The sequence below is a fragment of the Microbacterium sp. Leaf159 genome, from assembly GCF_001423615.1.
In the GTDB taxonomy this organism is placed as follows: domain Bacteria; phylum Actinomycetota; class Actinomycetes; order Actinomycetales; family Microbacteriaceae; genus Microbacterium.
The window spans coordinates 608935-662486 of record NZ_LMOU01000002.1 but is presented as its reverse complement, the minus strand read 5'-3'; the positions used below and the strand labels follow the sequence as shown (position 1 = coordinate 662486).

General features: G+C 68.4%; 65 protein-coding genes (2 of these 65 only partly in view). 36 read left to right on the top strand and 29 right to left on the bottom strand.

From position 1 onward, the window contains the following. The 3 genes from ASF80_RS16880 to ASF80_RS16870 form a co-directional block, all read right to left on the bottom strand. Window positions 1-6 carry the 5' portion of a hypothetical protein gene (locus ASF80_RS16880; protein ID WP_056313222.1) on the bottom strand. The gene continues 651 nt to the left of window position 1, outside the view, so the window shows 6 of its 657 coding nt (coding positions 1-6); it begins with the start codon at window positions 4-6; the stop codon falls past the left edge of the window. Between the two features lie 75 nt (window positions 7-81). After that, window positions 82-1449 (bottom strand): D-alanyl-D-alanine carboxypeptidase family protein, encoded by a 1368-nt coding sequence (locus ASF80_RS16875; RefSeq protein ID WP_056313220.1) that lies wholly within the window; start codon window positions 1447-1449, stop codon window positions 82-84. A 161-nt stretch (window positions 1450-1610) separates the two neighbouring features. Next, window positions 1611-2219 carry a TetR/AcrR family transcriptional regulator gene (locus ASF80_RS16870; protein WP_235560033.1) on the bottom strand — a complete coding sequence of 203 codons (609 nt, stop codon included), beginning with the start codon at window positions 2217-2219 and terminating at the stop codon, window positions 1611-1613. Window positions 2220-2309: 90 nt separating this feature from the next. Between ASF80_RS16870 and ASF80_RS16865 the strand changes: the two genes are divergently transcribed. Next, window positions 2310-3143 carry an SDR family NAD(P)-dependent oxidoreductase gene (locus ASF80_RS16865; RefSeq protein ID WP_056313215.1) on the top strand — a complete coding sequence of 278 codons (834 nt, stop codon included), beginning with the start codon at window positions 2310-2312 and terminating at the stop codon, window positions 3141-3143. A 22-nt stretch (window positions 3144-3165) separates the two neighbouring features. On the opposite strand, the gene ASF80_RS16860 is transcribed toward ASF80_RS16865, so the two are convergent. After that, window positions 3166-3483, bottom strand: a complete 318-nt coding sequence (locus ASF80_RS16860) for an NIPSNAP family protein (protein ID WP_056313213.1) — start codon at window positions 3481-3483, stop codon at window positions 3166-3168. Window positions 3484-3544: 61 nt separating this feature from the next. Between ASF80_RS16860 and ASF80_RS16855 the strand changes: the two genes are divergently transcribed. From ASF80_RS16855 to ASF80_RS16845, 3 genes are all read left to right on the top strand, one after another. Beyond that, entirely contained in the window at window positions 3545-3685 is a 141-nt protein-coding gene (locus ASF80_RS16855; protein ID WP_157521109.1) for a hypothetical protein, read from the top strand. 307 nt (window positions 3686-3992) lie between these two features. Further along, window positions 3993-4238, top strand: coding sequence for a hypothetical protein (locus ASF80_RS16850; RefSeq protein ID WP_157521108.1), 246 nt, complete (start codon window positions 3993-3995; stop codon window positions 4236-4238). After that, complete coding sequence (locus ASF80_RS16845; protein ID WP_056313208.1) at window positions 4235-4693, top strand: BLUF domain-containing protein; 459 nt, start codon at window positions 4235-4237, stop codon at window positions 4691-4693. The genes ASF80_RS16850 and ASF80_RS16845 overlap by 4 nt, the downstream gene beginning before the upstream one ends. Before the next feature lie 89 nt (window positions 4694-4782). On the opposite strand, the gene aztD is transcribed toward ASF80_RS16845, so the two are convergent. The 4 genes from aztD to aztB form a co-directional block, all read right to left on the bottom strand. Next, entirely contained in the window at window positions 4783-5991 is a 1209-nt protein-coding gene (gene aztD, locus ASF80_RS16840; RefSeq protein ID WP_056313207.1) for a zinc metallochaperone AztD, read from the bottom strand. Between the two features lie 29 nt (window positions 5992-6020). Next, window positions 6021-6932 carry a zinc ABC transporter substrate-binding protein AztC gene (gene aztC / locus ASF80_RS16835; protein WP_056313205.1) on the bottom strand — a complete coding sequence of 304 codons (912 nt, stop codon included), beginning with the start codon at window positions 6930-6932 and terminating at the stop codon, window positions 6021-6023. Window position 6933: 1 nt separating this feature from the next. Beyond that, window positions 6934-8157 carry a hypothetical protein gene (locus ASF80_RS16830; protein ID WP_056313203.1) on the bottom strand — a complete coding sequence of 408 codons (1224 nt, stop codon included), beginning with the start codon at window positions 8155-8157 and terminating at the stop codon, window positions 6934-6936. A gap of 74 nt (window positions 8158-8231) precedes the next feature. Continuing rightward, window positions 8232-9083, bottom strand: a complete 852-nt coding sequence (aztB, locus tag ASF80_RS16825; protein ID WP_268776039.1) for a zinc ABC transporter permease AztB — start codon at window positions 9081-9083, stop codon at window positions 8232-8234. Window positions 9084-9138: 55 nt separating this feature from the next. Here aztB and aztA point away from each other — a divergent pair, with 55 nt between their 5' ends. After that, window positions 9139-9792 (top strand): zinc ABC transporter ATP-binding protein AztA, encoded by a 654-nt coding sequence (gene aztA / locus ASF80_RS16820; protein ID WP_056313201.1) that lies wholly within the window; start codon window positions 9139-9141, stop codon window positions 9790-9792. Window positions 9793-9810: 18 nt separating this feature from the next. Here the strand turns inward: aztA and ASF80_RS16815 are convergent, their stop codons facing one another. Continuing rightward, the gene (locus ASF80_RS16815) at window positions 9811-10836 is read right to left on the bottom strand and encodes a GTP-binding protein (RefSeq protein WP_056313198.1); all 1026 of its coding nucleotides are present in this window, start codon (window positions 10834-10836) and stop codon (window positions 9811-9813) included. Window positions 10837-10920: 84 nt separating this feature from the next. Between ASF80_RS16815 and ykgO the strand changes: the two genes are divergently transcribed. Continuing rightward, on the top strand, window positions 10921-11043 hold the full coding sequence (gene ykgO, locus ASF80_RS16810; protein WP_036311902.1) for a type B 50S ribosomal protein L36: 123 nt from the start codon (window positions 10921-10923) through the stop codon (window positions 11041-11043). A gap of 67 nt (window positions 11044-11110) precedes the next feature. Here ykgO and ASF80_RS16805 read toward each other — a convergent pair whose 3' ends face one another. Further along, the gene (locus tag ASF80_RS16805) at window positions 11111-11491 is read right to left on the bottom strand and encodes a sigma factor (protein WP_056313197.1); all 381 of its coding nucleotides are present in this window, start codon (window positions 11489-11491) and stop codon (window positions 11111-11113) included. Window positions 11492-11601: 110 nt separating this feature from the next. After that, window positions 11602-12543 carry a LysR family transcriptional regulator gene (locus tag ASF80_RS16800; protein ID WP_056313195.1) on the bottom strand — a complete coding sequence of 314 codons (942 nt, stop codon included), beginning with the start codon at window positions 12541-12543 and terminating at the stop codon, window positions 11602-11604. A gap of 124 nt (window positions 12544-12667) precedes the next feature. Here ASF80_RS16800 and ASF80_RS16795 point away from each other — a divergent pair, with 124 nt between their 5' ends. The 3 genes from ASF80_RS16795 to ASF80_RS16785 all read left to right on the top strand — a co-directional run bounded on the left by ASF80_RS16795 (window position 12668) and on the right by ASF80_RS16785 (window position 15396). Further along, the gene (locus tag ASF80_RS16795) at window positions 12668-13696 is read left to right on the top strand and encodes a DUF1852 domain-containing protein (protein ID WP_056313701.1); all 1029 of its coding nucleotides are present in this window, start codon (window positions 12668-12670) and stop codon (window positions 13694-13696) included. A gap of 37 nt (window positions 13697-13733) precedes the next feature. Beyond that, complete coding sequence (locus ASF80_RS16790) at window positions 13734-14771, top strand: methionine synthase (RefSeq protein ID WP_056313194.1); 1038 nt, start codon at window positions 13734-13736, stop codon at window positions 14769-14771. Between the two features lie 298 nt (window positions 14772-15069). Continuing rightward, window positions 15070-15396, top strand: a complete 327-nt coding sequence (locus tag ASF80_RS16785; RefSeq protein ID WP_056313191.1) for a hypothetical protein — start codon at window positions 15070-15072, stop codon at window positions 15394-15396. Window positions 15397-15421: 25 nt separating this feature from the next. Here ASF80_RS16785 and ASF80_RS16780 read toward each other — a convergent pair whose 3' ends face one another. Together ASF80_RS16780 and ASF80_RS16775 are read right to left on the bottom strand one after the other, a co-directional pair. Then, window positions 15422-16045 carry a cyclodeaminase/cyclohydrolase family protein gene (locus ASF80_RS16780; protein WP_162239141.1) on the bottom strand — a complete coding sequence of 208 codons (624 nt, stop codon included), beginning with the start codon at window positions 16043-16045 and terminating at the stop codon, window positions 15422-15424. Window positions 16046-16057: 12 nt separating this feature from the next. After that, window positions 16058-16261, bottom strand: coding sequence for a hypothetical protein (locus ASF80_RS16775; RefSeq protein WP_056313699.1), 204 nt, complete (start codon window positions 16259-16261; stop codon window positions 16058-16060). An 86-nt stretch (window positions 16262-16347) separates the two neighbouring features. Between ASF80_RS16775 and ASF80_RS16770 the strand changes: the two genes are divergently transcribed. After that, window positions 16348-16728, top strand: coding sequence for a thiol-disulfide oxidoreductase DCC family protein (locus ASF80_RS16770; RefSeq protein WP_056313187.1), 381 nt, complete (start codon window positions 16348-16350; stop codon window positions 16726-16728). 30 nt (window positions 16729-16758) lie between these two features. Here ASF80_RS16770 and ASF80_RS16765 read toward each other — a convergent pair whose 3' ends face one another. Next, on the bottom strand, window positions 16759-17514 hold the full coding sequence (locus ASF80_RS16765; protein WP_056313185.1) for a class I SAM-dependent methyltransferase: 756 nt from the start codon (window positions 17512-17514) through the stop codon (window positions 16759-16761). Window positions 17515-17675: 161 nt separating this feature from the next. On the opposite strand from ASF80_RS16765, the gene ASF80_RS16760 reads away from it, so the two are divergent. Beyond that, complete coding sequence (locus tag ASF80_RS16760) at window positions 17676-17993, top strand: carboxymuconolactone decarboxylase family protein (RefSeq protein WP_056313696.1); 318 nt, start codon at window positions 17676-17678, stop codon at window positions 17991-17993. A gap of 26 nt (window positions 17994-18019) precedes the next feature. Here ASF80_RS16760 and ASF80_RS16755 read toward each other — a convergent pair whose 3' ends face one another. After that, the gene (locus ASF80_RS16755; RefSeq protein ID WP_056313694.1) at window positions 18020-19135 is read right to left on the bottom strand and encodes an ROK family transcriptional regulator; all 1116 of its coding nucleotides are present in this window, start codon (window positions 19133-19135) and stop codon (window positions 18020-18022) included. A 110-nt stretch (window positions 19136-19245) separates the two neighbouring features. Between ASF80_RS16755 and ASF80_RS16750 the strand changes: the two genes are divergently transcribed. From ASF80_RS16750 to ASF80_RS16730, 5 genes are all read left to right on the top strand, one after another. Further along, a complete protein-coding gene (locus ASF80_RS16750) occupies window positions 19246-21426 on the top strand; it encodes an alpha-galactosidase (RefSeq protein WP_321163988.1) in 2181 nt (726 codons plus the stop codon). Between the two features lie 75 nt (window positions 21427-21501). After that, a complete protein-coding gene (locus ASF80_RS16745; RefSeq protein WP_235560032.1) occupies window positions 21502-22758 on the top strand; it encodes an ABC transporter substrate-binding protein in 1257 nt (418 codons plus the stop codon). After that, window positions 22755-23693, top strand: coding sequence for a carbohydrate ABC transporter permease (locus tag ASF80_RS16740; RefSeq protein WP_082488429.1), 939 nt, complete (start codon window positions 22755-22757; stop codon window positions 23691-23693). The genes ASF80_RS16745 and ASF80_RS16740 overlap by 4 nt, the downstream gene beginning before the upstream one ends. After that, window positions 23693-24601: a carbohydrate ABC transporter permease gene (locus ASF80_RS16735; protein WP_056313179.1), complete on the top strand. Its 909-nt coding sequence runs from the start codon at window positions 23693-23695 to the stop codon at window positions 24599-24601. The genes ASF80_RS16740 and ASF80_RS16735 overlap by 1 nt, the downstream gene beginning before the upstream one ends. A gap of 76 nt (window positions 24602-24677) precedes the next feature. Beyond that, a complete protein-coding gene (locus ASF80_RS16730) occupies window positions 24678-24971 on the top strand; it encodes a hypothetical protein (protein WP_056313178.1) in 294 nt (97 codons plus the stop codon). A 16-nt stretch (window positions 24972-24987) separates the two neighbouring features. Here ASF80_RS16730 and ASF80_RS16725 read toward each other — a convergent pair whose 3' ends face one another. The 3 genes from ASF80_RS16725 to ASF80_RS16715 form a co-directional block, all read right to left on the bottom strand. After that, window positions 24988-25269: a hypothetical protein gene (locus ASF80_RS16725; protein ID WP_056313176.1), complete on the bottom strand. Its 282-nt coding sequence runs from the start codon at window positions 25267-25269 to the stop codon at window positions 24988-24990. 61 nt (window positions 25270-25330) lie between these two features. After that, a complete protein-coding gene (gene dinB / locus ASF80_RS16720) occupies window positions 25331-26527 on the bottom strand; it encodes a DNA polymerase IV (RefSeq protein ID WP_056313174.1) in 1197 nt (398 codons plus the stop codon). A gap of 50 nt (window positions 26528-26577) precedes the next feature. Continuing rightward, window positions 26578-27240, bottom strand: a complete 663-nt coding sequence (locus ASF80_RS16715; protein WP_321163987.1) for an ArsR family transcriptional regulator — start codon at window positions 27238-27240, stop codon at window positions 26578-26580. Window positions 27241-27357: 117 nt separating this feature from the next. Between ASF80_RS16715 and ASF80_RS16710 the strand changes: the two genes are divergently transcribed. From ASF80_RS16710 to ASF80_RS16695, 4 genes are all read left to right on the top strand, one after another. Next, window positions 27358-27618: a DUF6458 family protein gene (locus ASF80_RS16710; RefSeq protein WP_056313171.1), complete on the top strand. Its 261-nt coding sequence runs from the start codon at window positions 27358-27360 to the stop codon at window positions 27616-27618. A 7-nt stretch (window positions 27619-27625) separates the two neighbouring features. Further along, window positions 27626-28297, top strand: a complete 672-nt coding sequence (locus tag ASF80_RS16705; RefSeq protein ID WP_235560031.1) for a phosphatase PAP2 family protein — start codon at window positions 27626-27628, stop codon at window positions 28295-28297. Then, on the top strand, window positions 28294-29106 hold the full coding sequence (locus ASF80_RS16700; protein ID WP_056313166.1) for a DUF1206 domain-containing protein: 813 nt from the start codon (window positions 28294-28296) through the stop codon (window positions 29104-29106). Before ASF80_RS16705 ends, ASF80_RS16700 begins: the two co-directional genes overlap by 4 nt. A gap of 90 nt (window positions 29107-29196) precedes the next feature. Continuing rightward, window positions 29197-29556: a hypothetical protein gene (locus tag ASF80_RS16695; protein WP_056313164.1), complete on the top strand. Its 360-nt coding sequence runs from the start codon at window positions 29197-29199 to the stop codon at window positions 29554-29556. Window positions 29557-29568: 12 nt separating this feature from the next. Here the strand turns inward: ASF80_RS16695 and ASF80_RS16690 are convergent, their stop codons facing one another. After that, window positions 29569-30777, bottom strand: coding sequence for a multidrug effflux MFS transporter (locus tag ASF80_RS16690; protein WP_056313162.1), 1209 nt, complete (start codon window positions 30775-30777; stop codon window positions 29569-29571). A 101-nt stretch (window positions 30778-30878) separates the two neighbouring features. Here ASF80_RS16690 and ASF80_RS16685 point away from each other — a divergent pair, with 101 nt between their 5' ends. The 11 genes from ASF80_RS16685 to ASF80_RS16635 all read left to right on the top strand — a co-directional run bounded on the left by ASF80_RS16685 (window position 30879) and on the right by ASF80_RS16635 (window position 40203). Continuing rightward, complete coding sequence (locus tag ASF80_RS16685; protein ID WP_056313160.1) at window positions 30879-31769, top strand: helix-turn-helix transcriptional regulator; 891 nt, start codon at window positions 30879-30881, stop codon at window positions 31767-31769. Next, window positions 31769-32503: an SDR family NAD(P)-dependent oxidoreductase gene (locus tag ASF80_RS16680; protein WP_056313158.1), complete on the top strand. Its 735-nt coding sequence runs from the start codon at window positions 31769-31771 to the stop codon at window positions 32501-32503. The genes ASF80_RS16685 and ASF80_RS16680 overlap by 1 nt, the downstream gene beginning before the upstream one ends. Before the next feature lie 116 nt (window positions 32504-32619). Further along, complete coding sequence (locus tag ASF80_RS16675; protein ID WP_082488427.1) at window positions 32620-34308, top strand: MDR family MFS transporter; 1689 nt, start codon at window positions 32620-32622, stop codon at window positions 34306-34308. 1 nt (window position 34309) lies between these two features. Then, entirely contained in the window at window positions 34310-34768 is a 459-nt protein-coding gene (locus ASF80_RS16670; protein WP_056313156.1) for a MarR family winged helix-turn-helix transcriptional regulator, read from the top strand. A gap of 120 nt (window positions 34769-34888) precedes the next feature. After that, complete coding sequence (locus tag ASF80_RS16665) at window positions 34889-35632, top strand: ABC transporter permease (protein ID WP_056313154.1); 744 nt, start codon at window positions 34889-34891, stop codon at window positions 35630-35632. After that, entirely contained in the window at window positions 35632-36402 is a 771-nt protein-coding gene (locus tag ASF80_RS16660; RefSeq protein WP_056313152.1) for an ABC transporter permease, read from the top strand. The genes ASF80_RS16665 and ASF80_RS16660 overlap by 1 nt, the downstream gene beginning before the upstream one ends. Continuing rightward, entirely contained in the window at window positions 36399-37346 is a 948-nt protein-coding gene (locus ASF80_RS16655; RefSeq protein ID WP_056313150.1) for an ABC transporter substrate-binding protein, read from the top strand. Before ASF80_RS16660 ends, ASF80_RS16655 begins: the two co-directional genes overlap by 4 nt. An 88-nt stretch (window positions 37347-37434) precedes the next feature. Further along, complete coding sequence (locus tag ASF80_RS16650; RefSeq protein ID WP_056313149.1) at window positions 37435-37998, top strand: MarR family winged helix-turn-helix transcriptional regulator; 564 nt, start codon at window positions 37435-37437, stop codon at window positions 37996-37998. A 40-nt stretch (window positions 37999-38038) separates the two neighbouring features. Next, window positions 38039-39127, top strand: coding sequence for an alkene reductase (locus tag ASF80_RS16645; RefSeq protein WP_056313146.1), 1089 nt, complete (start codon window positions 38039-38041; stop codon window positions 39125-39127). Window positions 39128-39186: 59 nt separating this feature from the next. Next, the gene (locus ASF80_RS16640; RefSeq protein ID WP_056313144.1) at window positions 39187-39531 is read left to right on the top strand and encodes a hypothetical protein; all 345 of its coding nucleotides are present in this window, start codon (window positions 39187-39189) and stop codon (window positions 39529-39531) included. Window positions 39532-39567: 36 nt separating this feature from the next. Continuing rightward, complete coding sequence (locus ASF80_RS16635; RefSeq protein WP_056313142.1) at window positions 39568-40203, top strand: DUF1684 domain-containing protein; 636 nt, start codon at window positions 39568-39570, stop codon at window positions 40201-40203. Window positions 40204-40209: 6 nt separating this feature from the next. On the opposite strand, the gene ASF80_RS16630 is transcribed toward ASF80_RS16635, so the two are convergent. Both ASF80_RS16630 and ASF80_RS16625 read right to left on the bottom strand, forming a co-directional pair. Then, window positions 40210-41613 carry a threonine/serine ThrE exporter family protein gene (locus tag ASF80_RS16630; protein ID WP_056313140.1) on the bottom strand — a complete coding sequence of 468 codons (1404 nt, stop codon included), beginning with the start codon at window positions 41611-41613 and terminating at the stop codon, window positions 40210-40212. Between the two features lie 34 nt (window positions 41614-41647). Continuing rightward, on the bottom strand, window positions 41648-41992 hold the full coding sequence (locus tag ASF80_RS16625) for a hypothetical protein (protein ID WP_056313687.1): 345 nt from the start codon (window positions 41990-41992) through the stop codon (window positions 41648-41650). Window positions 41993-42166: 174 nt separating this feature from the next. Here ASF80_RS16625 and ASF80_RS16620 point away from each other — a divergent pair, with 174 nt between their 5' ends. The 3 genes from ASF80_RS16620 (at window position 42167) to ASF80_RS16610 (ending at window position 45085) form a co-directional block, all read left to right on the top strand. After that, window positions 42167-42685, top strand: coding sequence for a hypothetical protein (locus tag ASF80_RS16620; protein WP_056313139.1), 519 nt, complete (start codon window positions 42167-42169; stop codon window positions 42683-42685). A gap of 28 nt (window positions 42686-42713) precedes the next feature. After that, window positions 42714-43820, top strand: a complete 1107-nt coding sequence (locus tag ASF80_RS16615) for a fatty acid desaturase family protein (protein ID WP_056313137.1) — start codon at window positions 42714-42716, stop codon at window positions 43818-43820. An 80-nt stretch (window positions 43821-43900) separates the two neighbouring features. Further along, on the top strand, window positions 43901-45085 hold the full coding sequence (locus ASF80_RS16610; RefSeq protein WP_056313135.1) for a zinc-dependent alcohol dehydrogenase: 1185 nt from the start codon (window positions 43901-43903) through the stop codon (window positions 45083-45085). Window positions 45086-45135: 50 nt separating this feature from the next. Here ASF80_RS16610 and ASF80_RS18980 read toward each other — a convergent pair whose 3' ends face one another. Further along, window positions 45136-45957 carry a CPBP family intramembrane glutamic endopeptidase gene (locus ASF80_RS18980; protein ID WP_056313133.1) on the bottom strand — a complete coding sequence of 274 codons (822 nt, stop codon included), beginning with the start codon at window positions 45955-45957 and terminating at the stop codon, window positions 45136-45138. A gap of 63 nt (window positions 45958-46020) precedes the next feature. Continuing rightward, window positions 46021-46458 carry an SRPBCC family protein gene (locus ASF80_RS18975; protein WP_056313131.1) on the bottom strand — a complete coding sequence of 146 codons (438 nt, stop codon included), beginning with the start codon at window positions 46456-46458 and terminating at the stop codon, window positions 46021-46023. A 169-nt stretch (window positions 46459-46627) separates the two neighbouring features. Here ASF80_RS18975 and ASF80_RS16595 point away from each other — a divergent pair, with 169 nt between their 5' ends. Then, window positions 46628-47971 carry a cytochrome P450 gene (locus tag ASF80_RS16595; RefSeq protein ID WP_056313129.1) on the top strand — a complete coding sequence of 448 codons (1344 nt, stop codon included), beginning with the start codon at window positions 46628-46630 and terminating at the stop codon, window positions 47969-47971. 5 nt (window positions 47972-47976) lie between these two features. On the opposite strand, the gene ASF80_RS19560 is transcribed toward ASF80_RS16595, so the two are convergent. Genes ASF80_RS19560 through ASF80_RS16585 form a run of 3 tightly spaced genes read right to left on the bottom strand, consistent with a single transcriptional unit; the run spans window position 47977 to window position 49450 of the window. After that, window positions 47977-48528, bottom strand: coding sequence for a hypothetical protein (locus tag ASF80_RS19560; RefSeq protein ID WP_321163986.1), 552 nt, complete (start codon window positions 48526-48528; stop codon window positions 47977-47979). Then, a complete protein-coding gene (locus ASF80_RS19555; RefSeq protein WP_321163985.1) occupies window positions 48516-48959 on the bottom strand; it encodes a cation transporter in 444 nt (147 codons plus the stop codon). The genes ASF80_RS19560 and ASF80_RS19555 overlap by 13 nt, the downstream gene beginning before the upstream one ends. Further along, a complete protein-coding gene (locus ASF80_RS16585; RefSeq protein ID WP_321163984.1) occupies window positions 48956-49450 on the bottom strand; it encodes a hypothetical protein in 495 nt (164 codons plus the stop codon). The genes ASF80_RS19555 and ASF80_RS16585 overlap by 4 nt, the downstream gene beginning before the upstream one ends. Before the next feature lie 117 nt (window positions 49451-49567). Here ASF80_RS16585 and ASF80_RS16580 point away from each other — a divergent pair, with 117 nt between their 5' ends. After that, complete coding sequence (locus ASF80_RS16580) at window positions 49568-50851, top strand: hypothetical protein (protein ID WP_056313127.1); 1284 nt, start codon at window positions 49568-49570, stop codon at window positions 50849-50851. 350 nt (window positions 50852-51201) lie between these two features. On the opposite strand, the gene ASF80_RS16575 is transcribed toward ASF80_RS16580, so the two are convergent. The 3 genes in view from ASF80_RS16575 to ASF80_RS16565 are tightly spaced (at most 35 nt apart) and all read right to left on the bottom strand, a layout consistent with a single transcriptional unit that may run on beyond the window. Beyond that, window positions 51202-51759, bottom strand: a complete 558-nt coding sequence (locus tag ASF80_RS16575) for a hypothetical protein (protein ID WP_056313125.1) — start codon at window positions 51757-51759, stop codon at window positions 51202-51204. After that, entirely contained in the window at window positions 51756-52436 is a 681-nt protein-coding gene (locus ASF80_RS16570; RefSeq protein ID WP_056313123.1) for a hypothetical protein, read from the bottom strand. Before ASF80_RS16570 ends, ASF80_RS16575 begins: the two co-directional genes overlap by 4 nt. Before the next feature lie 35 nt (window positions 52437-52471). After that, window positions 52472-53552: the 3' portion of an MFS transporter gene (locus tag ASF80_RS16565; protein ID WP_056313120.1), read on the bottom strand. The gene runs 335 nt beyond the window's last position; the window shows 1081 of its 1416 coding nt (coding positions 336-1416); its start codon lies off the right edge, out of view; its stop codon occupies window positions 52472-52474.

The window sequence follows — 53552 nt, the reverse complement described above, 5'->3', positions numbered from 1 at the left end:
ATCCATGCTTCGACGCTAAGGGCGCGGTCGAGCAGTGCCCGTCGATTCGCACGGGATTCCCAGATGGCGAGGGATGCAGCATCAGCCCCAGGCATCCATCAACGAACCGAGCTCGGACGGGTGGGTCAGTCGCCACCACTCGGTGGGTGGGTCGATGCTCCCCATGATCTTCACGGGAGCGGTGACGGTGTTCGGGCCGGCCGTCCAGGTGACGCTTCCCACGACCGTGCCGTCGCGGTACGTGGGCGGGGTCTCGATGTCCATCGTCAGCTCGATCGGTGTGTCCGACCACGTGAGGATCGACGCGGTCTCGGCGATGACCAGCGTGGCGGTGGATCCCCAGGGCGTCGAGATCGATCCGACCTCCTGGCCGGCGGTCGCGACGGGCACCTGGTGGAAGCCGGAGCGGATGCTCTCGAGTGCGCCGACGACCGTGAGGTTCACCGACTCGCGAGATGCTCCTCCGAGGACGACGCCGGTGACCGAGAGCGGAGCTCCCGCGCCCACGTCGAATGTCGCCGTGTACAGGAGGCTGTGCGTGCCCTCTCCCAGATTTCCGGTCTTCAGCCCCGTGATCCCGGCGGTGCCGAGCAGGCCGTTGGTGTTGTACAGCTGGCCGGCCCCGGGGATCGAGATCGACGGTGTCGCGACGATCTGAGCGATCGCCGGATTCGCGGCGGCGAGCTTCGCGATGGCCAGCAGGTCGGCGGGCGTGCTCGTGTTGCTCGGGCTGATGCCCGTGGGCTCCGTGATCGTCGTTCCGGTGAGCCCGTGGGACGCGAGCCAGGCACGCGTCGCGCCGAGGAATGCCCCCTGTGATCCGAAGATCTGCCGTGACAGCGCCTCGGCGTAGTTGCTCGCCGAAGGGATGAGCATGGCGGCCAGGGCATCGTGCAGCGACATCGAGGTGCCGGTGGGCATCGGAGCGATGGTCGCGCCCTGCACGTAGTACACGTCGTAGAGATCGTGGTCGGCCTTGCCGAACGTGATGGTCGGTCCTGGGTCATCTGCGGAGGCGAGCGGCGACGCGTCGAGGATGACGAGGGCGGTGATCAGCTTGGTGATGCTGGCGATCGGGAACGGCTCGCCCGTGCCTGTCACCGACCAGGTCGCGCTCGCCGTCTCACCCAGATAGGCGTCGGCGCCGGCGATGCTGATCGCGGATGCCGCGACCGGAGGTGCGGCGAGGGCGACGGCGGTGCCCACCGGGACCTCCGGTGTGCGAGTTGTCACCGCCGGTGGATTCACCGGCGCCGTGAGAGCCCACCCGATGTAGCCTCCGGTCACGGCCAGCAGCAGGACGATGCAGACGGCGGTGATGATGAGTCCTCGTCGCCTGCGCCTTCTGCGCACCGCGGGATCGATCCCATCGCCGCCGAACTCCTGCTCGTGCGCCATGAGCTCCGCGAAATCTGACAGCCCGTCCACCGGCTGACCGGGTGTCGTCATCGATAGCCCCTCATCACGCCCGACCTGGCGCTCGCAGTCCACAGAAAAGACCATCCTCGTGGATGTCGAGGATCAGCGGTATCGGCCGTTCGGGGGACACGTGTGCGGAAGGCGGATGACGGCGAGCAGATGACGGTGAGCTATTCGCCGTCGGCGAGAGGTCAGGACTTCGTCGGCTGCAGTCCGCGCCAGAAGATCTCACTCGCGACCTCGACGAGTTCTTCTGCCGGAACCCCGTCGAGCCGCCCGCCCGAGGCGAGGGTCGCCACCCCGTGGAACGCGGCGAAAGCGGTGAGCGCGATCCGCTGCGGGTCGCCGGGGCCGATCGCCCCGATCTGCTGCGCCGCATCGACGACCCGCATCGTGAGCTCCATCGACGAATGTCCCGCCACGATGAGTTCTGCCCGAGCATCCGGTGCGTGCTTGAGGCCGAACATGAGGGTCAGCAGCGTGGGCTGCGCGAGCGCGAAGGCCACGTATCCGCCGGCGAGCGCGTCGAAGCGGCGCCGCACCTCGTCGGCGGTCGACACCTCGCCCTCGATCACTTCGCTGAGCGCGGCGGTCAGGCGGTGGAAACCGTCTTCGGCGAGCGCATCGAGCAGCGCCTGCTTGTCGCGGAAATGCCGGCCGGGTGCTGCATGGCTCACGCCGGCATCTCGAGCGAGCTGGCGCAGCGACAGCGCCTCGACCCCGTCGGCTTCGATGCTCGACCTGGCGGCTTCGAGGAGCGTGCGGCGGAGATCGCCGTGGTGATAGCGCTGTTCGGGCACCCGACCATCGTAGCGATTCGATGTAGACATTGACAACACCCCGGGATGCGCGCACAATGATGTCACTGACAACATACGAAAGGCAGAATCATGGCGCTGGACCTGCGCGGAGGCACCGCACTCATCACCGGAGCGAGCTCGGGGCTCGGTGTCGAGTTCGCTCGACGCTTCGCCGCACGCGGATCGAACCTGGTGCTCGTCGCCCGACGCGTCGATCGCCTCGAGCAGCTCGCCACCGAACTGCGCACGGCCGCAGGGGTCGAGGTGGATGTCGTGCCGGCTGACCTCGGCGTCCCCGGAGCCGCCGCGGCCCTGCACCGCGAGATCGCCGAGCGGGGCATCCGCATCACCTCGCTGGTGAACAACGCCGGCTTCGGCTCGCACGTCGCGTTCGATCACGCCGACCCTGCGCGCATGACCGGAGAGATCCAGCTGAATGTGCTCACACTGGTCGAGCTGTCTCGTGCCTTCCTGCCGCAGCTGCTGCAAGGGCAGGGCGCACTCGTCACGGTCGCGAGCACCGCGGCGTATCAACCGACTCCCGGCATGGCCGTCTACGGCGCGACCAAGGCGTTCGTGCTGAGCTTCACTGAAGCGCTCTGGGCCGAGGCCCGCGGCACCGGTCTGCGCGTGCTCGCTGTCAGCCCGGGGTCGACCAAGACCGAGTTCTTCGATGTGGTCGGCACCGAGGCGGCATCCGTCGGTCGTCAGCAGACCGCTGGACAGGTGATCGACACGGCCTTCCGCGAGCTGGACCGCGCGAACGGCAAGCCCAGCGTCGTCTCGGGCGTCAGGAACCACCTGCTCGCACTCGGCACCCGCCTGCTGTCGCGGCGCGCACTCGCGCAGACGAGTGCTCGCCTTCTCGGCGATGTCCGCCTGGGAGGGGCTGAGAAAGTCGCGTCCGGAGCAGATCGCCTGTGACGACCCGAGAGGATCTCGCTTCTCAGTCGGCGTCTGCCGAGAAGACGGGGCTGAGGAAGCGCCGCTCGTAACGGCGGATGCACTGGGTTCTGCGTGCGAATTCGAACGCCTCCACGCACTCGGGGTCGGTCTTCGACGCCGTGCGGTAGACCTCGTACTCGCCAAGCGAGGGGAACGTGAACAGCGCGAACGCCTCGTCGCTGTCGCCTTCGCTCGGCATGAAGTAGCCGTGGTGGGTTCCGCCGTGCTTCGCCACCAGTCGGATCCACGCGCGGCCGTACTCGGTGAAGTCGTCGAGCTTGTCCGGGTCGATCTCGTAGCGCAGATGAACGGTGATCATGTCGTTCATCCTGTCAGAGCGGCGATCTCGCTTCAGGGCGCGAGTGGATAGCGTGGGCACCATGGATATCGCATCGATGATCATGAGGGCGTCGATCGTCTCGATCGCGTGGATCGCCTTCTGGCCGTGGGCGCAGCTCAAGCGGCTCAAGGAGTTGGAGACGCGCGCGGCTGCCGGGCCCGCCCCTGACCCGTCGTCGTGACCTCGCCGCGGCCTGCGCCCCAGGTCAGGTGACGGTCATCGATCACTCGGCTGCAGCGGCGTTCCGCTCCTCCTCGGAGTTCGGGGTCCAGCCGAACCAGCCGTCGCCGGACGCCATCACGCTCCAGTCTCCGCACGCGAAGACCGTCTTCGCCTTGTAGGGGCCGGGGCGTCGTCGAGCACCCGGAGGGGGCCGAGTAGCTCTCCACCTCGACGCAGTCGTCACCGAGCATCGAGCCGGCGAGGTATCGGCATCATCCTCGAGGATGATCCGAGCCCACCGGCATCCGCGAATGTACGCTGAAGTCATGCGTGATCAATCGCCGTCTGCCGTTCGTCCCCTGTGGGCGAGCGTTGCCGACGGGTTCTACGTCGGCAGTCGGGACGGATCGTTCCTCGGCTACATCGACCGTCAGGCTGACGGCCTCTGGCGTGCATTCGACGCCGCCTCGCGCGCGCTCGGCGACCATGCGGATCACCACGGGGCGATGGCTGCCGTCACCGCCGAGGCCGATTCCGGCGACACCGGGACTCGCGAGGGGGATGCCGGATGACCGCGGCGGATCCCCTCGTCTCGCTCGTCTACTGCAGCAGTGCCGCGCGGCCGTTCGACGAGCAGGAGCTCGCCCAGCTGTTGGAGGTGAGCCGTGCGCGGAACAGTGCCCGGGACATCACCGGGATGCTGCTCTACCGCGGGGGAGAGTTCGTCCAGATCCTGGAAGGACCGCGGTCCGACGTCGAAGCGTTGATGGAGGCGATCGGTCAGGATCCGCGTCACCGGGACGTGCGTGTGCTGATCGAGGAGCCGCTGCACGAGCGTCGGTTCGACGAGTGGACGATGGGATATCAGTCCCTGGTCGCTGCGGAGCCGGGGATGGCATCGGGATATCGCGACTCGTTCGAGGATCTGCGCATGGGGGATCACGACATGATCGGCCGGGCGATCATGGAGTTGACCCTGTGGTTCCGAGTGCGTGAGTCGGCCAGCCGGCAACCGGCCGAGAGCTGAGCCGGTAGCGACTCGTCACACGATCTTCGCAGCGGAAGAGCGCAGAGGAACCGGAGCGATCGCCCCGGCCCCTCTTACTGCGCGTCTCCTCAGCCTGCGGCGGGGGCGATCTCGTTCGGCGTCACGTCGAGCTCGGTGCTGGCGAGCACCTCACCCGTGGTCAGGTCGACGGCGTGCACGCTGTTCGAGGCGGGCTCGGTGACGTAGGCGACGTTCCCGGCGACGACGATCGCGGGGTGGGCGTCTTGCCACTCGGCCGGTCCCTCCCACGCCTCGACGACGGGGAAGCTGTCGGTGATCTCACCGGTCTCCGGGTCGAGCACGTGGATCGCGCCGTCGCTGCTGAGGATGTAGGCGAGGTCCTCCGGTCCGCGGACGATGTCACGGAAGGTGTATTCGACGCCTGCAGGCAGGTTGACGACCTCGAGCGTCTTGGCCTCGGTGTCGATCAGGGTCACGGCGCTGAGCAGGTAGCCCTCGGCGTCGACGTCGTTCTTGTAGTCGCCGACGATGATCGGGCTGGTCTCGCTGACGTAGGCGTTGCCCATGCGTCCGTACGGCTGGTCGGGGGCGTCGACCTTGGTGATCTCGCCGTCCTGGAAGATCAGTGCGCCGTTCTCGCACCCGAAGACGACGGCCTCATCCTTGGCGGTGCCTTCGCCGTGCACGCCGGGGCACTGGTCGGACGAGGCGATCTCGGCGCCCTCGGCATCCTTCGCCACGATGCCGTTGCGTCCGTCGGCGTTGCCGACGGTGGTCAGGAACGTGCCGTCCTCGAGCACGACCGAGACGCCGTGGTGCGCCTCGACGCCCGGAATGGTCTCGACCTCGGGCAGGCCGTCGGCGCTCGCGAGGTCTGCGGTCTCGAAGATCGTCGTGTCGCTCGTGCCGTCGGCGTAGAGCACGGTCTTGTCGGCGTGACGCACGACGTGACCGGGGGTGTCGGCCTCGAAGACCGTATCGGTGAGCTCGGGCTCGTCGGTCGTTCCGGCCGCTGTGTCGAGAACCTGGAAGCCCTCGCTCATCGTGACCATGACGTGTCGTCCGTCGCCGGCGGCGTTGAGGCGCGTGAACGGCTCGGACTCGAAGTCGGCGACCGTCTCGAGCGTCTCGCCGTCGAGCACGAGGATGCCGCCCTCATAGGCGACCGCGACGCGAGCGCCCGCCTGCGTGTCGGAGGAGCTGCCGTCGGAGGTCGATGCCGGCGCGGTCGAGCCGCCGGCGCATGACGCCAGGGACACGACGGCGCCGAGTGCCGCGGCGCTGATCAGCGCGCGACGAAGGGGGGAGGTTCGCATGTGCATTCCTCTTTCTCTGTGGTGGGGTCTCAGGAGGTGAGACCGGTGGTGATGCGCTCGGTGTTGATGCGCATCATGGTCAGGTAGTCGGGGGCGCCCTCGTCGGGGCCGGTGAGCGATTCCGTGTACAGCTCGATGACCTCGACCTGCACGTTCGCCTCGCTCGCGAGCGCCTGGACCAGGCGGTCGGGAGACGAGGACTCGGCGAAGATCGCGGGCACGCCGGTCTCTTCGATCGCGTCGACGAGGTCTGCCAGATCGGATGCCGAGGGCGCGGCGAGCGTCGTGCCGCCGGGGATCACCGCTCCGACGATGTCGAAGTCGAAGCGCTCCGCGAGATAGCCGAAGACGTGGTGGTTGGTGACCAGGGCTCGGCGCTCGTCGGGAATCGTCGTGAACGCTTCGGCCATCTCGGCGTCCAGCGCCTGGAGCTGCCCCCGATAGTCCTCGACGGCCGCGTCGAGCACTTCCGCGTCGATGCCGTCGATCTCTGCGAGCACGGGCTCGATGGCGTCGACCACGTCGATCATGCGCTCGGGGTCGGTCCAGAAGTGCGAGTCCGGCATGCCCGTGGCATCGCCTTCGCTGTAGTCGAGGACCTCGATCACGTCTCCGGCCACGAACGCAGGCACGGTGTCGGCGGCGTCGAGGTGCTGCTGCAGCCCCTGCTCCAGGCCGAGGCCGTTCGACACCAGCAGGTCGGCGCCGCGCAGAGTCGCGGCCTCCTGCGCCGAGATCTCGAACGAGTGCGGGTCGGCGTTGGGCTTCATGAGCGTGACGACCTGCGCCTGCTCTCCGACCAGTTCTTCGACGACGTCGCCGAGGATGTTGGTCGAGACGACGATGGTCGGGCGGGTGTCGTCCGCCGTCGCGCAGGCGGTGAGGCCGATCACGGCGAGGGCGGTGGCGGTGAGGGTCGCGAAGATCCGTGGGGAGCGCATGTCAGCGTCCTGTCTCGGCGACGAACGCCGGTTCGGTGGCGGTCTCGAACGTGCGCGCGATGCGCGCGGCATCCGCGTAGTCGATCTCGTAGAGGCGGTGCTCGATCGGCGCACTCAGATAGGCGCGGTGCTGATCGGCGATGAGCGTCGGCTCCGCGCCCGAAGACAGAGACTGCGCCGCGAGCGGTGCCGTCTCGGCGAGCACCGATCCGTCGTCGCCGTTCAGCACGAGCACTCGACCGTCCTGAGCGAGTGCGAGCAGGTGGCCGTCTTCGTCGTCGACCGCCGTCACCTGTGCGAGCGGTGCGGGGTAGGGGAGCAGGGTCCACGACCTCGCGCGGGTGTCGAGCATCCAGATCCCCTCGGAGCCGGCGAGACCCGCGACGGTCGGGCGCCCCTCGCGGTTGTCGAACGATTCGGCCGGCGGAGCGGTCGTGCCGGCCGGGTAGGGGATGCGCTCGACCTGCAGTTCGTCGCCGTCGACGTGCGCGAGCAGGGCGCCGTCCTGGCATCCGATGACCGCCCCCACGCGCGTGGTGATGGTGCCGGACGGAGCGACGCACGGCACGTCGAGGCCCGTCTCCTCGCCGTCGGCCGTGTACCCGCGCACACTCGTTCCCACGCCATCGGAGGCCTCGGTGACGAGCGCGAACGAGCCGACCGGCACGACGAGGCCTGCGTGCGGCTCGCGCTCGATGCGGAACAGCTCGCTTATCTCGCCCTTCGACAGTGCCTGCGTGTCGAGCAGCACGGCCTCTCCGGAACCCGCGAACGAGATGCCGGTGCCCCCGGTCGTCGAGAGGTTGGTGGTCGCGACCGCCGCCATGCCCTCGCCGGGCACCGAGCCGAGCACGGCCGGAGCCGCTCGGTAGTAGTGGAAGTGATCGATGTGGTCCCAGGTCCACACCCCGCTGTCGACGATCTCGATGCCGTCGTCGGTCTGCGCGAACAGGTAGCGGCCGTCGGTCGTCAGAGCGCTCGGTGCGGAGATCTCGCCGATGTCCGTCACGCTCTCGTCGAGCAGGTCCAGGTGGCTCACGGCGCCGTCGGCATCGATCGACGTCAGCCCGAGCTGCGGCTCGGCCACCTCCTCCGCGCCGGCGACGGCGCCGTGTCCGTCATCCGAGGATTCACTGGACGCCCGGTCGACGGGGCCCGAGCTGCAGGCGACCAGGGAAACGGTGAGGGCACCGGTGAGGGCGAAGAGGGTGATGCGAGAGCGCACGGGGTCCTTTCGTGTCGTGAGTCGTGGGTCGTGTGTCGTGGGTCATGCGGGGTCGCGTCGTCGCGTCGGCGGGTTCAGGCGCGTCGCGCCCGCGATCCGAGAGAATCGGCGGCTGCTCGCACGGCCCACGAGAGGCAGGCGAGCAGGATGGCGGATGCCGCGACCGATGCCCCCGCGGCCGTCGCCGCGTACCACGAGGCGAGCAGGCCGAGGAAGACCGCGGCGACGCCGAAGAGCGCGGCGAGCGCCATGCGGGTCGGGATGCGGGTGGTCCAGTGCCCTGCGGCGACGGCCGGTGCGAGCAGCAGGCCGACGACGAGCATCGATCCGACGGCCTGATACGACGCGACGACCGCGAGAGTCACGAGTCCGACGAGCGCGGCCTGCGCGATCTGCGGGCGAAGTTCCAGCACCGAGGCGATCCGCGCATCGAGCGACAGGGCGACGAACGAGCGATGGAGCATGGCGGCGGTGATCAGTCCGACGGTCGCTGCCGCGGCGAGCAATGCGATGTCGGTCCCGCTGATCGCGAGGATGTCGCCGAAGAGGATCGCCGTCGCGTCGGTGGCGAAGCTGCCGGAGTGGGAGATGATGATGACCCCGAGCGCGAGCATCGAGACGAACAGCAGGCCGATGCTCGTGTCGTACGACAGCCGTGCTCGGCGCTGCAGCGCGCCGATGCCGAGGCTCATGGCGATGGCGCTGAGAGCGCCGCCGACCAGCACCGGCAGCGACAGGACGGTGGCGAGGGCGACCCCGGGGAGCATCCCGTGTGCGAGTGCCTCGCCGAGGAACGCCATGCCGCGGATGACCACCCAGGTGCCGACGACGGCGCAGAGGATCGCCACGAGTGCGCCGCCGAGCATCCCGCGCTGCAGGAAGTCGAGGGCGAAGGGGGCGAGCACGCCGGAGGGGTGGGAGGTCACGTTCAGGGAGCCTAGGGCTTTTTGATAATGATTATCAAACTCATAAGATGTAGGGGTGCTCGACCTTCCCCTCACCCCGCGTGCGACCGCTGACCTCGCGGGAGTCACCGTCTCGTTCGCAGACCGCGCGGCGCTCGTGGGCGTCGACGTCTCGATCGCCTCCGGCGCGGTCACCGTCATCACCGGGCCGAACGGCGCCGGCAAGTCGACTCTTCTCGAAGTGCTCGGGGGCACGCGCGCGATGACCTCCGGCATCCGCACCGTGCGCGGTGCTGTGGCGTTCGTGCCTCAACGAGCCGCCATCCCGGTCGGCCTTCCCGTGTCGGTGAGAGACGTCGTCAGCGTCGGCGCGTGGGGTCGGCTCGGGCTGTGGCGACGCATGGATGCCACAGCGCGCGAGCTCATCGAGAGATCGATGGAGCGCCTCGAGATCCGTGCGCTGGCACGTGAGCCGTTCTCCTCGCTCTCCGGCGGCCAGCAGCAGCGGGCACTGCTGGCGCAGGGGTTGGCTCGCGATGCCGACCTTCTGCTGCTCGACGAGCCGACGACCGGCCTCGACGCATCGAGTGCCCGTCGGATCCGCGCGGTGCTGCGCGAGGAGTCGGCACGCGGGGTCGCGGTCGTCTGCGTCTCGCACGACCCCGCCGTCATCGGCGATGCGGACTGCACGATCCCGCTTCTCGACGGGCGCGTGCGCGTCGGGGCGTGACCCTTCAGCGCGCGCGGGTCACTGGTCGCCACTCCGCCCTGCCTGGTCCACGATCGAGGGCCACGCGGGGAACGGGTCCGAGAACCTCCACCACGCGGTGGGTCCTGCCGTCAGCTCGTCATCGGTGACGGTCGCGTCGTCGAGTGCGGTCCGAAGCCCCGCGTGGTCGAGATCCAGTCCGGTGACGGCGAGATCCTGCACCGTGGATGCGGTCTCGACGTCGGTGGAGACGGGATCGATCCAGAGGGCGGAGCCGACCTGATCCCAGCGCGCGAGGATGCCGGTGCGGCTGGCCAGCCGACGGAATCCGGCGGAACGCAGCACGACCCCGTGATGACCCGACTCGATGACGTCGAGCGCGGTGTGCAGCCGTGCCGGGTGGAACGGGCGGGGCTGCTCGTAGCGCACCGTCGTGACCCTGGAGTCCGTCATGTGCGGGTCGTGCTCGTCGTTCAGGGAGTGGACCCATCCGGCCCGTTCGAGCAGTGGCGGCGCGAAGCGCGGCGAGGCACGCAGGGCATGGAGGTCCTCGGCGGGGCCCCGCGACAGCCGCACGCGGGCCGTCGGGTTGAGGTGGGAGGCGAGTGCCATGAGCAGCGAGAGTTCGGCGGTGGGTGTCGACTCCCAGTTCACGAAGGCGATGAGAGTCGCGCCCTCGATGTAGGAGACCGCCCGGCGGGCGCGCGAGCCGAAGTCCCGGCGGTCGTCACCCTCGGGTGCGCCGACGATGAGGGGCGCGCCGTCGCGGAGGTCATGCCCGAGGTGCACGGTGTCGACCACGCAGATGACCGACGCGTCGGGGCCCTGGGCCAGGGCGAGGTGGGGGAGGTCGAGCTCGCTCGCGAGGTCGGCGACGATCTCCACGGGTCTCCGTGCGATCGACGGATGTTCGAGTGAGAACTCGACGGGATGCCGCCCTCGCGCCGGCCGCCCGTCGACCAGAGGCAGCAGGCGTCCGTCGGTGGCCTGCGCCAGTCGCTCCGCGTATGACCGACGCTCCGGTGCGCACACTCCGACGACGATGACGGGATTCCTGGTGTCCACGAACGACCTGCTCTTCCTCTTTGACCGGATGCTGCTCCTCACCCTACAGTGTTAATGAGAAGCATTATCAATAAGGAGATCGTCATGAAGGTTCGCGCGTCGCTCAAGTCCCTGAAGAATCAGCCCGGCGCCCAGGTCGTGCGCCGACGGGGCAGGGTGTTCGTGATCAACAAGCTCAACCCGCGGTTCAAGGGCCGGCAGGGCTGACCCGGGTCAAGAACGGGGCTCGGGTGGAGGGGCGCCGTGGCCTACGCGGTCCGAGCGGCCGACCCGGTCACGCGGACAGGCGTCCGAGCGGACCGTCGAGTCCGTCCCCGACCGTCTCGCCCGTCGTCGCAGTGGCGTCCGCCGCGAGCACGCGCTCGTCCGCGCGACGTCGGGCGATCTCCGAGATCCACTCACAGGGGCTGCCTCGGAACGCCGTGAACTCCCGCGCATGCGACCAGGCGTGCACGTAGGTGTCCTGGAGGATCTCCTCCGCAGCCGCCTTGGCATCGATCACGCTGAGGATGAGGCCGAAGACGCGAGTGCACGTGAGGTCGTACAGCTGGGCGAAAGCCGTCTGGCTGCCGCCGGCGATGTGCGTCATGAGATCGGCCTCGGCGCCCCACGACGCATCCCCGCCGAGGCGAGGAGGATCGTGGTGAATGCTCATGTGCTGATGGTGGCATGCGAGTGGATAACGGGGATGGCTCTTGCGCGAGAGGTCGACGAAGTGCTAGCGGCAGCTGCTCATCGGCAGGGGTCCTCTCGTGCCGCGCGAGCTCAGCCGAGCAGCGTCACACCGAAGCCCGAGACGACTGTCCGGAGCTCCGCGAGGTAGCGCTGCGCCTGCTCGGTCAGCGGGATCGCGGAGTGGCCGATCCAGCCGATCTCGATGCGCTCGTCGACGTCGAGCGGGATGGCGACGATCTCGGGGTCGAGATCGTCGCTGATGATGCCTGTCGAGATGGTGTATCCGTCGAGCCCGATCATCAGGTTGAAGATGGTCGCGCGGTCGGAGACCCGGATCTCCTGCGGGCTCGAGAGCGTGGAGAGGATCTCCTCGGCGAAGTAGAAGGAGTTGTTCGCGCCCTGGTCGAAGGTGAGCCGCGGCACCTCGGCGAGATCGTCGAGGGTCACGCGATCACGAGATGCCAGAGGATTCTTGCGCGAGATGAAGATGTGCGGTTCGGCGACGAAGAGCGGGCGGAAGGCGAGCCCGGAGTCTCGGAGCAGCTTGTCGATGACGTTGCGGTTGAAGTCGTTGCGGTACAGGATGCCCAGTTCGCTGCGGAGGGTGCGGACATCTTCGATGATGTCCCACGTGCGCGTCTCTCGCAGCGAGAACTCGTATTCGGCGGCCGAGGTCGCCTTCACCATCCGCACCAGTGCATCGACGGCGAACGAGTAGTGCTGCGTCGACACCCCGAGCAGGCGTCGTGACGGCGGGCGCCCGAGGTAGCGCTGCTCGAGGAGCGCGACCTGCTCGACGACCTGCCTCGCATACCCGAGGAACTCCACGCCGTCGGTGGTGAGCGTCACTCCGCGGGCGGAACGCAGGAGCAGGACGCGCCCCACGCGGCTCTCGAGGTCTTTCATCGCCGCCGACATCGTGGGCTGCGCGACGTAGAGCAGATCCGCTGCCGCACTGATCGATCCTTCTGCGGCGACCTCGATGTAATACGTGAGCTGCTGCAGGGTGATCCCACTCGATCGTTTGGCCATAGGCACAGACTATGCCATCGCATAGTCGTGGAGCATTACCCGATGGAGGTGCTCTCGGCGCACCATGGAGGCATCCCCTTTCGCGAGGCCGAGCCCGGCCGATCAGTTCACCGATTGGCACCTCATGGCCCACGAATTCACGTTCCGCATCACGACGACCCGCTTCGACGAGGACTATTCGCCGTCGCACGATTCCCGCATCACCACGAACTTCGCCAACCTGGCGCGCGGGGAGCACCGTCAGCAGAACCTGCGCAACGCGCTGACGATGATCGACCGTCGGTTCAACGACCTGGCCCGCTGGGACAATCCGGGCGGTGACCGCTACACGCTCGAACTCGAGATCATCTCGGTCGCTGTGCAGTTCGCCGCGGAGGGCGAGGACCGGGAGTTCCCCCTGCTCGAGGTTCTGGACATCCAGATCGTCGACCGCCTGACCGGAAAGCGCACCCACGGGATCGTCGGCAACAACTTCTCGTCGTACGTGCGCGACTACGACTTCAGTGTGCGACTGCCGGCCGCCAGCGAAGCCGCGGGTCGATTCGCCCTTCCCGACGACTTCGGCGATCTGCACGGCAAGCTCTTCCAGCACTTCCTCGACTCCGAGGCCTACCAGGAGCGGTTCTCCCTCTCGCCGGTGATCTGCATCAGCGTCTCGACGAGCAAGACGTACCGTCGCACCGACAATCATCACCCGGTCCTCGGGGTCGAGTATGAGCAGAAGGACTCGTCGCTGACCGATGCGTACTTCGCCAAGATGGGTCTCTCGGTTCGGTACTTCATGCCGCGCGGCAGCGTCGCGCCGCTGGCGTTCTACTTCCGCGGCGATCTGCTGAACGACTACACGAACCTCCAACTCATCGGCACGATCAGCACGATGGAGACGTTCCAGAAGATCTACCGCCCGGAGGTCTACAACGCGAACTCGGCCGCGGCGGGCATCTATCAGCCGAGTCTCGAGCAGCAGGACTACTCGGTGACCAAGATCGCGTACGACCGCGACGAGCGGAGTCGACTTGCAGCCGAGCAGGGCAGGTTCACGGACGAGCACCTGATGCAGCCGCACGGCGAGCTTCTCGAGCAGTGGGCCGCCAGTTACGGCGACACGGCCGACGACCGTGTGCCTGCCGACGACCTCGCCCCCGTCGCCTGACCATCTTTCTCGCCCGACCGACGGAGAACTCCACACCATGACCACGCTTCTTCCCACGTCGATCGTCGGCAGCCTGCCCAAGCCGTCCTGGCTCGCCCAGCCCGAAACCCTCTGGTCGCCCTGGAAGCTGGAGGGCGATGCTCTGGTCGAGGGCGTGCAGGATGCTCTGCGCATCACCGTCGAGGAGCAGCATCAGGCCGGCCTCGACATCATCAGCGACGGCGAGCAGAGCCGCCAGCACTTCGTCACGACGTTCATCGAGCATCTCTCCGGCGTCGATTTCGACCAGCGGGAGACCGTTCGGATCCGCGACCGATACGACGCCAGCGTGCCGACCGTCGTCGGAGCTGTGAGCCGCGAGAAGCCCGTGTTCGTCGAGGATGCCAAGTTCCTCCGCCAGCAGACCGATCAGCCGATCAAGTGGGCCCTGCCCGGTCCGATGACGATGATCGACACTCTGTACGACCGCCACTACAAGAGCCGCGAGAAGCTGGCCTGGGAGTTCGCGACGATCCTCAACCAGGAGGCGCGGGAGCTCGAGGCGGCGGGGGTCGACATCATCCAGTTCGACGAGCCGGCGTTCAACGTCTTCTTCGACGACGTGAAGGACTGGGGCGTCGCGGTTCTCGAGAGAGCGGCCGAAGGACTGCGTGCCGAGACCGTGGTGCACATCTGCTACGGCTACGGGATCAAGGCGAACACCGACTGGAAGGCGACTCTCGGGGCGGAATGGCGGCAGTACGAGACGTCGTTCCCGCTGCTGCAGCAGTCGAGCATCGACACCATCTCACTGGAGAGCCACCACTCGCACGTCCCGCTGGACCTCATCGAGCTCATCCGGGGCAAGAAGGTCATGCTCGGAGCCATCGACGTCGCCAGTGACACGATCGAGACCCCCGAAGAGGTCGCCGACACCCTGCGCGATGCCCTCCGCTTCGTCGACGCGGACAAGTTGATCCCGAGCACGAACTGCGGCTTGGCGCCGTTGCCTCGTGACGTCGCGCGAGGCAAGTTGCGTGCGCTCAGTGCTGGGGCCGCGCTGCTCCGCGAGGAGCTCGCCGCCGTCAGGGTGTGAACCGCGGTTCACCGCCGCCCACAGTGGAGGGACTCTCTCTCGGCGGGCGTTTCGCAACCGTCGGCACAGAGCCCCTCGACCGGAGCCACTCCGGGGGCGATCCCCATGACGCCTACGGCGCCGGCTCTCAGGTCGTGACGATACGCGCGATCCGCTCGCCACGGCATCCCATGGCGGATGCTGTCGGGTGGGCGTACCCTTTTCTCGTCTGCGCGCCGAGGGGGCGCCGCCGCTAGCATCCACCCGTCGGGCGGGCAAGGGGCGCGGGTATCCGGCCGTGGTGGCATAGAACGGCACTATGCAATTGATCCTGTATGGCGGCGACGAGTTCCTGACCGGTGACGACATCGCGGACGCGCTGTTGGCCTACGGGCGCGCGCTGGGCGATGAGGAGCGTGCCGAGATCGTCGAGATACCCGTGCGGGAGCACGACGGCACCGTCGTGACGGCGAAGTTCCTGATCGGTCCGGCCAGCCAGATCGTGGCGAAGACGGTCACCGAGACCGGGCCGGAGCTGGAGGACGCCGAGTTGGTCCGTCGATTGCAGGCGCTCACCCGCGGAGTCGAATCTCCCTCGGGGCCGCCGCTCGAGGCCCCCGAGGGTCCGGAGTACCAGGTCGACTAGACCGGATCGATGCGGATAGGGAAGATCAGCCTTCGAACTCCGCGGAGAGGTCGCCCGCGATCTGCGCGGCGCTCTGCTGTGTCTCAGCCAGTTGCGCGGCGACGACTCGCAATTCGGCCAGGTCCGCTGCCGTCGCGTGATGCGCGCGAGCAGTCCGGAGGTTGGCACGCAGATTGATCGAGGACCCTGAGAGACCCGCGCTGAGCGCAGCGGCTGCGACGGCGAGGTCTGCCGACAGGCTCCGGTTCCCGATCTCGCGAAGCACGCGCAGCTCGCTCAGCAGTGCCATGCCGGATGCTCCGAGTCGCGCCGCCGACTCCGCCGCGCGCACGGCTGCGTCGCGCACTCGGGCGTCGCGATCCTGGTCGTCCTCGGGCAGGGCGAGCGCGCTGCCGAAGTCGGCGGAGACGATTCCGTCGCTCTCCGCGCCGCGAAGCGCCTCGCCGCGCAGACCTGCCACTCGCCGCCCGCACTCCGCTGCGCGTGGATCATCGGGCGTGTATGCGGCGACCATGCTCAACAGTGATGCGGCGATGCCGAGCATCACACCGGACGCAGCGCCGCCTCCCGGCGCCCCGGTGGACTGACCGAGCTTCGCGAGCCAGTCGTCCAGTGGGATCGACGTCGGGATATCGGTGGGTGACTCCACGTGGCCGAGCACTCAGCGCGAGGTCGGCGGCAGCTTGTCGACGCCGTGGCGGTTCGGCTTGTCGGGCTCTGCAGCCGTCTCGGGTGATGCGTGCGCGGGGCCGGTCGGTGCCTCGGAGGTCGGATAGCTCGGCTCGTCGATGTCGATCGCCTTGTCGCGCTCATCGAGCGGCGGCAGATGGTCGAGGGGCTGTTTGATGTCGTCGGGGTGGCTCATGCCCATAGATTCCGCCATGGCCGTGCACGGGTACAGGGGGTTGAGATCGCGAGAGTCCTGTGGTTCGGGAGCGTAGTGTCGGAGCCATGCCCACCGAACCGCTGCTCGTCTTCGATGGCGACTGCGCCTTCTGCACGATGTGGGTGCGGCGACTCGAGAACGCCTTCGACAGATTTCCGGACGCGCAGCCGTGGCAGTGGCTCGACCTGGACGAACTCGCGCTCAGCCATGATGACGTGACCCATTACGTCTGGCTGCTGGCCGGCGGGCGACGATTCCGTGGCCACGCGGCGTTCGCCGCACTGCTGCAACTGCAGCCGCAGGGGATCCTTCGCTTCCTCGGCCATCTGCTCGTGACCCCGCCGTTCTCGTGGGCGGCATCGCTCGGCTATTCGTTGATCGCCCGCTTCCGGCATCGCCTCCCCGGCGGCACGGCGGCGTGTGCGATGCCGCGCGCGGCGGGCTGATCAGGCAGCTCTCGCCGGGGTGAGGTCGGCTCAGCGCCGACGGGCGTCGATCAGATGCCTGGTCGAGTGGGCGACGAACGTGCCCTCCGCCTGGATGAGCTCGTGCAGATCGCGGAGCCGGTCGAGGTGCGTCTCGACCGTGAAACCCGGAACCCACCAGATCACCTTGCGCAGCAGATAGACCACGGCGGCGACGTCGTGGATCTCGATCCGGAGTCTCGCGGTGCGGAGGTCGACGACCTCGAGTCCTGCAGCCTCGGCCGCGAGGACCTCGTCATCGTGGTGTCGGCCGCGGCGGGCCTCCGGCTGCGGCCCGAGGAAGAACTCGATCAGCTCGAAGGCGCTCGCTGGCCCCACGTGCTGCGCGAGATAGGTGCCGCCGGGGCGGAGCACGCGCGCGATCTCGTTCCACCAGATCGTGGCGGGGTGGCGGCTCGTGACCAGATCGAATGCGGCATCGGCGAACGGCAGCGGGGGCTCGTCCTGATCGGCCACGACGGCCACGCCCCGCGGATGCAGCAGACGGGTGGCGTGCGCGATGTTCGGTGGCCAGGACTCCGTCGCGACCGCGACGGGCGGGAACGATGCGGCTTCAGAGAGCACCTCGCCGCCGCCGGTCTGGATGTCGAGGGAGGCGGATGCTGCGCCCAGGCGCTCACCCAGCAGGCGCGCGTAACGCCACGGAGGGCGTTCCTCGGTCGCCCGCCCGTCGAGCCAGGAGAAGTCCCAGCCCGAGACGTCTGCGGTCGAACCGGCCTCGATCAGAGCGTCGAACGGATCGGTCATCCCTCGATTCTGTCATCGCGGAACCGTCGGATTCCGTCTGCGGCGCCCCGCGAACGAGGTACCGTCAGGGCCTCCCTCGTTCCGGTCGTCCCGCCTAGCGTCGAAGGGACGGATGCGGCGACCTGCCGGTGCCGCGACGCTGAATGAGGAAGAAGGACACCATGACCGGAGACAATCCCCGTGTCGCACCCCAGCTCGTGCGCGACCTCGCCCCGAAACTCGCCGACCTCACCGACGGCGTGCTCTTCGCCGATGTCTGGGAGCGTCCGGAGCTCTCGCCGCGGGAGCGGAGCCTGATCACGGTGGCGACGCTGATCGCCCTCGGGCGGGATGCTCAGCTGGTGTCGCACATGAACAAGGCGATCGCCAACGGCATCAGCCGCGAGGAGCTTGCCGAGGTGGCGACGCATCTCGCTTTCTACGCCGGCTGGCCCGCGGCGATGAGCGCCGTGTCGGTGCTCGCGACCATCGAGGAGTGAGTGGAGCTGGTCGGTGAGGGCCGCGGTCAGCGGGGGAGCGACAGCGTCGCGATCGCCGATTGGATCGCCACCGCGGCGGCTCCGCGCGCCCAGGCGGTGAACCCGGGCTCGTCGATGTAGAGCTCGATGGGATCCGCGAGCGGGTCGCGGTCGGCGGCGATCGCTCGTCGGATGGCGGGTTCGGCGACCGAGAACAGACCTATGCCATCGCCGGCCAGAACCGTGGCTGGCTGCATCGTGAGGTTCGCGGCGAGGGCGATGAATCGGCCGAGCGCTTCGCCGGCGGCATCCGCCACTGCAGCCGCTGCAGGGTCGCCGCCTGCGGTGAGCGCCAGGAACTCGTCGTAGTCGACGGTGCGTCGCAGGGCGCCGGAGACCTGGGCGGTGATCGATCCCGATGTGAGCATCGCCTGTGCGCACCCGCGATGTCCGCGGTCGCAGAGGGGGCCGTTGGCTGCGAGAGGGATGTGTCCGCCGAGGCCGGCGCCGACCTCGCGGGTGCGCACGACCTCGTTGTGTGCGACGACGGCGTAGCCGATTCCCTCGCCGATCGTGATCACCGAGAACCCGGGCAGGCCGCGGCCCATGCCGAACCACCTCTCGGCCTCGGCGAGCGCGACCAGGTCGTTCTCGACGGCGACCGGCAGTCCGGTCGCATTGGCGAGCATGGCGGCGAACGGTACGTCGTGCCAATCCAGGAAGGGGGCGAACTCGACGACTCCCTCGTCGACCGAACCGCCGAGGCTGACGCCGATGCCACGGAGGTCGCCGTCGAAATCGTCGATCGCGGCGCGGATGTCCGCGACCACGCTCGATGGATCGGACGCAGTGAGCGGGCGGGTGAAAGAGTCGACGAGAGCGGCCCTGACGTCGGTGAGAACCGCGTGCAGGGTGTCGCCTGTGAGCTTGACCCCGACGAAGAAACCCCGGTCGGGGGCGATGTCGAGCGGTCTGGTCGGGCGGCCGACGGAGCCGTCCACGACGTCGTCGAGTTCGACGAGAAGACCGGTGTCGAGAAAGGGCTTCGCCAGGCGGGTGAGGCTCGCGGCGGAGAGACCGAGTCGGGACGTCAGCGCCGAGCGGGAGATGGGGCCGTGGATCAGTACCGCTTCCGCAAGCGCGTTCTCGCTCTCTGTGAGCATGTCCACCTCCTCGTTCGTTCCATTGTGGCACTAAAACAGCGGTGGATTCGGGATTCGAGGTTTCCAGAACCACTCTTGGCATGCCTTTACTTTCGTGATAGAACTAATCCATGCATTTCAGCAATGAGGCTCTGCAGGAGAGCGTGATGGATGAACTCGAGTCCCCGGCCACCAGCGATCGCGTGATCCACCTTCACCGCGGCGGGACGAGTGTCGTCATCGACCTCGAGTCCGAAGAGGTGCCCGTCATCGTCCACTGGGGCGAGGAGCTCGTCGGCTCGACTCCGGAGACCCTGCGCAGCCTCGCCGTCGCCGCGCGTCCGCAGCGGGTGTCGGGCGGTCTCGACCACACGGCACGTCTCAGCGCCGTCGCCACCGAGGCCTCGGGCTGGCTGGGAACGCCGACCATCGAGGGGCACCGCGGGGGAGCCGGCTTCAGCATCAAGCCCGAGGTCGTCGAGGTGCGCGTCGAGCACCATGCGGCCGCGGTCGAGCTGAAGGACGCGGAAGCGGGGATCCACCTCCGCTGGGACGTCGAGGTGGGTGCCGCAGGGCTTCTCCACCAGCGAATGACCGTGACCAACACCGGTGACGGCGGCTACTCGCTCGATGCTCTGCAGCTCGCCTTCCCGACTCCCGGGGATGCCACGGAACTGCTCGACACCACCGGTCACCATCTTCGCGAGCGCACCGCTCAGCGGCACGTCTTCACGCTCGGCACGCACCTGCGTGAGGGTCGGCGGGGGCGGCCGGGCGCCGACGCGACCGTGCTGCTGGCGGCAGGCCGGCCCGGCTTCGGGTTCGAGTCCGGCCGGGTGCACGGCATCCACGTGGCCTGGAGCGGAAACCACCGTGTGCTCGCCGAGCGGGTCGTCACGGGCGATGCCTTCCTTGCCGGCGGTGAGCTGTTCGCCCCGGGTGAGGTCATGATCGCCCCCGGAGCATCCGTGTCGACGCCGTGGGTCATCGGCTCGTGGGGCGACGGTCTCAACCAGCTCTCGGGCCGCTTCCACGCCGAGTGGCGCGACCGCCCGCAGCATCCGCGCCGTGCGCGCCCGGTCACTCTCAACACGTGGGAAGCCGTCTACTTCGACCACGACTTCGACCGACTGGCGGCGCTCGCCGATGCCGCGGCAGAGGTCGGGATCGAGCGGTTCGTGCTCGACGACGGATGGTTCACCGGGCGCCGCGACGACACCCGAGGACTCGGCGACTGGGAGGTGGATGCCGAGGTCTGGCCAGACGGCCTGCATCCGCTCGTCCGCAAGGTCACTGAGCTCGGCATGGAGTTCGGCCTCTGGGTGGAACCCGAGATGGTGAACCCTGACAGCGATCTCGCCCGCGCGCATCCCGACTGGATCCTCCGCGGCCGCGCGTCTCTGCCGCCTTCCGCGCGGCAGCAGCAGGTGCTGGATCTTGCGAATCCCGACGCGTACCGCCATATCGCTGATCGCCTCCTCGCGCTCCTGGCCGAGTATCCGATCGCCTACCTCAAGTGGGATCACAACCGGGATCTCGTCGATGCGGGCAGTGGGCCGGGGGGATCGCCGCGGGTACGAGCGAACACGCTCGCCCTCTACCGGCTGCTCGACGAGTTGAAGGCCGCCCACCCCGATCTCGAGATCGAGAGCTGCGCATCGGGCGGCGCCCGGGTCGACCTCGGCATCCTCGACCGCACCGACCGCATCTGGACCAGCGACAGCCTCGACCCGATCGAGCGGCTCGAGAACCAGCGCTACACCGGCCTCGTCGTGCCGCCCGAAATGATGGGCATGCACCTCACAAGCCCGGTGGTGCACTCCTCGGGACGCACGGTCTCGCTCGAGCTGAGCGCCGCTGTCGCCCTCCTCGGACACTTCGGCGTCGAGTGGGACCTCACCTCCGCCGACGAGCAGACCCGGGGCCGTGTCGCCACCTGGATCGCCCTTGCCAAACGACTGCGTCCGCTGATCGCCGACGGCACCGTCGTCCATGTCGACGGTGCCGAGCCGGGCATCGACGTCCGCGGGATCGTCGCGGAGGATGCGGCGCACGCGGTGTTCACCATCACCCAGGTCGCCACCAGCGCCGCTTACCCCGCAGGGCGGGTGCGATTCCCGGGGCTGGATCCCGCGCGGTCGTACGAACTCCGCATCCTGTCGCGCCCCGCGCATGACCCGGCCCAGTCACCGCTCGCGTGGGCCGAGGAGCCCGTCGCCATGACCGGTCGAGAGCTCGGGAGCATCGGCATCCGCCCGCCCGTGCAGTTCCCCCAGCAGGCGACCGTCGTCGAGATCGTTTCACAGCACTGATCACTGAGCAGTTGTTCCGCGCAAGGAGGCGCACACATGAGAATCAGACATCGAAAGACTGCAAGGGCGGTCGCGATGGCGGCCGCACTCGGCACCGTCGCGGCTCTGGGGGGATGCGCGGCGTCGCCGGATGACGGCATCACCACTCTCAGCTTCTTCCAGTTCAAGGGGGAGGCGCTCGAGGACTTCAACGAGATCATCGCGGACTTCGAAGCCGAGAATCCTGACATCCGGGTCGTGCAGAACCAGGTCGCGGACTCCGAGACCCTCATCCGCACGCTGCTCGTCAAGGACAAGGCGCCAGACGTCATCACCCTGAACGCGAACGGCGGATTCGGGGACCTCGCTCAAGCCGGGGTGTTCTATGACTTCTCCGATGAGCCGGTGCTCGAGACCATCAACCCCGCGGTGCAGGAGATCCTCGCAGAGCTCGGCACCAAGCAGGGCGAGGTGAACGGGCTCGGATACGTCAACAACGCCAACGGAGTGATCTACAACCAGGACATATTCGAGGAGCAGGGGCTGGAGGTCCCCGAGACCTGGGATGAGTTCATCGCGGTGTGTGACGCGCTCGAGGCGGCGGGGATCACGCCGTTCTACGGCACCCTCGCCGACTCATGGACCGGCATGCCGTCGTGGAACGCCCTGGGGGCCTACGCCTCGCAGGACGGCTTCTTCGACGACATGAGGGCTGAGGGCGAGGATGTCGGTGCGGATTCGGCCGTGTCGTTCGAGAACGACTTCCCCGAGGTCATGGAACAGCAGGCGCAGCTGTTCTCCTACATGCAGGAGGGCTACCGAGGTCGCACGTACGACGACGGCAACGCGGCGTTCGCCCGCGGCGAGTCCGCGATGCTGCTGCAGGGGATCTGGGCGCTCAACCCGGTGAAGGCCATCAACCCCGACATCAACGCGGCGATCTTCCCGTACCCGGCCTCCGACGACCCCGACGATCGCCTGCTGGTCTCCGGTGTGGACGTCGTCGTCACCATGGCGAAGGACACCCCTCATCGCGAGGAGGCGCTCCGCTTCATCGAGTACCTCTTCGACGTCGGAGTGATCGAGGAATTCGCCGCCTCGCAGAACATGATCCCCTCGGTGGAGGGGGCGGAGCTGAGCGACGACCCGGCTCTGCAGTCCGTCAAGCCCTTCTTCGACGAGGGCAGGATCACCGGCTTCATCGACCACCAGGTGCCGCCGAGCATCCCGCTGGTCGCGATCGTGCAGCAGTTCCTCTTCGACGGAGACGCGGATGCGGCGCTGTCGACCCTCGACAGCGAGTGGCGCAAGGTCGCCGCCCGCACCATCCCCGTGACGGGAGAAGACGAATGAGCACTCTGACCAGCGCTGTGCGCGCCACGACACCGGGGCCTGAGGGGACGAAGCGCGCGCGGCGCGTCCGCACCGCGAACTCCCGCGCCCTACCCGCCTATTACTGGATGGTCTGGCCGGCCGTCATCGCCTTCGCGGCCTTCCACACCATCCCCGTCATCGTGGGCATCTTCTTCAGCTTCACGAACTACGCCGGCTATGGAGACTGGAACTTCGTCGGGATCTCGAACTACCTCAACCTGTTCAAGGACGACAGGGTTCTGAAGGCCTACGGGTTCTCGTTCCTGTTCGCCATCGTGGCCACGATCCTCACGAACGTGATCTCGCTGTCGATCGCGATGGGGCTCAACGCCAAGATCCGCGCTCGGAACTTCTGGCGCGGCGTGTACTTCGTGCCGTACGTCCTCGCGATCCTGGTGATCGGATACGTCTTCCAGTTCCTGTTCTCGAACTCGCTGCCGAAGATCCTGTCCGGCATCCCGCTCTTCCGCGACAACATCCTCACCAACCCCGACTGGGCGTGGACGGCGATCGTCGCACTCGCGGTCTGGCAGGCCTGCGCGTTCTCGATCATCATCTACCTCTCGGGGCTGCAGACGATCCCGAGCGAGCTGTACGAGGCCGCATCTCTCGACGGTGCCTCGTCGTGGCGTCAGTTCGGATCCATCACCTTCCCGCTCATCAGCGCGTTCTTCACGATCAACGTCGTGTTGAGCCTGAAGGGCTTCCTGCAGGTCTTCGACCCGATCGTCGCCCTCACCAACGGCGGGCCGGGCACCTCGACCGAATCGGTCACCCTGCTCGTCTTCCGCGGCGGATTCTCCGGAGGAGAGTTCGCCTACCAGACCGCGAACGCCGTGATCTTCTTCATCGTGATCACGATCGTCTCGCTCCTGCAGTTCCGGGTCCTTCAGCGCAGAGAGGCCGATATCTGATGACCACCGCAACCACGATCCTCGCCGAAGCCGAGGCGACGACACCTCGCCCCGGATGGCGCGCCAGGCGCGCCGCCGAGAACGACGACACCCGCAAGACGAACTGGTGGGCCACCGCGCTCATCGCCGTCTGCTCGCTCACCGTGCTCATCCCGCTCTACCTCGCGGTCGCCGTCGCTCTCAAGACGCCAGAGCAGCTCGCCGCCGGCAACGGTTTCGAATGGCCGAACCCGATCCGCTGGGAGAACTTCGCGGATGCGTGGGCGCGGACCGCGTTCCCGCAGGCACTTCTCAACACGGCGCTGATCACCGTCGGGGCGGTCGTCTTCACCCTGCTGACCAGCTCGGTCGTCGCCTACGCGTTGGCCCGCAACAGCCACCGGCCGTTCTTCAAGGGAGTGTTCTTCTACTTCCTCGCCGCGCTGTTCATCCCGTTCCCGATCATCATGCTGCCGCTGGTCAAGCAGACATCGCTCCTCGGGCTCGACAACCAGGTCGGCATGATCGTGCTCTACACGATCTTCGGGATCTCGCTGAACGTCTTCATCTACAGCGCCTACATCCGCTCGATCCCGATCGAGCTCGAAGAGGCCGCGCGCGTCGACGGAGCATCCACATGGCGCGTGTTCTGGCAGATCGTGTTCCCGCTGCTGACCCCCATGAACGCCACCGTCGGCATTCTCACCTGCGTCTGGGCGTGGAACGACTTCATCATGCCGCTCGTCGTGCTCACCGACCCCGGTGCGCGCACGATCCCGCTCGCGCAGTACGTGTTCCAGGGCCAGTACAACACCGACTACACGACCGCCTTCGCCTCATACCTGATGGCGATGGCACCGCTGCTGATCGTCTACATCTTCTCGCAGCGCTGGGTCATCTCCGGAGTCACCCGAGGGTCCATCAAATAGTCCGACTCGCGCCGGCGACTGCTCGCCCTTCGATCGGGAGGGGCGAGCAGTCGCCTACCCCGCGTACAGTTCTCACATGGGAACACTGGAGTACAACAGCTCGCGCCCCGCGATCGACATCGAAGACGTGACTCTGGCGCACCTGAAGATCGTCATCGGGACGAAGCTGCGCCGCAACGAGAGTTTCATGATGACCTGGCTGCCGAAACCCGAGGTGCCGTCTGGCCGGCTGACCATCTGGGTGCACCCGAGCATCCCGCTGGTGCTGGAGTTCGACCAGCCGACGGTGGCGACGATCGACCCGAAGCGCGTGACGCACATGATGGAGCAGCTGAACTCGCGCGGCGAGCTCGTGCTCGATCAGCTCTGATCAGAGACAGCTCTGATCAGAACCCGTCGTAGAACCCGCCGTACGGGAAGTCGACGTCTCCGGTGTCGCGCGCGTCGAAGAGCACCGTCGACACGCTGATGCTCACGCGGGAGTGCGGGGTGATGAGCACACTCACCTCGCGGTTGCCGACCACGACGAAGTCGACGAACCTGCCGGCGGTCTTCACAGCCTCCTCGATGCGATGCTTCACGTCGCCGAGATCCTGTATCTGTGCGAGGAGATAGCTCTCTCCGTCGAGCACGATCTCGGTCTGCATCATGGTCTCTGGTCCTGCCATGCACACCACCCTAAGATCCTGCGCCGGTTCTTCCAAAGAGGCGCCTGGGCGGTCACGCCGATCACTCGTGTTCCGGAAGGATCGGACTCGACCATCCCGCATCGCGACCGAGCTGGGCCGCGCGGGAGACGGATGCCGCGCCGAAGCGATCACGCAGGGTGTCGAGCACGGTGTCGAGTCGCTGCTTCTCACCCCAGTCGATCGGCAGCTCGGGCTGCACGCTGTCGGCCTTGTCGAGCTGCGAGAGGGAGATGCCGATCAACGTGATGCCCCGCTCGGCGATCTCGGGCCGCGCGGCGTCGAGCAGTGTCTGCGCGACCGTGAGCAGGATCGCGGTGCGGTCGGTCGGCGAGCCGAGGGTGCGAGACCGGGTGGCCTTCGCGAAGTCCCCGAAGCGCAGGCGCAGGACGACCGTGCGGCAGACCCGGTCGCCGTCGCGCAGACGCCTGGCCAGTCGGTCGATGATCTGCGTGAGGATCACGTCCAGCTCCTCGGTCGACCGCGGTCGGCTGCCGAGTGCACGCTGGGAGCCGATCGACCCTCGGCGCCGCGTCGTGTCGACGGGGCGAGGGTCGCGCAGCCGGGCGAGAGCATGCAGATGCGAGCCGACGGCCCTGCCCAGCATCCGCTCGGCCGTCGCCGCCTCGAGCTCAGCCAGCTGACCGACCGTGCGCACGCCATAGCGGTGCAGCTTCTCGGCCGTGACCGCGCCCACGCCCCACAGCCGTTCGACCGGCAGGGGGAGGAGGAACTCCTCTTCTCGCTCCGGTTCGACCACGAGCAGTCCATCGGGTTTGCCGACCGCGCTCGCGACCTTGGCGAGGAACTTCGTGCGGGCGACGCCCACCGAGATCGCGAGTCCGACCTCGGCGCGCACCCGTGCACGCAGCCGCACCGCGACCTGCTCTGGCGTGCCGACGATGTGCCGGAGCCCGCCGACCTCGAGGAAGGCCTCGTCGATCGAGAGTCCCTCGACGAGCGGCGTCGTGTCGCGGAAGATCGCGAATACGTCTCTGCTCGCCGCCGAGTACGCCTCCATGCGCGGCGGTACGACCACGGCATCCGGGCAGAGCTCGAGCGCCTGGCGGCCGCCCATCGCGGTGCGGACCCCGCGGGCCTTGGCCTCGTAGCTCGCGGCGAGCACCACTCCGCCGCCGACGATCACCGGTCTGCCGCGCAGCTCGGGCGCATCGCGCTGCTCGACCGAGGCGTAGAACGCGTCGAGATCGGCGTGCAGCACGGTGGCTTCGCCCCGCATCCCGTCCTCCGATCGACGTGCAGATGATCGCACGCACCGGGGACATCGGCTCAGGCGGCGAGGAGTCGAGACGACAGGGCGCGGATCCGCTGGAACAGGGTGTCGAAGGCGGCGTCGAATGCCGCAGGCGTGCCGATGCGGGCAGGATCGCGGATCGACCAGTGCAGATCGTCGCGGATGCGCAGCCGCTCGTGCGCGTCGTCGCACACCGTGATGACGAGATCGCCGTCGCTGCGCACGTCGTCCACATGACGGGGAGGTCGTCCCTGCTCGATCGCCAGTCCGTGTCGGGCGGCGGTCGCAGAGGCCTCGGGATTCACGGTCGCCGCAGGGCGAGTCCCCGCGGATGCGGCGTCGATGTCGCTTATGTCGCGCCAGATGACCTCGGCGAGCTGCGAGCGCGCGGAGTTCGCGGTGCAGACGAAGAGCACCCGGCGAGGTGGGGGCACGCTCGTCGGCGCGAGCGTGTCGAACACCTCCGGGCGCAGGCCGATGTAGCTGCGGCGCTTGTCGAACTCCGAACGCGTGCGGGAGACGATCTGCGCGGATTCGAGCACCCCGAGGTGGTGGGCGATCAGGTTCGACCGCAGGTCGAGTGCCGTCCCGATCTCGGAGGAGGAGAGATCCCCGAGGGTGAGGAGGTCGACGATGCGCAGGCGCGTCTGGTCGGCGAGGGCCGCGAAGATCCCCGCACGTCTCTCGAGCTCAGTCATCGTCTTCATCCATACCATGCGGTGCGAGATGTGTCCACGGCTATTGACTCAACGGTCATTGACCCTATCGTTGTCGACGCGAGACCGCAGGGGCGGTCTCGGAGAGGAACGGACAACATGGGTATCGGCAGTGGAATCGCGCTCTTCGTCATCGGAGCGATCCTCGTCTTCGCGATCAACATCGACACCGGCGGCTACGTCGATCTCGACCTCATCGGCTACATCCTCATGGGCGCGGGCGTCATCGTGTTCCTGATCAGCCTCGTGCTCGTGATGCGCAGTCGTCGCACCGAGACCGTCGACCGCACAGCTGTCGACCCCGCCACCGGTGAGCGAGTGACGCGACGCAGCATCCGCAACAACGACCCGATCGCCTGACCTGGGCGTGGTCGGCGTCTCACGATCGACCGCGGCCCTGATCGCGGGCGTCTCGGCGACCGTCGCCTTCGTGGTGCTCCGCACCTTCGTGGCGATGGGCGGACACGAGCCGCTCGCTGTCGACGTCTGGTGGCACGACCTCACGGTGTCGCTGTCCAGCGACGTGTGGGTGGTCGTGGCCTGGGTGCCCGCAATCGTCGGAGGCACCCTGGGCATGATCGTGGTCGGCGCCGCCTTGATCGCGTGGCTGGTGTGGCGCACGCGCCGGTGGGATGCCGCGACGCTGGCGATCGCCATGGTCGCCGTCGTCGCGATCGGCGCGACGATGGCTGCCGTGATCGGTCGTACCCGACCTGAGGACTCCCTCGCCGAGAGCGTGGCGACGTCGTTCCCGTCGGGGCACACCGCAGTGGCGACCACGGTCGCGGTGATCCTCGCGCTGACCTTCCGTCGCTGGTACGTGTGGGTGCTGGGGGCGGCCTGGGTCGTCACGATGATGTGGAGCCGCACGTACCTGCACGCGCACTGGCTCAGCGATGTGGTGGCCGGCCTGCTCGAGGGCATCGCCGTCGCCTGCTTCGTGTGGGTCTGCGTCGAGGCCGCGAGGGCTCGGCACGCCAGCAGGACCGCAGCGGCATCGGCCGGCGGAGAGACGATCGAAAGCAGTGTGACTCCATGAACACCCGAAACTCCGCAGCCTCCGCAGCCAGCGCCGCTCAGGACTCCACGACCTTCCGAGTCCTCGCCCGGATCGGCTATGTCGTGCTCGGCATCCTGCATCTGCTCATCGGCGGCATCGCGATCTCGATCGCGACCGGCGGGGGCGGCGAGAACGCCGACCAGGGCGGCGCGATGCAGCAGATCCAGCAGTCGCCCGCCGGCGTCTTCCTGCTGTGGCTGATCGTGATCGGGCTCCTGGCGCTCGCGATCTGGCAGATCGCGGAAGCCGTGATCGAGCGCGACCCCGACACGAAGAAGAAGTGGGGGCACCGGGTGAAGTTCCTCGGCACCGCCGCGGCATACCTCGCGATCGGCGCCACAGCCCTCGTGTACGCCCTCGGCGGGCAGTCGCAGTCGTCCGAATCATCGCAGTCGTTTAGCGCCAAGCTCCTGGCGGCGCCCGCAGGCGTCGCGCTGCTGGTGCTCGTGGGCCTGATCGTCGCCGCGATCGGCATCGCCTTCGTCGTGCGCGGCATCACCCAGGCGTTCATGAAGAACCTCTCGGCGCCCGGGGGAGCAGCGCGTTCGGGCATCGTCGCGTTCGGTGTGGCCGGCTACATCGCCAAGGGCATCGCCGTCGGAGTCGCGGGTGTGCTGTTCGTCATCGCCGCGCTGACGCACGACCCCGAGACGGCGGGCGGCCTCGACTCGGCCCTCCGCACCCTGGCAGGGCTGCCCTTCGGCGCGGTCATCCTCTGGGTCGTCGGTGCGGGGCTCGTGCTCTACGGCCTGTTCTGCTTCGCCCGCGCCCGCTACGCCCGCATGTGATCCTGCGGCCCCGGCTCTGCGCACTATCGAACGACGGGCACCCCGTGCAACCCCGATCCCGATTTCGTCGGATCGGGCGATGATCGACTCATGAAGATCGTCTCGTACGCAGGTCAGCAACTGGTCACCACGGATGACGTGGCGGATTCGCTCGTCACCCTCGCCGCGGCCATCGCCAGCGAGGGCGAGTCGGATGCTGTCGAGATCCCCATCGTCCTGAACGGCCGTCAGGACGCCGCCGACCTGGTCGTCGGCGTCGGGAACGACCTGCTCGTCGGTCCGCACGATTCGGATGACCCCGAGCCGGACTTCAGCGCGCACGCGGCGAGGCTGCGGGCGCACCGCCTGTACCCCGCGCGGGACGCCGCCGAGGATGCCGACGGTGACGACGGCGATTGGCACCTCGACGTGGATCTGGACCTCGACGGCTCCGGGGTTGCCCGCGCCTGACGCACCCCTCGGTCACACCGGGACGGAGGAGCGTGAGGCGCGCAGGGTGAGGAGCAGGGCGCCGGCCGCGAAAGCAGCAGCCGCGACGGTGACGACGCCGAGCGGAAGGATGCTCAACGAGCCGGCGACGCCGACCAACGGGGCCGCCACGCCGCCGAACCCGAACCGGATCATGCCGAGCAGCGACGATGCCGTCCCTGCGATCTGCGGATATCCGACGAGAGCGAGAGTCGTCGCCGGCGGAGAGGAGATCGACACTCCGATCGCCAGGGCGAACAGGGACGCGAGCACCACCCAGAGCGGCATCGGAGCGAGGCCCGCCACCAGCAGACCAGCGGCACCCAGCGCGACGACCAGGACTCCGATCGCGAGGGTCGCCCGCACATGGTCGTGCTCCGACGCCTTGCCTGCGAGATGGCCGAAGAGCATGAAGCCGGCCGAGTTCGCCCCGAAGGCGAGTGCGTACTCGAGTGGTGAGAGCCCAAAGATGTCCTGCAGCACGAACGTCGCGCCGGACAGATACGCGAACAGCGCCGCATACAGGAAGCCCTGGTTGAGGACCGCGCCGACGAAGACCCGGTCGCTCAGCAGCGTGCGGTAGTCGTGGAGCAGGCGGGTCAGCCCGCCGGTCGTGCGCTCCTCGGCAGGCAGGGTCTCTCCGAAGCGCTGCAGCGTCAGGGCCAGGATGCCGGCGCCGACGACCGCCAGGAAGAGGAACAGCCCTCGCCAGTCGACGACGGTGTTGAGCAGACCACCGAGCAGCGGACCCACGACCGCCGCGAAGCCGCCGACGACCGTCAGGCGGGCGTAGAAGCGGATCAGGTGTCGGCCGGCGAAGACGTCGCGACCCGCCGCCTGGGCGATCACTATGCCGACGCCACCGGCGAGACCCTGTACGAAGCGGGCGAGGATCAGGAGCTCCACCGTCGGGCTCGCTGCGCAGAGCAGCGACATCGCGATGTACGCGACGATGCCGATGAGCAGGATGCCGCGGCGTCCGTGCCTGTCGGACACCGGGCCGGCGATCAATTGCCCCGCGGCGAGGCCGATCAGGCACGCCGTCACGGTGAGCTGCGCCACAGAGGTGGCAGCGCCCAGCTCTGCCGTGAGCGCGGGGAGCGCCGGCAGATAGAGATCCATCGAGATGGGGCCGAACACGGTCAGCAGAAGGAGAAGCGCGGGAAGCGCCTTGCTGGCGGGGTGCGGGGTGGCGGTGGTCATGCATCCAGCGTCCGCCAGCCCGGCAGTCGGGGGGAGTCCCTGGTGAGAGGTGTACTGCGAGAGCCTCCCCCGCGGCTCCTCTGCGGGGTAGCGTCCTCATCATGGACAACAGATCCGAGGTCCGGGAGTTCCTGATGAGCCGGCGCGCTCGCGTCACCCCGGAGGCGGTGGGGCTCGTCGGCGGTGCAAACAGGCGCGTCGACGGACTGCGACGCAGCGAGGTGGCGGCGCTCGCCCGAGTCAGCGTGGAGTACTACGCGAAGCTCGAGCGCGGCGCGATCGCCGGTGCCTCCGCCGCGGTGCTCGATTCCCTGGCATCCGCTCTCCAGCTCGATGACGCCGAGCGTGCGCATCTGCTCGACCTCGCCCGGGCCGCCGACGGCATCCCCTCCAGCGGCCGCACTCGTCGCCGCACCACGAAGCCCGAGCTCACCAGGCCCAGCCTGCAGTGGGCGTTGGCCTCGATCACCGATGCGGTCGCGTTCGTGCGAGACCCTCGGCAGAACCTCGTCGCGGTGAACGATCTGGGCCGTGCGTTCTATTCACCCGTGATCGGCGAGGCGGGGCGCACGCCGAACCTCGCCCGGTTCCAGTTCCTCGACCCCGCGTCGCACGACTTCTATCCCGACTGGGATCTGTTCGCCGAGATGTGCGTGGCCATCATGCGCGCAGAGGCCGGGCGCGACCCTCACGACAAGGGTCTGCAGGATCTCGTCGGCGAGCTGTCGACGCGCAGCGAGACGTTCCGGCACCTCTGGGCGGCGCACGACGTGCGCATCCACGGTGCGGGGACGAAGAGGTTCCAGCATCCGCTCGTCGGCGAGCTGACCCTGGCGTACGAAGAGCTCGCGATCACCGCAGAACCCGGGAACGTGCTGCTGATCTACTCGGCGGAGCCGGGCTCGCCCTCGGCCGAGCGGCTCGCTCTGCTCGCATCGTGGGTCGCGGATCGCACGGGTGCGGCGGCCGTCTCCGAGGGGAGCGCCGGCTGATGGCGCTGGTGCTGGTCACCGGTGCCGCGTCGGGGATCGGCCGGCTCGCGGCGGAGGGCCTGGCTCGGGCCGGACACGATGTCGTGGTCCACGCGCGCAGTGCCGACAGGCTTCCCGGCGATCTCGTGCGCGTCGGCGAGGTGATCGGGGATCTGTCTGAGGCGGATGCCGTCAGAGGCGTCGCCGAGCGCGCGGACAGGTTCGGAGCCTTCGACGCGGTGATCCACAATGCCGGGGTGATCGACGGCCCCGACGTCTTCGCGGTGAACGTGGTCGCCCCGTATCTCCTCAGCGCCCTCATGGTGCCGCCCGCGCGGACGATCGTCATCAGCAGCTCCATGCACCGATCAGGGACGCCGGATCTCGCGAATCTGGACGTCGCGCGTCCTGAGGTCCGGAGGCGACCCTACGACGATTCGAAGCTGTTCGTCACCGCCTTGGCCCTGCATCTGGCCGTCGTGCGACCGGGTGCGCTCGCGCACGCCGTCGACCCCGGATGGGTGCCGACGCGGATGGGTGGAGCCCACGCCTCGGACAGCCTCGACGAGGGGAGTCGCACGCAGGAGTGGCTGGCGACCGCGCCGGTCGAGGAGATCGATCCGCGTACGGGTGGCTACTGGTTCCATCGCCGCACGCAGAGCCCGCATCCCGCAGTGCTGGATCCCTCGTTCCAGGCCGAGCTGATCGAGATGCTCGCCCACCACACCGGAGTCGTGCTGCCCCAGGATGGTTGACCCGAGTCGATAGTTGCACTTTGGCAACCATAAGCGTATAGTTGACACTAATCAACTTTCTACGCAGGAGCTCTTCCACTGTGACTACGCCTTCTTCTTCCTCCATCGCTGAGCCTGTGCGCTCACCGCGCGAGGTCTTCACCGCGATCTCCGGCCTCGTCGTCGGCATGTTCGTCGCCGTGCTCTCGGGCACCGTGGTGTCGACCTCGATGCCCGTCATCATCGCCGACCTCGGCGGCACGCAGTCCCAGTACACCTGGGTCATCACCGCGAGCCTTCTGGCGACCGCCGTCTCGACGCCCATCTGGGGCAAGCTCGCCGACCTCGTCGATCGCAAGATCCTCGTGCAGCTGTCGCTCATCATCTTCACCGTCGGCACCGTGATCGCGGGCTTCTCGACCGACACCAACATGCTCATCGCCGTCCGTGTCATCCAGGGCATCGGCGTCGGCGGTCTGATGTCGCTCGTGATGATCGCCGTCGCCCTCATCATCTCGCCGCGCGAGCGCGGCAAGTACATGGGTGTCGTCGGTGGCATCATGGCCCTCGGCACCATCGGCGGCCCGCTGCTCGGCGGCCTCTTGACCGACGTCTGGGGCTGGCGCTCCAACTTCTTCGTCGGCGTGCCCTTCGCGATCCTCGCGATCGTGCTGCTGCAGTTCACCCTGCACCTGCCCAAGCCCCAGCGCGACACGAAGGTGTCGATCGACTACTTCGGCATCGTGCTCCTCGCCGTCGGCGTCTCGACCCTGCTGATCTGGGTCTCCATGGGCGGCAGCCAGTTCGACTGGGACTCCTCGACGAGCATCATGCTCGCCGTCATCGCCGGTGTCGCGATCGCCGCCTTCATCACCGTCGAGTTCTTCGTCAAAGAGCCGATCGTGCCGATGTCGCTGTTCCGCAACCGCACCTTCACGCTGTCGGTCATCGCCTCGATCGCCATCGGCGTCTCGATGTTCGCGACCTCGGTGTTCCTCGCGCAGTACTTCCAGCTCGCCCGTGGCGCCACACCCACCGAGTCGGGCCTGATGACCATCCCGATGATCATCGGTCAGATGGGCGCGTCGATCATCATCGGTCAGCTCGTCAGCCGGTTCGGCAAGTGGAAGGGCTGGATGCTCACGGGCTCCGTCCTGACCACGGTGGGCGTCTCGCTCATGGCCACGCTGCGCTACGACACCCCGTTCCCGCTGGTGGCGACCTACATGTTCGTCCTCGGCGCGGGCCTCGGCATGGTCATGCAGAACCTCACCCTCATCGTGCAGAACGACACGGCTCCGCAGCAGCTGGGCGCCGCCTCGTCGAACGTGAATTTCTTCCGCACGATCGCCGGCACCATCGGCGTCACGGTCATGGGTGCGTCGCTCTCGACGAGCGTCGGCAACTACATCTCCGACGCGCTCGAGGGATTCACGCCGACCACTCCTGATGAGGTCGACGCTCTGCAGCACCTCGCCTCGGGTGACGTCCCCAAGGTCACCCAGCTCCCCGACACGATCCGCGCGATCGTCGAAGGTGCGTACGGACACGGGATCGCCGACGCGTTCATCATCGCCATCCCGCTGGCCGTGATCGCCATCATCGCGATCGCGTTCATCCGCAACAAGCCGCTGTCGACCAAGAACGCCGCCGAGCAGCTGCGCGAGCAGGCAGAGGAGTCGGTCATCGAGGTCTCCGAGGCAGAGGTCGGTGCGACGATGTCGACCGGCACCATCCGGATCTCGGGCGTCGAGTCCGCGTCGCCGAGCACGAACACGAACTCGGTGACCGTGCTCGAGCGCGAGGACCCGGACTCGAGGCGCTGACATGGTCACCACGGACGCGGTGTCGACGTCTCCCGACGTCGACACCGCGCTCGGCGATCTCCAGACGCACCTGAACCTCATCTTCGCGAGGACCAGGACGCTCTGGAAGGAGTCGGCGGCGCGGATCGACCCCGAGCTGCAGGTGGGCGGCTACAAGCTGCTCACCTTCATCGAGCGGGCCGAGACCGCCAACGCCCACGAGCTCGCCGAGCGATTCGAGATGGACAAGTCGGTCATCAGTCGGCAGGTGCGGATGCTCGAGGAGCTGGGGCTGATCGAGTCGCGGCCCGACGCGCGCGACGGGCGGCTTCGGGTGCTGACGCCGACACCGGCCGCCTGTGCCGCGCTCGTCGAGCTGCGCCGCGACCACGCCTCGCGCCTGCGCACCGTCGTCGCCGAACTCACCCCCGATGAGATCCAGGCAGCGTCGAAGGTCTTCCGCCTCCTCGCCGAGGTCTGATCGCGGTACCGCCGATCACCCCGCGTGTCGTCGCGGCTTGTCGAGCGCGATATTCTGTGGTTCAGTCGGAGTCTGGGCTGCGCGATTCGGCGTACCAAGACCGGACGGGACGGTGCTTCGGTGAACTGGATCGCCTCCAACCTCGGCCTGATCTTCGATCTGACGATCAACCACGTCCGTCTGGCTATCATCCCGATCGTCCTCGGCTTCGTGATCGCGGTGCCCCTGGGCTGGGTGGCCAGTCGCAATCGTGTCGCCAGGACCTTCATCATCACCACGGGCAGCCTGCTCTACACGATCCCGTCCCTGCCGCTGTTCGTCATCCTGCCGGTCATCCTCGGCACCAGGATCCTCGATGACACGAACCTGGTCGTGGCGCTCACGATCTACGCGGTCGCGATCATGCTGCGCTCGGCGACCGATGCCTTCGGCTCGGTCGATCGGGCGATCATCGACTCGGCGAAGGCCATCGGCTTCTCCCGCAGCGGCCGGTTCTGGCGTGTCGAGTTCCCCCTCGCGGGTCCGGTGCTGATCGCCGGCCTCCGCGTCGTCTCGGTGTCGACCATCGCCCTCGTCTCGGTGGGGGTGATCATCGGCTCGGAGAACCTCGGCTACCTCTTCCAGAACGGCAAGCAGCGCGGCATCCTCGAGGAGGTCGTCGTCGGGATCGTCATGAGTCTGCTCATCGCTCTCGTCTTCGACCTGATCCTGGTGGCGATCGGGCGGCTCCTGATGCCCTGGAGCCGTACCGCCGACGGGCGCGCGCAGCGCGGCGAGCCCACTGACGGCGATGCCGATGCCGATGCCGATGCCGCCAGCGCCGACATCCGTCGAGTGCTTCCGCATCCGGGAACGGGTGTCTGATGAACTTCTTCCTCGACGCCGTCGCCTGGATCTTCGACCCGGCCAACTGGGTGCCCGGCTCGCAGAGCCCGCTGCCCATCGGTGACCGACTCGTCGAGCACCTCCTGTACTCGGGCGTCTCGCTCGTCATCGCGATGCTCATCGCCCTGCCGCTCGGCTTCTACATCGGGCACACCGGGCGCGGTCGGCAGTTCGTGATCGGCTTCACCGGCGCGATGCGCGCCCTCCCCACGCTCGGGCTCCTGTTCTTCCTCACCATGGTGCTGCGCTCAGGGCTCAGCACGACTCCGGCCGTCCTCGTCGGCTCCGTCATCGCCTTCGTCCTGCTGGCGATACCGTCATTGCTCGCCGGTGCCTATGCCGGGCTCGAGAGCGTCGGTCGCGAGTCGATCGATGCGGCGCGCTCCATCGGGATGACCGAGATGCAGATCCTGCGCAAGGTCGAGATCCCCCTCGGACTGCCGGTGATCATCGGCGGCATCCGCTCGGCCACGCTGCAGGTCATCGCGACGGTGACGATCGCCTCGTACGTCGGACTCGGCGGCCTCGGGCGCATCATCTCCTCCGGCATCGGCCTCAACGACTACACCGTGATCCTCGGTGGAGCGCTCCTGGTGACTGTCCTCGCGCTGAGCGTCGACGGCGTCTTCGCGCTTCTCCAGCGACTCACCCGCACCCGGGGGCAGGCGATGCGTCCCCTCCGCAGCTCGCAGCGACACAGATCGGATGCCGACGTGGCTCCGATCCTCGACGAAAGGACCCCCGCATGACCTCTCGAGCCCGTACCACCCGGCTGACCGCCGGCCTGCTCGCCGTCGGCACCGCCGTCGCACTCGCCGGCTGCGCGACCGCCGACCCGACGTCCTCCGGCGGTGACGCCGCCGAGGGCGACGCCATCATCGTGGGGTCCTTCGCGTTCCCCGAGAGCGAGATCCTCGGTGAGATCTACGCGCAGGCACTCGAGGCCGAAGGCTTCGACGTGTCCACCAAGTTCAACATCGGGCCGCGGCAGCAGACGATCCCCGCCCTGCAGGACGGTTCGATCAACCTCATCCCGGAGTACAACGGCAACCTGCTGGCCTACTACGACACGGCCTACGAGGAGCGCACGACGGAGGACGTCGACGCCGCGCTGCCGGATGCCGTGGGCGCAGACGACCTGCAGGTGCTCGACTCGGCTGAGGCCGAGGACAAGGACGCCTATGTGGTGACGAAGAAGACCGCCGAGGACAACGACCTCACGGCCATCGGCGACCTGAAGGCGCTGGAGCCCTTCTCGCTGGCCTCGAACCCGCAGTTCGGCGAGCTCGGATACGGCATCCCGGGCCTCCGCGACGTCTACGGCGTGGGCGTGGACGCCGGACAGGTCACGTTCGTCCCCTACGAGGACTTCGGCGGACCCGACACGGTGCAGGCGCTCGTCGACGGCACGGTGCAGGTCGCGGACATCTACACGACCTCGCCGGCGATCAAGGCCGAGGATCTCGTCGTCCTCGAGGACCCCGAGAACATGATCTCGGCGCAGAACGTCATCCCGCTGCTCTCGAAGGACATCTACACCGACAAGCTCGCAGAGGTGCTCAACGCGATCTCGGCGAAGCTCACCACCGATGACCTGATCGATCTGCGCGAACGGGTCGAGGGCGACGAGAAGGCGTCCGCTGCGACCGCAGCGGAAGAGTGGCTCACCGCCGCGGGGCTGCTCGACAAGTGACTCTCCCCGCGGATCGCGCATCCGCGATCTGCGTGGGCGAAGCCCCGCTGTCCCTCCGGCAGCGGGGCTTCGCCGTATCATGGCGAGCATGAGCGCCTCTTCCGACGAACACGCCGGACCCGACGCACCCGATGCACGCGACCAGGACGCCACGACCGCACAGAGGCTGGATCTCGACGAGGCGGTGCCGGACATCGACGAGGCGGTGGCCAGGGTCGAGCACGAGCTGGGGCGGCTCTTCGCCCGCATCCGAGTGAGTTGGCGTGAGGCGGCGCAGACCGTGCATCCCGACCTGCAGCCCCTCGGATACCAGGTGCTGACGTCGATCGCGACGGGCAAGGCCACCTCGGCAGGAGCGATCATCGAACGCCTGCAGACAGACAAGACCGCCGTCAGCCGGCAGGTGCGGCAGCTCGAACAGCTGGGCCTCGTCGAGAGCGTGCGCGACCCGGACGATCGTCGAGCGCGGGTCCTCGTCGCCACGGAGCTGGCGCAGGAACGCGTCGCTGTGGCTCGCTCGCGTTACGAGGCGAGACTCGCCGAGCGGCTCGGCCGATGGTCGCAGGCAGACCTCGATCGCTTCGCCGAGATGCTCTCGGAGCTCGGCGGCGGAGCATCCGATCGCGCGGACGGCAAGACGCCCGCTTCCTGATCGGGGAATACGCGACGAGCGGTGAGCCTTACCCCTCACTGTGAGTCTTTACGAGCCCGCCGCCTTCGGCGCCCTTCCGCTGTCCAACCGCGTCGTCATGGCGCCGCTCACCCGCACCCGTGCAGACGATGCGGGCGTGCCCACCGAGACGATGGTGGAGTACTACCGTCAGCGCGCGGGTCAGGGCCTCATCATCACCGAGGGCACGTGGCCCGCGGCCGAGGGCAAGTCGTACCCCGGACAGCCGGGCATCGTGACGCCCGCGCAGATCGAAGGCTGGCGTCGCATCGCCGATGCCGTGCACGAAGAGGGCGGCACGATCGTGATGCAGCTCATGCACGGCGGTCGCGTCTCGCACCCGGCGATCTCCGGAGAGCCCCGTGTGGTGGCACCGAGCGCGCTCGCGGCTCCCGGTCAGACCCACACGCCCGAGGGCAAGGTCGACATGCCGGTCGCGCACGCCCTGACGCTCGACGAGATCCCCGAGGTCGTCGAGCAGTTCGTGCAGGCCGCGCGCAACGCGATCGCCGCGGGTCTCGACGGCGTCGAGGTGCACGGGGCCAACGGCTACCTCGTGCAGGAGTTCCTCTCGCCCGTGTCGAACGTCCGCGATGACCAGTACGGCGGGTCGCCCGAGAACCGTGCGCGGTTCGCCATCGAGGTCACGACCGCCGTCGCCGCAGCAGTCGGCGGCGACCGCACGAGCATCCGCCTGTCGCCGCAGCACAACATCCAGGGTGTCCTCGAAGAGGACGACGCCGACGCGCTCGCCACCTACCTCGCCGTCGCCGAAGGGCTCCGTCCACTCGGACTTGCCTTCGTCGACATCCTCAACGCCGCGCCGACGAGCGAACTCGTGCAGCGCATCCGCCGCACGCTGGGTGCGCCTCTGATCATCAACTCCGGTTTCGGCGTCGCCACGAGCCGGGAAGAGGCCGAGGGCCTCGTCGCAGACGGATGGGCGGATGCCGTCGCCGCCGGCCGCCCCGTGATCGCCAACCCCGACCTGGTCGAGCGCTGGCGTCAGGATGCCGAGCTCAACGAGCCTCGGCCCGCGCTGTTCTACGGCCGCACCGCCGAGGGCTACACCGACTACCCCTCGCTCGAGACGGTGCGCGCCGGGGCCTGAGCGCGGGACGGTCGCAAGACCCCCTGTCGGGGCGGGATCGCCGGGCGTACCGTGAGCCCATGGTCACCGACGATCCCACCCTGACGAATCCCGATCACTACCGCACGCTCTGGGAGAACGACTTCGTCCGGGTGCTCGACTACACCGACGAGCCGGGCGATCGCACGACGCCGCACGACCATCCGAACAGCGTCATGGTCTCGCTCAGTGACTTCTCTCGTCGGCTCTCCGCGGGCGACAGGGTCTTCGACACCGCGCTGACGACCGGGCAGGTGGTGTGGCTGGCAGCGCAACGTCATTCGGGGGAGAACACCGGGACCACGCCCACGCACACGATCCTGATCGAGCTGAAGGGCGATGCTGCGGGCGAGGCGGACCCCTCGGCCCTCGGGCCGCGAACCTGAGCGACCAGGCGGGCCCGGGCGCGTAGCCTGAACCCCATGACGCTCACGAAAGCCCGCACCGCCGCCGAGGTCGTCGATTGGCGACGTCGCGTGTTCGCTCTCTACGACGCCGTCCGCCAGGCGGAATCACCGGAGGAGGCGCACGAGCTCTGGCGCATCGAGCGCGACGACCTGATGCTGCACCACCCGGCGACTCCGCTGCTGCCGGGCGACAGGGCTCTGTTCGAGGGGCTGCCCATCGCCTCGTACGATCCGCAGTGGCGATTCGAGCTGCCGATCCTGCCCGCCGAACCAGGCGGCTTCGACTTCGCGACCGGAACCGACGGGGTCGTGCCCTTCGAGCGCGTCGGCAGGGTCGAGATCCCCGACACCGGGTCGCTCGACATCTGGCGTCTGACGACCTACGGCGGGGGACTGTTCATCCCGGTGCGAGACGCCCTCGCCGGTCGCCCGGGCGGCACCTACGGCGGTGGTCGCTACCTGATCGACACGATCAAGGGTGCGGACCTCGGATCGGATGCCGAGCGCGGCACGATCGTGCTCGACTTCAACTTCGCGTACAACCCGTCGTGCGCCTACGACCCGGCGTGGGCCTGCCCTCTGGCGCAACCCGGCAACGTGCTGCAGGTGGCGGTGCCGGTGGGGGAGACGTATTCGGGCGGGCCTGCCTGATCGACCTCAGCGTCGGACGGCGCGCGCCCGCGTCTTCGCGACGCTGCTGAGGGTCGCGCGCACGGGCGTGCCGAGGTAGAGGCCGAGCGACGCTCCGGAGGCGAGACCGATGCCGATCACGACGGCGTCGACCAGCGATCCGCCGATCCCGACGACGCCGGCGGTGGAACCCGCGGAGTGGATCATCTCGAGGAGCCCCTGGAACACCGCGACACCGGGCACGAGCGGCACGATCGCCGCGGTCGTCACCGCGACCGACGGCACATGGAGGTTCACCGCGATCAGCATGCCGATGAAGCTCGCGAGCAGCGCGCCGATCGCGCTCGCCGCAGCCGGATGCAGGTTCAGGCCGACCATGAACGAGTAGCCGGCGATCGTGACGGCGCTGAGCAGCGCGCTCACGAGGATGATCCGGATGCCGGCGCCGTTGAACACCGCGACGGCGACCGCGATGATGATGGCCCCCGCGAACTGGTTGAGCAGCGGACCGAAGGGGGCGGGGTCGTCGGGCAGGCCCATCGTGAATCCGAGCACGCTGCCGAGTTCGAGTCCGACGAGGATGCCGATCACGACGCCGAGCGTCTGCATTGTCAGATCGAGGATGCGACCGCCCGCCGTGAGCGCGAAGCCGTCGATCGCATCCTGGGCCGCGCCGACCACCGTGAGGCCAGCGAGCATGAGCACGATGCCCGAGGCCACGATGATCGAGGGGCGGATGCCGACGAACGGCTCGATCCCGGCCGAGCCGAGTGCCGTCACCGCGACGGCGACGACCGTGGTGACGAAGCCTCCGGCGATCTGGCTGAAGAACAGGGGCACCCGAGCCCTGGCGAGACCCGCCTGGGTCAGGGCCGCGCAGAGTGCGGCGACGAAGGTGAGGCCCACGATGATCGGCGAGGCGCCGAGCATGATGCTGACGCCGACCGCGAGCAGCGCGCGGGCGACGACGACGACCGGCTGCTGATAGCGGAAGGGCACGCGTCGGAGCACGCGGAACGCGGTGCGGGCCGACTCGAGGTCGAGCCCGTCGTCGATGTCGGCGACGAGTGCCTGCACGCGCTGCAGCTTCGCGTGGTCGGGAGCGGCGACGCGGACCACGCGGACGAGGGTCTCGGGCCAGACCTCTCCGCTCAGGTGGAACGAGACGGTGATCGAGTTGTAGGTGACGTCGACCTGGACGTCGCGCATCCCGTACGCCGAACACACGCGCGTGATGGCGAGCGTGACCTCGTGGGCGGAGGCGCCGACCGCGAACATCGACTCGCCGATGCGGGTCGCGAGGTCGAGCACGCGCGGCACCGTGCGCTCGTCGATGACGGGCATGGCCTCGGTGTGGGCGACGGTCGACGGGTCGGTGTGCAGGATCCTGCGCACGGAGGCGAGCAGTCGCCGCTGGGGATTCGGGGACATCTCCCCATTCTCCCTGAGTCCGGCGTGTGCGGAGTCAGGCGTGCGCGGGAACGTCCAGGCGCTCGGCGGGAGGCGCACTGCCCTCGGCGGGCTCGTGCACCAGGTACAGGCCGCTCGGAGCGCTCGCCGTGAACGCCAGGGCCTCGACCCAGGCGCGGTTGATCGAGGGCTGTCGGCTGCCGCTGTACTTGAAGACCAGGGAGCTTCCTGCGTGGACCCAGACGGTCGTGCGTCCGCCACCGACGCTCATGTCCTCGCGCCAGGTGAAGGCGAAGGGTTCGCCTCGACGCAGCTTCGCGGTCATGACCAGCTGCAGGTGTGTGAGGGCGCGGTCCTCGATATCGGCCTTGACGCTGCCCTCGTAGACGAGCTTTCCCATGATGATCTCCTCGGTTCGCCACGACCCCGTGATGAGGCGCGATCGGATGATCATCGGTGGTGTGTCCAGTTTCCCATATATCGCTGCCGGACGGGTACGGAACGGGCGCGAAACGGGCGCGAAACGGGCTCTGAGACTGTGAGCGCATACAGCATGCAGGCGTAACGTCAGCACATGAACGCACAATTGAAGATCGCGGGGCAGAGCTCCGAACTGCTGGGTCTGGAATCCATCCTCATCGGCTCGCTTCCGGCGGCCCTGATGACCGACGAAGCTCCCGACCGCTACACCGTCGAAGCGGTGTTCACGCGCAAGACCGATCGCGACGAGGTCGCCGCGATCCAGGGCAGCGAGACGCGCGCCCACCTGTCCGCGAACGGATTCCCGACCGTCGAGCTCCATGTCGCCGATCGTCGTCTGGAGATCGCGAACACCAACCTGGAAGAACTCCGCGACGGCCTCGCTGCCGTCATCGCGGAACGCCTCGCCGAGATCAGTGCGGCCCTCGTGGCCGCTCGCGAGATCGCGGCCCTGCGTTTCCAGGACGCCACCGATCGCGAGCAGGAGCGCGCGGCATCCGTCGCGGCTCTCGCCGAATCGGTGGTCTTCGCCCGCCGTCCGATCGCCGCCGTCCTCGATGACGATGCGCGCATCGAGGACTGGGTCGAAGAGGGCGGTGCCTTCCGCTCCTAGAGCGGACGACGCCGGAGAAGAGGTCATCATGGACGGCATCCGTCCGACCGTCCGCACCCGGCCGCGCGACAGCGCCCGGGGTGGATCGAGCACCTTCACCGAGCTGGCGCAGCAGATCCGTGAACGCGGGCTGCTGCGTCGCCGGTACGGCTACTACTGGACGAAGCTGATCGCCGCTCCGCTCGTGGTCGCCGTCAGTCTCACGGCCTTCGTGTGGATCGGCGACACGTGGTGGCAGCTGTTCACCGCCGCCGTTCTCGCGATCGTCTTCACGCAGATCGCGTTCCTCGGGCACGACGCGGCCCACCGGCAGATCTTCGTGTCGGGGCGGTGGAACGACTGGGTCAGCATCATCCTCGGCGATCTGCTCGTGGGCATGAGCTACGGGTGGTGGCAGCACAAGCACACCCGTCACCACGCGAATCCGAACAAGCTCGGGGCCGACCCCGACATCGAGCTGCCGGTGATCGCGGTCACCGCCGAGACCGCGGCGCGTCAGCACAGCCCGGCGATCACCTGGCTGCAGGCTCACCAGGGACTCGCGTTCTTCCCGATCCTGTTCCTCGAAGGACTCTCCCTGCATGCGTCCAGCGTGCGCCGCGTGGTCACACGGGGCCGACTCGAACGGCGCTGGGCCGAGATCGCCTTCCTCGCGATCCGGATGATCGGATTCGTGGCGCTGGTGTTCATCGTCCTGTCCCCGGGCATCGCGGTCGTGTTCCTCGCGGTGCAGCTGGGCCTGTTCGGGTTCTACATGGGCATCGCCTTCGCGCCGAACCACAAGGGGATGCCGGTGGTGCCGAAGGGCCTGACCCTGGACTTCCTCCGTCGCCAGGTGCTGATGAGTCGGAACGTGCGGGGGAGCCGCGTGCTCGACGTCGTGCTGGGCGGCCTGAACTATCAGGTCGAGCACCACCTGTTCCCGTCGATGCCCCGGCCGCACCTGCGCAGCGCCGCGCCGATCGTCTCGGCCTACTGCGATGCGCACGACGTCAGGTACACCCAGGTCGGGCTGTTCACGTCGTACGCGATCGTCGTCCGATACATCAACCGGGTGGGTCTCGGGGAGCGCGACGTCTTCTCGTGCCCGCTCGTGGAACAGCGGGCGCACCTCGGCGTCACCGCCTCGCACTGACGGACCGCTGTCAACCCTCTGTCGCATCGGGCGCGCGCGACGGAGGGTGGGCATTCGGCATCCGATGAGGAGGACGCAGCATGAGGGCACTCACCTGGCAGGGCACGCGCAAAGTGACGGTCGAGGAGGTGCCCGACCCGATGATCGAGCGCCCGACGGACGCGATCGTGCGGATCACCTCGTCGGCGATCTGCGGATCGGACCTGCATCTGTACGAGCTCCTCGGCCCGTTCCTCGACAAGGGAGACGTCCTCGGACATGAGCCGATGGGCGTCGTCGTCGAGGTGGGCAGCGCTGTTCGGGATCTCAAGGTCGGCGACCGCATCGTCGTGCCGTTCAACATCTCGTGCGGACACTGCTTCTTCTGTCTGCGCGGTCTGCAGTCGCAGTGCGAGACGACTCAGGTGAAGGAGTACGCCAGCGGCGCCTCCCTCTTCGGCTACACCAAGCTCTACGGGCAGGTGCCCGGAGGTCAGGCCGAGTTCCTGCGGGTGCCACTCGCGGACTACAACCACATCAAGGTCGCCCCGGACCTTCCCGATGAGCGCTACCTGTTCCTCAGTGACATCCTGCCGACCGCCTGGCAGGGGGTGGAGTACGCGAACGTCCCCGACGGCGGCACGCTCGCGGTGATGGGCCTCGGTCCGGTCGGGCAGTTCGTCGCCCGGGTAGGCGCGCACCGCGGCTATCGGGTGCTCGCGGTGGATCCGGTCGCCGAGCGTCGCGAGATGGCCGCGCGTCACGGAGCCGAGGTCTTCGACCTCACCGACGACGTCGTCGAGCAGCTGCGTGATCTCACCGGAGGACGAGGGACGGATGCCGTCGTCGACGCCGTGGGCATGGAGGCGCACGGCAACCCCGGCATCTCGCTCGTGCAGAAGACCGTCGGATTGCTCCCCGACGCGGCGGCCCGACAGGTCTTCGACAAGGCGGGCATCGATCGCCTGGCCGCGCTGTATGCCTCGATCGACGTCGTGCGCCGTGGCGGCACGGTCTCGTTGAGCGGGGTCTATGCGGGCGACGCCGACATCATGCCCATGAAGACCCTGTTCGACAAGCAGGTGAGCATCCGCATGGGGCAGTGCAATGTGAAGCGCTGGATCGACGACCTGATGCCGCTCGTCGAGGACCTCAGCGATCCGCTGGGCGTCATGGATCTCACGACCCACACTGCGCCGCTCGAGGATGCGCCGGAACTCTACGAGACGTTCCAGCGCAAAGACGACGGCTGCATCAAGGTCGTGCTGCAGCCGTCGCGCGTCTGAGTCGTCGCGCGTCCGAGGGAGTCGCGCGTGTGAGGGTCAGCGTCTGAGCGTCAGCGTGTCGCGTCGAACTGCGGAACGGTCGAGGTCGGCTGGACCCTGCCGCGGATGAAGAACAGCAGGACGATGCCCACGATGATGACGGCCGGGTTGCCGAGCCCCGCGAGCGCGCCGAGTCCGCCCTCGACCGGATACTCGGTCTGCAGGAAGATGCTCGGGTCGGTGCTCGCGTGCAGCAGGATCGGGGCGATGATCGTTCCGGTGACCCGCATCGCGAGGTACATGCAGACGCCGAATCCGAACGTGTAGACCAGCTGGATGGCCGTCGCGAGCAGCGACTGCCCGGTGAGCAGATTGCCCGCGTGCAGGAGGGCGAACAGCGCGGAGGAGATCGCGGCGACGGCGATCTCGCGCTGCCCGGCCTTGCGGAGCAGGTTCACGACGAACCCGCGCGTCAGCACCTCCTCGGCGAAGCCGATGAAAACGCCGGCCAGCAGCCACGTCGCGACGACCTCGAACCCGGCAGCGCCGTAGTCGATCGAGAGCAGGTGCAGCACGTTGAAGAGCAGGACCACGGCGATCGCGATCCACATCCATCCTCGTCCGCGGATCGGCTGGGGGCCGAAGATCTCCCGCAGCCAGCCGACCGAGAGCGCGAACCCGACGAGGAGCAGGCTGCCCACGAAGATCGGGATGACGTAGAAGACGAGGATCGCTTCTGCGCTCTGCGGATCGGTGATCTGCTCTGCCAGAGGCGTCAGCAGCAGCGACAGGCCGTTGTAGAGGACGAAGTAGACGACGACGAGGACGAGCGCACGCCACCAGCCACCTTTCTCCCAGAACCTCCGCCAGCCGGACTGCGTCACATCGGTCATCGTGCATCCCTCCGCATCCGCGAAGGTCGCGGCTCTTGACCAATATATGGCTGACGGGCCGGGTCAGGAGGCGTGCCCCTCGGCGAGATAGGCGAGTCGGTGCAGGGTCTCGGCGTTGCGCACGCGCAGGATCGGCGCGGTCAGGATGCTCGGCAGCAGAGCCGCGGGTCCGCTGACGGGCTCCTCGTCGATGCGCACCATGGTGCCGCCGTCGTACGAGCGCAGGCGGAGCGTCACCCGCGCCTCTCCGATCGGCCATCCTCTCGCGCGCATGACCATGCGGTTCGGCGGTGACCACTCCTCGACCACCGTCGTATCGTCGAGCAGAGCGGGCCACACGCCGACCGAGTGATGGAGCTCGGCGCCGGCCTGCGGCCATGTCTCGTCGACATCGCGCATGCGCGAGGCCCCGACGACCCATGCCGGATAGAGCCAGCCGTTCGCGAGCACCTCGAACACGTCGGTCGGTCGACAGCTCATCGTGCGGACGTTCTTCGCCATGACGGCTCCTTCTCTCGTTCCGGCATGCTCTCGCATCCATCGGGGTTCGGCCCAGGGGGTTGACGCGGCACGATGGCCGAGGTCGGGCCTGCCCTGCGGCGCGCTACCACACGCACGGCATCCGCGCCTCCCCCTGGAACGGCGGCGGTGTCTCTGCGAACGTCGGCTCATGGCACTCATCGACATCCCCGCGCGCACCGCACGCCGGCTCAGCACCCTCGCGCACGACGACGCCCCCACTCTGCTCACCCGGGGCTACGGCTTCGGTCCGCGCATCTGGCGCCGGGTGCGACCCGGCGCGCGATCGGCGCCGATGAGGCTGCTCGGTGACGACGCCGTGCTCGTGCGCGGTGTCGAAGGTGTGGAGGTCTTCTACGACGAGAGTCGCATCGCGCGCTCCGGAGCCATGCCGCAGATCGTGCAGGAGAGTCTGTTCGGGCACCGGTCGGTCCACAGCCTCGACGGTGACGAGCACAAGCATCGCAAGGCCACGTTCGTCGAGGTCGCGTACGACGACGCGCAGGTCGATCGTCTGACGCCGTGGCTCGAGCGCGAGTGGCGGAGCGAGCGGCAGGCCTGGCTCGACGGCGGCACGCGCAGCGCCTATGACGCGGCCGTCGGCGCACTGGGCCGCGCGATCATGGGATGGGCCGGAGTGCCGGGCACCCCGGCCGCGAAGACTCGGTGGGCGGCTCGGCTCGCGCAGATCGTCGACGGATTCGGATCCCCCTATTCGCCGGAGTACCTCGCGGCCCTGACCAACCGCTGGTGGTCTGATCGGCACTCCGCCCGACTCATCGAGGCCGTGCGCCACGGGGCGCTGAGCGCCGAAGCGGGCACCGCGCTCGAGCAGTGGGCGCACCATCGCGATCAGCACGGCGAGCTGCTGCCCGCCCGCATCGCAGGGGTCGAGCTGCAGAACAGCATCCGCCCGATGATCGCGGTCGCGCGCTTCGTCGCGTTCGCGGCGAAGGAGCTGCACGAGCGCCCCGACTGGCGTGAGCGGATCGCGGCCGAGGCCACCGAGCGCGGCTCTCTCGTCGGGGGCCCGCTGTCGATCATGTTCGCGCAGGAGGTCCGTCGCACTTCCCTGTTCGTGCCGATGCTCCCCGGCTGGGCGATCGCCGACATCGAGGTCGACGGGCAGAGGGTGGATGCCGGCGGACGCGTCGTGCTCGACATCCTCGGCACGAACACCGACGAGCGCTTCTGGGCCCGCCCCCAGCGCTTCGACCCCGAGCGCTTCCGCGACGTCGGCGACGACTACGAGGCGCTCGCCGCCTTCATCCCGCACGGTGGCGCCGACGTCGCGACCGGGCACCGATGCCCGGGAGAGAAGCTCGCGATCGCCGGTCTCGCCGCCGCCATCACGGTGTTGAGCGACCCGGGCCTGCGGATCCTCGACGAAGGACTCGGCGTCGACCGCCGACGGCTCCCCACCAAGCCGCGTTCGGGCGGAAAGGTGCGGTCCGCGTCTGCGCCGGCATCCGGTGGGTGTCCCTTCCACCGGTAGGCGGGTCACTCCCGGCCGGCGGTGTCCGCTCCGTCGGGGATCCGATCCGTGGGGACGATGACGACCTCCTGCACCTTCCAGTCGAGATCCGAGATGCGCTCCGAGAGATCGGTCGTCTGCTGCAGCGACACCTTCCCTTTGTGAGGGACGACGAACGCCTCGATGTGGAAGACCTGCCCCTGGTCCCGCATGCGCAGCCCCGCCTCTTTCACCCAGGGGCGGGAACGCATCGTCGACAGCACGTCGCCGGCGAGCGGATGCGGATGCTTGCTGTCGTAGGTCCTGGCGCGCTGATCCATCAGGTCGATCACGGCGGTCCTGGTGTTGCGCGAGCCGTCCCAGATGATGCCGAGTGAGATCACGAGGGCAGCCGCGCCGTCCAGCCACCACACGCCCGCGCCGACACCGAGGACGCCGACGATCGAGGCGACCGTCGTCTGCCAATCGGCCTTGGCCATGTCGGCGTCGGCGTAGAGCAGCTTGTTGTGCAGCACGGGGGCGAGCTTGGCCTTGGCCGGGCCGTAGAAGAAGACGGGCCCGACGATCACCACGGCCATGCGGCGACCATCAGCCACCCGAGCCAGATGGTCTGCCCCCACAGCTGCACCGTGCCGATGGTCGGATGCTCGCCCGTGACGAGACCTGTCACGGCCTCGATCACGAGGTTGACGCCGACCGCCAGCAGCGCGACTCCCGCGACGAGGTGGCCGATGCCCATCACGCGATGGAGTCCGTAGGGGTGGGTGACGGTGGGGCGGCGACGCACGAAGATCAGCGCCGTGAGGAATGCGAACTGGGGGATGAGCGACAGCATGTCCTCGATCCAGGCGGTCCTCATCGCCTGCGAATTGCCGACGACCAGGGCGATGACGGCGATCGTCACCGACGTGTATCCGATCGTGAACCACTCCCAGCGGATCGCACGCCGGAGGGCATTCCGTTGCTCGTCGGGCAGCTCCGTCCGCCCGATCCTCTTCAGAGTCGTCATGAGCCGACCTCCTCGTCGAGGTATCGCTCGAGCGCGCTGAGGAACGCGTTCTCGCCCAGAGGGACGAGCATCACGATCTCACGTCCGTCCGCCCCGTCGATCCCGGCGTAGCCGCGGGTGATACCGGCCTTGTCGATCCACGGGGTGTCGGAGGTCATTCCTCCGGTGATCAGGTCCAGGTCGCCGCTCTCGAGCATCCTGACCAGGGACTCCTCGGAGCCCTCCGTCCATTCGACGTCGGCGTCGATGCCCGCGGCGAAGCCGGTGACGAGGTCGGGCAGACTCCCGGTGGGGTCTCGGCCGTCGACGGCTTCGGCGATCAGCCCGGGGTCGGGCGAGAACCCGACGCGAAGCTCCCCTCCGGAGACACTGGCCAGCGTGCCGTCGGGATCCTCCGGGATCGTCAGACCGCACCCCGCGAGTCCGAGCGCGACCAGAAGTCCTGCGGCCGAGGCGACGACTCTGCGCAGAAGCGGCATCGATGCATTCACGACGCAATGCTGCTCGCAGAGGTGAGCCCGGAGAAGGCGGTTGACGACGGCGATCGCGGGGAGTAGATCGCGCTGCCGGCACGTCTCTGACTGGCACGAGCGGCTACGGTAGGGCACATGTCTCAGGCCCTCCGGACGTTCGGGCGCATCTTCGCCAGGCACTGGCCTGCGCTCATGGCCTGGTACCTCGGCGGCGAGGCCCTGCATCGGGTGCTCGTCGAGCTCGCCGGCTTCGTCGGGGGCCACACCACGCTCGGCGGCCTGCTGCTGCTGCCGCTTGCGGTGGCCGCCCGTCTCGTCTCCTACGTCGCGATGTACCTCACGGTGCGGCCGTCGCTGCCGCACAGCCGCAGAGAGGATGCCGGCGGCATCCGCGAGTTCGGCTCGGCCACTCTCGCGGCGATCCTGCCCTTCTTCGCGTTCTACACGGCGTGGGGTCTGCTCGACGTCGATCAGATCGACTTCTTCCGGATCGCGAGTGCGATCGCGCTGGCCGATTCCGGATACGACCTCGCGCAGATCGGCGACCGGGGCGGTCTGATCGCCGTGGGCGTGCTGCCGGTGACCGTTCTCGTCGTCGCCCTGGTCGCCCGCCTGCTCTTCACCCGTTTCGCCGAGCGGCTGCCGAGGTGGACGGTCATCCTCGCCACCTACGCCGAGGTGCTGTGGACGTTCATGCTGTTCACTCTGGTCGCCCGGTGGTGGAACGGCGTTCTCGGCTGGTTCGCGGATCGACAGGCGGTCGGCTGGCTGCAGAGCTTCGGAGACTGGTTCGCCGTCAATCTCCAGCCTGTGGCCACCGTCTGGGAGGGTGCGACCTGGCTCTTCGGCATCCTCGTCGCGGCACTCATCGTTCCCGCCGCGTGGCTGACGGTCGCCGGTGTGATCTTCGGAACGACCTTCGACTCGACCCCGTCGTTCGGACGCTGGGGTGGGGGAGCGGCGCGCGGCGCCGCGATGAGCGTCGCCCGCACTCTCGTGATGCGGCTCGAAGGGCTCTGGGCGGCCGTCACGGTGATCTGGCGGGGCGGCCCGCTGCTCTTCGGCGCCTACGCGCTGGCGTACGCTGCCTGGGGATTCGCGGAGCAGGCAGGCACCCGCGGAGCGCTGCTGCTCGTGGGCGGCCACGAGTCGTCGTTCTGGGCCGGATTCTTCCCGCTCGTCACCGTCGCGGTCGCCGCGCTCGCAGAGCCCCTGCGGGTCGCGATCGTCGCGACAGCCTACGACGGCGTGATCGGGCGACCGCAGGCCGGTCTCGACACCCGTCCGTCAGGGCTCGATGACGAAGCGGGCGACGTCGGCGTCGCTCCCCTCGATGTCGAGGCGGAAGGGCCCGTCGGCGTCATCCGGAACCAGGAAGACGAGCAGGATCCGGTACGCATCCGACTCGATGGTGCATGAGCTCTCGCCCTCGTCGGAGGACACGTCGAGACCCGCTCGCGAGCTGACCCACGTGCGGGACGAGTCGGTCTCGGTGAGCGTCGCCGGTCCGCACACCGAGGCGTCGAAACCTCCGGTCGAGCTCAGGCGGACGCTGAGCGTGCGCGATCCTTCCGGGGCCTCGAACTCGCCCCACTCGGAGGGGCCCAGCGAGAGCGTCTGCCCGGCGATGTCGACGGTCGTCTCGGCCTCGATGACCCTGTCGGTCGGTCGGATGCTCGGGACGACGTCGAGCCACACGGTCGCCCCGACCACGGCGGCGGCCGCGATCACGAGGGCGATGAGCGCCGTGCGCTGCTCGCGCCACCAGGTCACGGGGCGACCAGCTCGGAGTCGGCGAGCTCGACGCTCGGTGTGTGGGGCAGGCCGTCGAGGGAGAGCGGGATCGCGACGAGGTCGTCGAGTTCGGCCGTGAAGTACGAGGTCGTCAGTCGCAGCTCGGCCGTTCCCCCATCGACGTCGGGCGGCAGCTCGAACGCGAACATGCCGACGGTGTCGATTCCGACGCGCAACGGGGTGGCCTTCAGCGACGCCGACGGTCGTTCGCTGGCCTGGAACACCCGATCGCCGACCACCAGCGTCGCGAGCTGGATCGCGGCATCCGACTCGGTGGTCGGTGCAGAGGCGACGACCGTCACGACGAGCCAGTTGCCCTCGGCGCTCCAGTCGGAGAAGGGCACGGCCACCTCGTCGGCGAAGGTCGCCTCGGAGGCCGTGGCGATGAGGGTGCGCGATTCGACAGCGTCACCGAACGAGCCGCGCTGGACGGTCGGGCCGACCAGAGACTCGTCGTCGGGCGTCACGGCGGTGACCGCACCCGCGCCGATCACGAGCAGGCCGCCGAGGATCCAGGGCAGGGCGCGTCTCATGGCGCCTCCGTCGGAGTCACGCTGATGCGCGCGAACGTCTCTGCCGCGCGCCATGTGACGACGCTCGACGACAGAATGACCGCGCCGCGGCGGATCTCGACCTCGTGGATGTCGAGGGAGACCCCTCCGTCGGGGAAGGCGTCGTCCGGCACGGTCCAGGCGAGCATGACCTCGCTCGGGACGCCGGGCTGCAGGATGACCTGGCCCGAGGAGCCGTCGGCACGCCAGACCGACACCGAGTCGGTCGCGGTGGCTCCGGTGAGCTCGATCAGCGGGTCGTCGGTGTTGACGAGGCCGGCCTTGGTGCGGTCGGCCGTGGTGCCGACGCCGATCGGGGCATCCGAGAGATTCTCCATGCGCATCGTCATGACGAGCAGCTTCTCGCCCGGCTCTGCCTCGAGGTACTCGGACTCGACCTCGTCGGTGAACTCGGCATCGAGCACGGTGACGGCGTAGACGGAGGCGCGCGCCTCGTCGTCCGCGCCGAGCGCGGCCGGAGCCGTCTGCGCCTGCGCGAAACCGCCGATCGCGACCACGACGAGGACCAGGGCGATGAGGGCGGCTACGGCGATCCAGATCCAGCGGGGGACCTCGGCGAGGGAACGCGCCCAGCGCGACACGATCGCACGCACGGCGACCTTCGGCGCGGTGCGCGCGTGATCCCCCGTCTTGCTCACGGGGCCAGCCTAGCGAGCGCGTGTCCCGCACCAGATCAGAAGTGAGCGCCGCCGGTCGCCTCCGCGCGTTCTCGGGGCATCAGCCAGAAGGCGACCCCGGCCCCCGCGAGCGAGATCGCCGCGGCGATTCCGAACGCGACCTGGAAGGTCATGAAGGCGGGTGCGCCGTCGGTCGTGATCAGCGATGCGACCACCTGGGTCGCGAGTGCGCCTCCGACAGCTCGGGCGATCGTGATCAGCGCGGTCGAGACGCCGACTTCGTGCGCCTCCGCCCCTATCGCGGCTGACGCGTAGACGACGGTGGATGCGGCTGCCGCGCCGACACCGGCGAGCAGCAGCATCAGCACGAGAGAGACGGATGCCGAGGAGAGGACGGCGACGATCGAGCCGAGCGCGAGGATCACCATCGCGACGACGCCGACGGGGCGGAGCCCGGTGGTGCGCGCCGCGCGGCCGGCGAGCACAGACGACACGACGCCCGCCGCGTATGCCACCGCGAGGAACAGCCCGGTCTGGCTCGCGGTCGCGCCCAGTCCGTACCCGGTCTCGGTGGGCTGAGCGATCAGCTGGGGTACGAGGAAGACGATCGGCGCGTAGCCTGCGCCGATCGCGACGCCCACGGCCACCGCTCCTCCGACCGATCGGGAGCGCAGAGATGCCACGTCGATCATGGGCTGCGCGACCCTGCTCTCGATCCAGATCCACACCGCGAGCAGGGCGACGGCGGCGGCGAAGAGCACCAGCGTGGGGAGAGCGAGCCATCCCGCGGACGACGTGCTCGCGAGAGCGACCACGAGCACGACGAGCGCGACGGCGAAGACACCCGCTCCGAGCCAGTCGACACCGGTGGGGGCATCGGGGTCGCGGCGCTGCAACCCGGGCCGTGCCGCGAAGAAGAGAAGAGCGCCGAGAGCGACCACGCCGGTGGGAACCGCGTAGAGCACAGCCCGCGAGGTCGCCTCGATGATCGGGCCCGCCGTGAGCACTCCGAGTCCGGCACCGGCCACGCTCATCGCCACGAGGACTCCGGATGCGGTCTTGATCGACTCCGCACGGAAGAGGTGCCTCAGCACCACGAAGCCCACCGGGATGATCCCGAGTGCGAAGCCCTGCAGC

Bases quoted from the DNA above. Each gene is read 5' to 3' on its own strand.
- ASF80_RS16875 (WP_056313220.1), bottom strand. From the start codon at position 1,449: ATGACGACACCCGGTCAGCCGGTGGACGGGCTGTCAGATTTCGCGGAG.
- ASF80_RS16865 (WP_056313215.1), top strand. From the start codon at position 2,310: ATGGCGCTGGACCTGCGCGGAGGCACCGCACTCATCACCGGAGCGAGC.
- ASF80_RS16860 (WP_056313213.1), bottom strand. From the start codon at position 3,483: ATGATCACCGTTCATCTGCGCTACGAGATCGACCCGGACAAGCTCGAC.
- ASF80_RS16855 (WP_157521109.1), top strand. From the start codon at position 3,545: ATGGATATCGCATCGATGATCATGAGGGCGTCGATCGTCTCGATCGCG.
- ASF80_RS16850 (WP_157521108.1), top strand. From the start codon at position 3,993: ATGCGTGATCAATCGCCGTCTGCCGTTCGTCCCCTGTGGGCGAGCGTT.
- ASF80_RS16845 (WP_056313208.1), top strand. From the start codon at position 4,235: ATGACCGCGGCGGATCCCCTCGTCTCGCTCGTCTACTGCAGCAGTGCC.
- aztD (WP_056313207.1), bottom strand. From the start codon at position 5,991: ATGCGAACCTCCCCCCTTCGTCGCGCGCTGATCAGCGCCGCGGCACTC.
- aztC (WP_056313205.1), bottom strand. From the start codon at position 6,932: ATGCGCTCCCCACGGATCTTCGCGACCCTCACCGCCACCGCCCTCGCC.
- ykgO (WP_036311902.1), top strand. From the start codon at position 10,921: ATGAAGGTTCGCGCGTCGCTCAAGTCCCTGAAGAATCAGCCCGGCGCC.
- ASF80_RS16805 (WP_056313197.1), bottom strand. From the start codon at position 11,491: ATGAGCATTCACCACGATCCTCCTCGCCTCGGCGGGGATGCGTCGTGG.
- ASF80_RS16800 (WP_056313195.1), bottom strand. From the start codon at position 12,543: ATGGCCAAACGATCGAGTGGGATCACCCTGCAGCAGCTCACGTATTAC.
- ASF80_RS16795 (WP_056313701.1), top strand. From the start codon at position 12,668: ATGGCCCACGAATTCACGTTCCGCATCACGACGACCCGCTTCGACGAG.
- ASF80_RS16790 (WP_056313194.1), top strand. From the start codon at position 13,734: ATGACCACGCTTCTTCCCACGTCGATCGTCGGCAGCCTGCCCAAGCCG.
- ASF80_RS16785 (WP_056313191.1), top strand. From the start codon at position 15,070: ATGCAATTGATCCTGTATGGCGGCGACGAGTTCCTGACCGGTGACGAC.
- ASF80_RS16775 (WP_056313699.1), bottom strand. From the start codon at position 16,261: ATGAGCCACCCCGACGACATCAAACAGCCCCTCGACCATCTGCCGCCG.
- ASF80_RS16770 (WP_056313187.1), top strand. From the start codon at position 16,348: ATGCCCACCGAACCGCTGCTCGTCTTCGATGGCGACTGCGCCTTCTGC.
- ASF80_RS16765 (WP_056313185.1), bottom strand. From the start codon at position 17,514: ATGACCGATCCGTTCGACGCTCTGATCGAGGCCGGTTCGACCGCAGAC.
- ASF80_RS16760 (WP_056313696.1), top strand. From the start codon at position 17,676: ATGACCGGAGACAATCCCCGTGTCGCACCCCAGCTCGTGCGCGACCTC.
- ASF80_RS16755 (WP_056313694.1), bottom strand. From the start codon at position 19,135: ATGCTCACAGAGAGCGAGAACGCGCTTGCGGAAGCGGTACTGATCCAC.
- ASF80_RS16750 (WP_321163988.1), top strand. From the start codon at position 19,246: ATGCATTTCAGCAATGAGGCTCTGCAGGAGAGCGTGATGGATGAACTC.
- ASF80_RS16745 (WP_235560032.1), top strand. From the start codon at position 21,502: ATGGCGGCCGCACTCGGCACCGTCGCGGCTCTGGGGGGATGCGCGGCG.
- ASF80_RS16740 (WP_082488429.1), top strand. From the start codon at position 22,755: ATGAGCACTCTGACCAGCGCTGTGCGCGCCACGACACCGGGGCCTGAG.
- ASF80_RS16735 (WP_056313179.1), top strand. From the start codon at position 23,693: ATGACCACCGCAACCACGATCCTCGCCGAAGCCGAGGCGACGACACCT.
- ASF80_RS16730 (WP_056313178.1), top strand. From the start codon at position 24,678: ATGGGAACACTGGAGTACAACAGCTCGCGCCCCGCGATCGACATCGAA.
- ASF80_RS16725 (WP_056313176.1), bottom strand. From the start codon at position 25,269: ATGGCAGGACCAGAGACCATGATGCAGACCGAGATCGTGCTCGACGGA.
- dinB (WP_056313174.1), bottom strand. From the start codon at position 26,527: ATGCGGGGCGAAGCCACCGTGCTGCACGCCGATCTCGACGCGTTCTAC.
- ASF80_RS16715 (WP_321163987.1), bottom strand. From the start codon at position 27,240: ATGACTGAGCTCGAGAGACGTGCGGGGATCTTCGCGGCCCTCGCCGAC.
- ASF80_RS16710 (WP_056313171.1), top strand. From the start codon at position 27,358: ATGGGTATCGGCAGTGGAATCGCGCTCTTCGTCATCGGAGCGATCCTC.
- ASF80_RS16700 (WP_056313166.1), top strand. From the start codon at position 28,294: ATGAACACCCGAAACTCCGCAGCCTCCGCAGCCAGCGCCGCTCAGGAC.
- ASF80_RS16695 (WP_056313164.1), top strand. From the start codon at position 29,197: ATGAAGATCGTCTCGTACGCAGGTCAGCAACTGGTCACCACGGATGAC.
- ASF80_RS16690 (WP_056313162.1), bottom strand. From the start codon at position 30,777: ATGACCACCGCCACCCCGCACCCCGCCAGCAAGGCGCTTCCCGCGCTT.
- ASF80_RS16685 (WP_056313160.1), top strand. From the start codon at position 30,879: ATGGACAACAGATCCGAGGTCCGGGAGTTCCTGATGAGCCGGCGCGCT.
- ASF80_RS16680 (WP_056313158.1), top strand. From the start codon at position 31,769: ATGGCGCTGGTGCTGGTCACCGGTGCCGCGTCGGGGATCGGCCGGCTC.
- ASF80_RS16670 (WP_056313156.1), top strand. From the start codon at position 34,310: ATGGTCACCACGGACGCGGTGTCGACGTCTCCCGACGTCGACACCGCG.
- ASF80_RS16660 (WP_056313152.1), top strand. From the start codon at position 35,632: ATGAACTTCTTCCTCGACGCCGTCGCCTGGATCTTCGACCCGGCCAAC.
- ASF80_RS16655 (WP_056313150.1), top strand. From the start codon at position 36,399: ATGACCTCTCGAGCCCGTACCACCCGGCTGACCGCCGGCCTGCTCGCC.
- ASF80_RS16650 (WP_056313149.1), top strand. From the start codon at position 37,435: ATGAGCGCCTCTTCCGACGAACACGCCGGACCCGACGCACCCGATGCA.
- ASF80_RS16640 (WP_056313144.1), top strand. From the start codon at position 39,187: ATGGTCACCGACGATCCCACCCTGACGAATCCCGATCACTACCGCACG.
- ASF80_RS16635 (WP_056313142.1), top strand. From the start codon at position 39,568: ATGACGCTCACGAAAGCCCGCACCGCCGCCGAGGTCGTCGATTGGCGA.
- ASF80_RS16630 (WP_056313140.1), bottom strand. From the start codon at position 41,613: ATGTCCCCGAATCCCCAGCGGCGACTGCTCGCCTCCGTGCGCAGGATC.
- ASF80_RS16625 (WP_056313687.1), bottom strand. From the start codon at position 41,992: ATGGGAAAGCTCGTCTACGAGGGCAGCGTCAAGGCCGATATCGAGGAC.
- ASF80_RS16620 (WP_056313139.1), top strand. From the start codon at position 42,167: ATGAACGCACAATTGAAGATCGCGGGGCAGAGCTCCGAACTGCTGGGT.
- ASF80_RS16615 (WP_056313137.1), top strand. From the start codon at position 42,714: ATGGACGGCATCCGTCCGACCGTCCGCACCCGGCCGCGCGACAGCGCC.
- ASF80_RS16610 (WP_056313135.1), top strand. From the start codon at position 43,901: ATGAGGGCACTCACCTGGCAGGGCACGCGCAAAGTGACGGTCGAGGAG.
- ASF80_RS18980 (WP_056313133.1), bottom strand. From the start codon at position 45,957: ATGACCGATGTGACGCAGTCCGGCTGGCGGAGGTTCTGGGAGAAAGGT.
- ASF80_RS18975 (WP_056313131.1), bottom strand. From the start codon at position 46,458: ATGGCGAAGAACGTCCGCACGATGAGCTGTCGACCGACCGACGTGTTC.
- ASF80_RS16595 (WP_056313129.1), top strand. From the start codon at position 46,628: ATGGCACTCATCGACATCCCCGCGCGCACCGCACGCCGGCTCAGCACC.
- ASF80_RS19560 (WP_321163986.1), bottom strand. From the start codon at position 48,528: ATGGCCGTGGTGATCGTCGGGCCCGTCTTCTTCTACGGCCCGGCCAAG.
- ASF80_RS19555 (WP_321163985.1), bottom strand. From the start codon at position 48,959: ATGACGACTCTGAAGAGGATCGGGCGGACGGAGCTGCCCGACGAGCAA.
- ASF80_RS16580 (WP_056313127.1), top strand. From the start codon at position 49,568: ATGTCTCAGGCCCTCCGGACGTTCGGGCGCATCTTCGCCAGGCACTGG.
- ASF80_RS16575 (WP_056313125.1), bottom strand. From the start codon at position 51,759: ATGAGACGCGCCCTGCCCTGGATCCTCGGCGGCCTGCTCGTGATCGGC.